Source organism: Ponticoccus sp. (in: a-proteobacteria) (genome assembly GCF_048381735.1).
Map to the genome: position 1 here is coordinate 109163 of NZ_JBLXGL010000001.1, position 52188 is coordinate 161350.

Below are 52188 nucleotides of genomic sequence, written 5' to 3' on the forward strand. Positions count from 1 at the left end.
CAGCACGGCAGCACGGCAGCACGGCAGCACGGCAGCACGGCAGCACGGCAGCACGGCAGCACGGCAGCACGGCAGCACGGCAGCAGGGGGCAGGGGGCAGGGCAGGAAAAAGCCCGCCCCGCGGCGATGCGGGGCGGGCTCTGTTCTGGCGGGCCTCGGTGTCCCGGGCATTCGCCTCGGCTGGTCCCGATCCGGTTACCCGGATCAGAGCCGCGTCTCAGTCCTTGCGCAGGTCCGGCGGCGTCGCCTCGACGGCCACCGCGCGCAGGAAGTCCCCGAGACCCTGCATGCTGGTTTGCTTCTCGCCAAGGCGGCGGACGGAGACGGTGCGCTCTTCGACCTCGCGGTGACCCACGGCCAGGATCACCGGCACCTTGCCGACCGAATGCTCGCGGACCTTGTAGTTGATCTTCTCGTTGCGGATGTCCAGCTCGGCCCGGACACCGGCAGCCTGAAGGGCCTGCACGATCTCTTCGGCATAGCTGTCCGCCTCCGAGGTGATCGTCGCCACGACAACCTGACGCGGCGCCAGCCAGAACGGCAGCTTGCCCGCGTGCTCCTCGATCAGGATGCCGATGAAGCGCTCGAAGGAGCCCAGCGTCGCGCGGTGCAGCATGAAGGGCCGCGTCTTGTCGCCGTTGGGGGCGATATAGGTGGCGCCCAGCCGCTCGGGCAGGTTCGGATCGACCTGGAAGGTCCCGCACTGCCAGACCCGGCCGATGGCATCGGTCAGGTAGAAGTCCAGCTTCGGCCCGTAGAAGGCACCGTCGCCCGGTTCCAGCGTGTAGGTGCGGCCCGTCTTGCGGATCGCCTCTTCCAGCGCGTTCTCGACGTAGTCCCACGACTCTTCGGTGCCGACGCGCTTTTCAGGGCGCGTGGCGAACTTGATCTCGAAGGTCGGGAAGCCAAGCTCGCGGTAGATATCGGCGAGGAACTCGATGAACCGCGCGCATTCGTCCTCGATCTGCGCCTCGGTGCAGAAGATATGCGCATCGTCCTGCGTGAAGCCGCGCACCCGCATGATGCCGTGCAGCGCGCCCGAGGGCTCGAACCGCGAGCAGGATCCGAACTCGGCCAGCCGCAGCGGCAGGTCGCGGTAGGACTTCAGGCCCTGGTTGAAGACCTGAACGTGGCAGGGGCAGTTCATCGGCTTCAGCGCGTTGATGCGGGTCTGCGCCTTGTCCTTCACATCCGCGTCGTCGTTTTCGCCGTCGCGGGATTCATCCACCTCGACGAGGAACATGTGGTGCTGGTACTTGTCCCAGTGGCCCGAGGCCTCCCACAGCTTGCGGTCCACGACCTGCGGCGTGTTGATCTCGCGGTAGCCGCCGGCGCGCTGCTTGCGGCGCATGTAGTCCTGCAGCTGCGTGTAGATCGTCCAGCCGTTGGGGTGCCAAAAGACCTGACCGGGCGCCTCTTCCTGCATGTGGAACAGGTCCATCTCGCGGCCCAGCTTGCGGTGGTCGCGCTTGGCGGCCTCTTCCAGCATGTTCAGGTGCTTGCGCAGGTCTTCCTTGTTCTTGAAGGCGACGCCGTAGATCCTTTGCAGCATCTGGCGCTTGCTGTCGCCGCGCCAGTAGGCGCCCGCGACCGACATCAGCTTGAAGGCATCGCCGGGCACCTGCCCGGTGTGCTGAAGGTGCGGACCGCGGCAGAGATCCTGCCAGTCGCCGTGCCAGTACATGCGCAGCGGCTCGTCGCCGGGGATGCTTTCGATCAGCTCGACCTTGTAGGGCTCGCCGCGCTCTTCGTAGTACTTCACCGCCACGTCACGCGCCCAGACCTCGGTCCGGACGGGGTCGCGCTTGTTGATGATCTCTTTCATCTTCTTTTCGATGGCGCCGAGATCTTCGGGAGTGAAGGGCTCTGCCCGGTCGAAGTCGTAGTACCAGCCGTGCTCGATGACCGGGCCGATGGTGACCTTCACGTCGGGCCAGATCTCCTGCACGGCGCGCGCCATGATATGCGCGAGGTCGTGGCGGATCAGCTCCAGCGCCGCGCCGTCCTCGGCCAGCGTGTTGATCGCGATCGAGGCGTCGGCCTCCAGCGGCCATTGCAGGTCGAAATGCGCGCCGTCGACGGTGGCGGAGATCGCCTTCTTGCCGAGCGACTTGGAGATGCTCTCGGCGACCGCGGCGGGCGTGGTGCCCTTGTCGAAATCGCGCTTCGAGCCATCTGGGAATGTCAGGGAAATCTGGGGGGAAATCTGGGCCATCGGCCTCAACTCCTCGTCGGTTTGGCGCCCACGGAACGCCCGGTTGCGGGTTATTGTGTGTGGGCGCGTTTTGACCCCCGGGGGGCGGGCTGTCAACGGGGTAACGGCGGCGGGGGCGGCCATGGGCGCCGCCGGAAACTGATCCGCGCGGGTTCCGGGGCCGTATGACCCGGTGACGATGCAGCCCGGCCCGTCGCGGCCCAGCGAAGAAGAAAGACGCATGACCGATACCGTCGACCTTTACGAGAACCTCACCGGCGCCGAGGCAGAGGTCCGCGCCGCCGAGGCCCGCAACGGGCTGCGCCACATGGCCGCGCTGTCGATGACAAAGATCGCCGACGGGCTGATCGACCCCAAGCTGGTGCTGAGCTGGCTGGCGGGCTCGCTGGGGGTGCCGGCGGCGATCACCGGGCTTTTCGTGCCGATCCGCGAGGCGGGCGCGCTTCTGCCGCAGATCCTGATGGCGGGCCGGGTCGAGGCCATGGCGCACCGCAAATGGGCCTGGGTCGCGGGATCGCTGGGGCAGGGGGTGGCGGCGGCCTGCATCGCGCTGGCGGCGCTGCTGTTGCAGGGCTGGGCGGCGGGCACAGCCATCGCGGCGGCGCTGGCGCTGCTGGCGGTCAGCCGGGCGCTCTGTTCGGTCAGCTACAAGGACATCCTCGGCAAGACGGTCGAGAAGCGGCGGCGCGGCGCGGTGACGGGCGTTGCGGGCTCGGCGGCCTCTCTGGCGGTGCTGGGCTTCGCAGCGCTGCTGATCTTCGGGCCGGGGCAGGAAACCGCCCCGGTGGTGATCGCGGTGGCGCTGGCGGCGGGCCTCTGGCTGGCGGCGGCGGCGCTGTTTTCGACGCTGGAGGAAAGGGCTTCCGAAGCGGCGGGGGCGGGCAGGCCCTTCGACCTGACGCCGCTGCGCGAGGACGCCCAGTTCCGGCGCTTCATCGCGGCGCGCGGGGCGCTGACGGTGACGGCGCTGGCGCCGCCCTATTTCGTGCTTCTGGGCGGCGGGCAGGAGGCGCTTCGGGGGCTGGGGGCGCTGCTGGTGGCCTCGGCGGCGGCCTCTTTCGTCAGTTCCTACCTCTGGGGGCGGCTGGCCGACCGCTCGTCGCGCTGGGTGCTGGCGCTGTCGGGCTTCGTCGCGGCGGGTTTCATGGCGCTGGCGGTGGGGCTGGACCTTGCCGGGCTGTCCGGCGGGCTCTGGGTCGTGCCCATGGTGCTGTTCGGCCTGATGGTGGCCTATCACGGCGTGCGGCAGGGGCGATCGACCTACCTTGTGGACATGGCGCCCGAGGACAGCCGCGCGTCCTACTCTGCGCTGGCCAACACGCTGATCGGCGCGCTGCTTCTGCTGGTGGGGCTTCTCGGGGGCGCCCTGGCGGCGCTGGGGCCGGTGGTGGCGCTGGCGGGCTTCGCGGCGCTGTCGGCCCTTGGGGGCGTGCTGGCGCTGGGGCTGGCGGAGGTGGAAGGGCGTTGAACGCCCTTCCCGGCGCGCCACGGCTTGCGGCGCGTACCGGTCCGGTGTTTCCTGCGCGCGAGGGTTCGGTCGGCGCAGGGGGGCGGCATGCGGAGATTTGCGGACATTCTGGAGATTGCGGCAGAGCGCAAGGGCGGGCGCGCGGCGGTGCTGGCGGATATGCCGGCGGTGCTGTCCGCCGATGCGCTGGCGGCGATCCCGGACGAGCGCTGGCTGGCGCAGATGGCGCGCGGCATCCTGCAGACCGGGATCAGCTGGACGGTGGTGGACCGCAAGTGGCCCGGCATCCTCGAGGCTTTCCATGGCTTCGACGTGGCCCGTGTTTCGATGATGTCGGACGACTGGTTCGATGCGCTGATCGCCGACACCCGGATCATCCGCTCGCCGCCCAAGGTGCGGGCGGTGCAGGAAAACGCGGTCTTCATCCGCGAGATCGCCGCGGCGCATGGCTCTTTCGGGCGCTGGGTCGGGGATTGGCCCGCAGAGGATTTCGCGGGTCTTCTGGTGCGGCTGAAGGCCGATGGGGCGCGGCTGGGCGGGACGACCGGCGCCTATACGCTGCGGGTCATGGGGAAGGAGGGCTATATCCTCTCCGCCTCGGTGGTGGCGCGGCTGGCGGAAGAAGGGGTTGTGGACAAGGCGCCGACCTCGCGAAAGGCCTGGGCGGCGGTTCAGGACGCCTTCAACCGGTGGCGGGCGGAGAGCGGGCAGAGCCTGACCGTGATCAGCCGGGTTCTGGCGCAAAGCATCGACGCCTGACCTTCGGTCTGGGGGAAGCGCCGTCGACGGCGCTTTGAAGCCGCGTCGGCGCGGCTTCACAAGGCTGTTCTAACAGCCTTCCACGCGTCGGGATTGCAGACGCCCGGACAGGCGCGGCGGGTCAGGCGCGGCGGGCCCCTGCGGGCCAATAGGCGAGGCGCGCGGTTTCCGCCGGTCGGAGCGGGCAGGGGGCCAACAGCCGGGCCGCGCGCAGAGCAGGGGGCGCCCGCGCCGGAGGCTGCGACCCGGCGGACCGGCTTGGCAATCCGCGCCCGGTGGCTATGGTGGCGGCGTTCCGAAGAAGGAGGCCACCGATGCCAGAACTCCGCCATGTCGACGGTCCACGCGGCGACCGGCTTGCCTGTGTGAAAACCGAAGGCCAGGGGCCCTGCGTGGTCTTCCTGTCCGGCTATCGCTCGGACATGGAGGGCACCAAGGCGGTCCATCTCGAGGGCTGGGCCCGGGCGCGGGGGCAGGCCTTCCTGAGGCTGGATTATGCCGGGCACGGCGCCTCGGGCGGTGTCTTCGAAGAGGGCTGCATCGGCGACTGGGCGGCGGATGCCGAAGCGGTGATCCGCGCCATGGCGCCGGGGCCGGTGGTGCTGGTCGGCTCTTCCATGGGCGGCTGGATCGGCTGCCTTCTGGCACGGCGCTTGCCGGAGGTCGCGGGCTTCATCGGCATCGCCGCCGCGCCGGACTTCACCGAGGACGGCTTCTGGGCGGGCTTCTCCGAGGACGAGCGGCGGCAGGTCATGGAGACCGGGCAGCTGCTGATGCCCTCGGCTTATGAAGACCCCTACGTGGTGACGCGCCGCCTGATCGAGGATGGCCGCGACAACCTTGTCCTGCGGGCCCCCCTGCCGATGCCCTGGCCGGTCCGCCTGTTGCAGGGCACCTGCGACGAGGCGGTCAGCCGCGAGACCGCCCTGCGGCTTCTGGATCATATCGACGGCCCGGATGTCCGCCTGACGCTGGTCAAACACGCCGACCACCGCTTTTCCACACCCGAGACGCTTGCCCTGATCGAAGCCGCGCTGGAGGAGGTTCTGGCGTGACCGCCACCGGGTGGGGCCTGTCCGATCGACCGGGCGGCGGCCCCGGCCCGGAGATCCCGGCGGGCGGCGTTTCGGACTGGCTGGCGGCGCGCGAGGCGGGGGTTGTGGACCTGCGCCCGGGGGCGGAAAAGCGCGTGCTCTGGGCCGGCAGGCCGGAGGCGCGCACCGATTGGGCGGTGGTCTACGTGCATGGTTTCTCTGCCTCGGCCGAAGAGCTGCGCCCGCTGCCGGACCGCGTGGCCGGGGGGCTGGGCGCGAACCTCTTCTTCACGCGGCTTGCCGGGCACGGGCGCGACGGCGCGGCCATGGCAGAGGCCTCGCTGGAGGACTGGATGCGCGACATGACAGAGGCGCTTGCGGTGGGGCGCCGGATCGGGCGCCGGGTGCTGGTCATGGGCTGTTCCACCGGCGCGACGCTGATCGCGCTGGCGCTGGCGCGCGACAAGGTGCCGGGGGTGGCCGAATTAGCCGGGGCGCCGGAGGCGGCCGAGGTGGCCGGGGCGGTCCTGCTGTCGCCGAACTTCGGGCTGCGCGACCGGCGGTCGGCGATCCTGACCTGGCCGGGCATGGGCCGGGTTCTGCCGCTGATCCTTGGGCCGGAGCGGGGCTTTGTGCCCCGCAACGCCGGACATGCGCCGGCATGGACCACGCGCTATCCCGTGGGGGCGCTGATCCCGATGGCACGGGCAGTGCAGGCGTCGCGCCGGGTCAGGGGCCTGTCGGTTCCGGTGCTCACGGTCTTCGACCCGGGCGATACGGTGGTCGATCCCCGCATCAGCCGCGCCATGGCGGCGCGCTGGGGGGCCAGGGTGCAGGAGGTCCGGGTGGGCGACGGGGACGATCCCGCCCGCCACATCATCGCGGGCGAGATCCTTTCCCCGGGCATGACCGCGCCCGTCGCGGCGCAGGTGCTGGACTGGGCGCGCGGCCTGTGATCCCTGCCGACCCCGTGCGGAAGGTGCGTTGACGGCCCCGCGACCGTGGCCAAGGGGGGCTGGTCCCCGACCGTGCCCGGATCGCGGTATGGGGGGCTTTGATGCGCGGGGGCGCCCCGGCGGCTTGCCCGCGCATCTGCATCGCGGACCCCCCGCGTCTTGCTGCCGCTTCCTGTCAGGAGCCGGGTTCCGTGGCTGGCCGTTCGCGGGCATGATCATCGGGCGTGGCGGGCAACACGCAGACCCGCCAGCACGGCAAGGGAGACGCGACATGGAACAACGGATCAGCCTGATAACCCTTGGCTGCCGCGACATCGCGGCGGCGGCGGCCTTTTACGAGGCCATGGGCTGGCGCCGGGTCGAAACGCCGGACGGCATCGTCGTCTTCGACCTGATCGGGCAGGCCCTGGGCCTCTACCCGCTGGAGGATCTGGCCCGCGACATGGGCGTGGTGCCGGGCACGCTGGGGACCGGCGCCGCCACGCTGGCCTACAACGTCCGCGAAAAACCCGAGGTCACCGCGCTTCTGGCCCGCGCCGAAGCGGCGGGCGCGCAGATCCTGAAACCCGCGCATGACGTCTTCTGGGGGGGCCATATCGGCTATTTCTCGGACCCCGAGGGCCATGTCTGGGAGATTGCGCACAACCCCTTCTCGACCCTGGCCCCGGATGGCGCGTTCCGCTGGAACGGCTATGCCGAAGGCTGAGCCATGAGGCGCCCGCGCTCCATGTGGTCGCTGGAGACACTGGGCCGCGAGCGCCTGTCCCGGCACTTCTGGATGCGCGAGTTCCTCTATTCCGAGATCGGCAATATCCACGAGATCGCCAATATCCCCGACGACCCGGACCGGGCGCTGGAGCGGGGCCGCGCCTTTGCCACGCAGCTTCTGGACCCGCTGGAGGAAACCTTCGGGCGGGTCTTCGTGCGGTCGGGCTACCGCTCTGCGCGGCTGAACGCCTTCGGCAATGCCAACCGCCTGAACTGCGCGCGCAACGATTACCCGCTGGAATGCCACATCTGGGACCTGCCCGACCGCCCGGTCGCGGGCGCCTCCGTGGTGCTGCCCTGGTTCGCGGACCGCTATGCCCGGGGCCGCGACTGGCGCGATCTGGCGTGGTGGCTGCACGATCACCTCGATTATTCCGAGATCTGGTTCTTCCCCAGGCTCTGCGCCTTCAACCTTGCCTGGCGGCCCGACCCGCTGCGGCGGATCGACAGCTATATCGCCCCCCGGGGTAGGCTGCTGCGGGCCGGGGCAGAGCCCTGCGAGGACCGCGCGGCGCGGCAGGCGCGCTACGCGGATTTCCCGCCGTTCCGGGGCATCGCCCATCCATGACGGAGCCCGTGCGATGATCGACAACCGCGCCGTCTACGAGCGGCAGGCCCTGCGCTACGACCGCGAGCGCGGGCGCTCGCTGTTCGAGGCGCCGTGGTTGCGGGCCTGCGTCGCGGATGTGCCGCCCGGTGGCCGGGTGCTGGATCTCGGCTGCGGCGCCGGGGCGCCCATCGGTGCGTGGCTGGTGGCGCGGGGCTTCGCCGTGACCGGGGTGGATTTCTCGCCGGCGATGCTGCGGCTGTTCCGCGCCCGGCTGCCCGGCGCAGAGGCGGTCGAGGCCGACATCGAGGGGCTGTCCCTTGCCAGGCATTTCGATGCGATCATCGGCTGGGGCAGTTTCTTCCACCTGTCCGAAGAGGCGCAGCGCCGCGCCCTGCCGCGCATCGCGGCCCATCTGGTGCCGGGCGGGCGGCTCTTGCTGACGGTCGGCCCCGGCGCGGGCGAGGCCCTGGGCAGGGTCGGCGGCGAAACGGTCTATCACGCCTCGCTGGACATCGTGGAATACCGCGCGATCCTCGCCCGCTGCGGCGTGACGGTGGAACGGTTCAGCCCCGAGGACAGGGAGACCGCGGGGCACTCGCTGCTGCTGGCCCGCCGAAGCGCCGCCTGAGGGGGCGGGCGCAGAGGGTCGGCTTGGGGGCGGCTGCGCCCGTCCCGGCGCCGGGGGCAGCATCTGCGGGGGGGGGGGCGAGATGCCGGGCAAGGGGCCGTGTCGCCCGGCGACGGGCTGCGGCAGGGGGGAGCGGATCGCCGGGACCGGGTGGCCGGAAAATTCCAAATTTTCCGGGCCGGATTTCCTGCCGGAAATCCGCGCGCGCCGAAGGCAGGGGCGGGGAAATCCGCCGATGCCCGGCGGGTTTGGCTTTCGTCCGCCGACCGCTTTGATAGGGTGCGCGCGCAATCAGGCAGCGCGGGGCGGTTTAGGTGAAGACTATGACAGGGCAGGGCGAATTGGCAGCCGAGGGCGCGCGTGCCTGAACCGCTCGTGTTCCTGCCGGGGCTGATGGCCGACTTGCGCCAGTTTGCGCCGCAGATCGGCGTCTTCTCGCCCGAGCGGGCGGTGATGGTCGCGCCCCTGCAGGGGGGCGAACGCATCGAGGAGATGGCCTCGGGGCTGCTGGATGTGCTGCCCAAGCGGTCCGCTCTCGTGGGCGCGGGGCTTGGCGGCATGGTCGCGCTGGAGGTCATCCGCCGCGCCCCGGACCGGGTTGCGCGGCTGGCCCTCATGGACACGACGCCGCTGGCCGCAACGCCGCAGCAGGTCGCCGATATCGAACCGCGCATCATCCGCGCCCGCGCCGGCAAGTTCTCCGAGGTCATGGCGGAAGAGGTGGCCGCCGCCGACCTCGCCCCCGGGCCGCAGCGCGCCGAGGTGCTGGCGCTTGTCGCCGAGATGGCCCGCGGCCTTGGCCCCGAGGCCTATGTCCGCCAGTCCCGCGCGCTGCAACGGCGCCGCGACCAGCAGGGCACCCTGCGGCGGATCAATGCGCCGGTGCTGGTGCTCTGCGGCGAGCAGAACCGCCGCTACGAGGCGAAGCGCCATGCCTTCATGGCAGAGCTGATCCCGGGTGCGAAGCTGGCGGTGATCGAGGGCGCGGGCCTTCTGCCGACGCTCGAACAGCCCGAGGCGGTTGTCGCGGCCCTGCGCGACTGGCTGAAGATGCCCCTGCTGCTGCGCTAGGCGGCTCCGCACGGCAGTGCCGGTCCGGTAGGGTTTCTTCCGCTGCCGCCCCTGCGGGGTGACCATGCGGGCGGACCGCCGTGGGCATCCGCGTTTGTCATGGGGGGGGCTTTGACCGGCACCCTCGGAAAGGCCGAAAGCAGGGTGCTGGACTGCGCGGGGGGCGTATCGGCAGGGCCGCGCTGCCGCGGCTCAGGCGCCGGAACGGATCATCTCCCGGATCTTTGTCGCCTTCTCGAAGTGGTCCAACTCGTGGGTCCTGATCCACCATTCGGCGGCTTCCATGAGCAGCTCCGGGTCATCGTTCTTGTTGGCGAAAAACGCATAGAACGAAAGTCCCACGGTCTCGCCTTTCCGGGCGATCCTGTCGTTGCAGATCGCGATTGCCTTGGTTCTCAGCGATGGGCGCATTGGGAATTCGCTTCTCTTGGTCTCTGACGTGCGGATTGGAACGTATAGGGAACGGGTGCGCGCCGCAAGGCGGGCGAAGCGGTGGTCTGGCCTCGAAGCGCAGATTCGCGGCAGGCCGAGTAAACCGCCCGCGCCGCGCTTTTGGCTTGTGCATCGGCGCCGCCGTCTTCGGGCATCCCTGTCGGTCGGTGCTGCACATGGGCAAGCCCTGTGGTGTCGAACAGTTCCGGGACCGCGCCGCTTTGCCCGGCCCCTGCCGGGCTGTCTTTCGCCTCCCGCACGCGGCCCGCATGGGCCGCCGGTGCCATGGGCGCCCGGCCCCATGCCCCGGTGCGGACTGCCGGGGCCGGGCGGTAGGGTCCGCTGCCGAGACTTTTGCCCGCCGGCATTCACACCAACCGCCCGAATGCGCTTGACCGGCGCCCGCCGCCTGCCTATCGCTGCCCTCGCGCGGAAGGCCGGACGGCCGCTTTGGGGGCGCAAGCCCCCCGAGAGGAAAGTCCGGACTCGCCAAGGCATCGGTGCCGGGTAACGCCCGGGCAGGGCAACCTGACGGAAAGCGCCACAGAAAACAGACCGCCCGTCATGCCCGAGGGTTTCCAAGGGATGCCATGGCGGGTCAGGGTGAAACGGTGGGGTAAGAGCCCACCGGGGGGCTGGCAACAGCGCCCGCATGGCAAGCCCCACCGGGAGCAATGCCAAATAGGGACCCCGCGTGCGTTCGCGGACAGGGCCGCCTTGGCCCGAGGGGTCCGGGTTGGCAGCTAGAGCCGTGCAGCAATGTACGGCGCAGAGGAATGGTCGTCTGAGGGCGGGTTTCGGCCCGTCCAACAACAGAATCCGGCTTACAGGCCTTCCGCGCATCGAAAAACCGCGCCGCAGGGCGGTCGCGGCGCTTGACTCGGTCGCGAGGGCCGTTAAAAGGCGGGCTTCGAGACAGATTTCACATGGGCGCCCCCCATGTTCCAGGAGACGAGACATGGCGAAGCCGACCACCATCAAGATCCGCCTGAATTCGACCGCAGGCACTGGCCACTTCTACGTGACCAAGAAAAACGCACGCACGATGACCGAGAAGATGTCGATCCGCAAGTTCGACCCGGTTGCGCGCAAGCACGTCGAATACAAGGAAGGCAAGATCAAGTAAGATCGCGCCCGTCCATTTTGGACACCGCCAAAGCCGCGACCCGACGGGGAGCGGCTTTTGTCGTTTCAGGACAGGGCCCGCGGGTCGGGCCTACCTGGGCAGCGGCTCTGCCGGAGCGCCGGCCTCTGTCGTCCAGCGCCGCGCGCCGCCGCCGCAGCGCTCCACATGCAGGACCCGGTCCTCGCCGGGGTAATGCACCCGGTCGCGCGGGGCGCGGGTTCCGATGACAAGATAGCGTGCCGGGCTGTCGCTGCGATTCTCCAGCCGGTGCCCCAGCGCCTGACCGGCGGGAAAGGTCGCGGCCTCCCCGGCGTCCAGCGGCACCTCGTCCTCGCCCTCGACAAGGATCACGCTGCCCTCGAGCATGTAGACCATCTCGTCCTCGTCCTCGTGCCAATGCGCGTGGCTGGACCGGGCGCCGGGGGCGAGGGTCTCGACCAGGGCGCCGAACTGGGTCAACCCGCCGCTGTCGCTGAACAAGAGCGCCTCATAGGGGCCAAGCACCCCGTCTCCGGATTCGCGCCGGACGCTGTCTGGCTGATGTTTCGGCATGGCTCCCCCAAGCGTGACCGTTCTGTCCACCGGCCTGCCCGCGTTGCGGGAAAGCCGGCCACCATCACTATAGCGGAACTCGTGGCGCGCGGGGCAGGGATTCCCCTCCGCGCGGACCGAGGGCGGCGGGGACGTGTCTTGCGTGCACCGTCGGTGGCGGTGTCGCGCCGGGTCAGACCTGCTCTGCGTGGCGCTTGAAGCTGTTCAGGATGGCCTGCCAGCCGTCGCGTTGCAGGGCGATGTCGTTCTCTGTCTCGGCGTCGAATTCGGTCACCACGCGGGTGCCGCCGCCCTCGGGGGTGAAGGTGGTTTCGGCCAGCCGCCCGTCGCTCATCCTGAGGGCCACGCGGTCCTTTTCCTCGAAGACCTCGTAGGTGCCCTCGAAATCGAATCCGACGCTGCCGTCCCTTGCCTCCATCCGCGCGGCATGGCGCCCGCCCTGCCGGGGCTCGACCAGGGCGGACGGGCAGCACCAGTCCTCCGAGGCGAAATTCCACTGGGTGATGTGTTCGGGCGTGATCCACGCCTGCCAGACCTTGTCGATGGAGGCATCGACAAGGGCCTCTACCCTGACCTTTTGCGGTGTCATCTGCGTTCCTTTCAAGCAAGCCTTCGCCCCGGGGACCGGCCTGGCCGGTGCGGTGGATGTTACGGACGGCGCGAGGATCGGGTCAACCGCCGGGCATTCGATCCGGCGCGGCGGTTGACCGGGGCCAATGCGGCCAGCGTGGCCGCCTGATAGCCCTTGCCGCCCGCCATCGCGCGCATGGCACGCTCGGCACCGCTGGCGAAGGCGGCGGGCTTTTCGAAGACCATGCGGGCGGCCTCTTCGGGGCGCAGGGTGCCAAGCGCCATCTGCATCACGCGCAGCTGCACCACCGTGGCGGCGCTGAACCACAGCTGCCATGTCTTCACCATCAGGCGCTGGTTCTGGTCCATGGTCTTGAAGAGGTGGGTCAGCATGGGGGGCTCCGGTTGCGGGTTCTGGGCCGTCACCGGATCAAGCCGCGACGGGGCGATCCGGTTCCCCGGCGCGGTGGCGATTTCTTCGAAAGAAATCGGGCCGAAATCTTTGGAAGATTTCGGCCCCCGTGTCAGGCGCTGCGCAATGTGTTTGGCGGAGGGCGACTGTGGCACCGCTCTGGCCTGCAAGACCGGCGCGGCATGTCGGCGCGAGGCCCGTCACAGGCGCCCCTGCGAGCGGGCAGGGCTGGCCCGGGGGCTCAGGCCCCGGAGCGTTCCGGCAGGTCGGCCACGAGGCCGGGCAGGGCGGTCCACTCCGCGAAGGCCAGCCGGTGCGGCATCGCGGCGACCGGCCCCTTCCGGTAGCCCTCTGTGAACAGCAGGAAGGGCACATCCGCGTTCACCGCCGTATGGGCATCCACCTCGCTGTCGCCGACATAAAGTCCCGGCCCGCCGCCAAGCGCCGCGAAGGCCGCCTTCAACGGCGCGGGGTCGGGCTTGTGCACGGGCAGGCTGTCGCCGCCGTAGATGCAGCCGAAGTAGCGGGCAAGGCCAAGGTGGTCGAGCACCGCATGGGTCGGCTCCAGCGGTTTGTTGGTGCAGATCCCCAGTGCGTGGCCCCGGGCCACCAGCGCGTCCAGCGCATCGACCACGCCCGGGTAGGGCCGCGTCAGGGTGACGGCGCCGCGATAGCGTTCCATGAAGGCGGCGTGCAGGGGCTCTTGTTCGCTGTCGGGGATGTCGCGGGCGCGGCGCATCTTCTGCACGAAGACCTTGACGCCGTTGCCGATGAAACCGCGCGCCTCAGCCAGCGTGATGGGCGCGCAGCCCTGTTCCCGAAGCAGCGCGTTGGCGATGCCCTGCAGGTCGGGGACGCTGTCGATCAGGGTTCCGTCGAGGTCGAAGACGATACGGGCTGTCATGCGGCTTTCCATTTGATTGAACATCCCACCGAGGGCACCTGCGCGCGCGGGCCTTCGCCGGTTTCGGCCACCTGTTTCATGGCCTCGTAGAGATCGCGGCGGGCGTCCTTTTCGGCGGCCCTCCCCGAGGCGTCGAGGCGGCCCCGGTATTGCAGGCCCAGCCCGGCGTCGAAACCGAAGAAATCCGGCGTGCAGGCGGCGCCATAGGCGCGGGCGACGGACTGCGTCTGGTCGTGCAGGTAGGGAAAGGGGAAGGCGCGGGCCTGCGCCATCTCCTGCATTGCCGGGAAGTCGTCGGTGGGGTGGCTGGTCGCGTCGTTCGAGCAGATCGCCGCCACGCCGATACCGAGCGCCCGCAGGTCGCGCACGTCGCGGATGATGCGGTCGAGCACCGCAAGGACATAGGGGCAATGGTTGCAGATGAAGAGGATCAGCGTGCCGCGGTCGCCCCGGATGTCGGAGAGCGCATAGGTCTGGCCGTCGGTGGCGGGCAGCGAGAAATCCGGTGCCTGCCAGCCGAAGGCGCAGAGCGGAGGGGAGACGGCCATGGGGGCTCCTTCTGTGCGGGTGCCGGGGCCAGTGGCAGACCCCGGGCTGTTGCGCGGTCCGGGCCGAAGCCCGGGCAGGGGATGCGGCGCCGCCCTGCCGCCGGTCCAGCAGGGTCAGGGGCGCGCGGCGCGCCCGGTCAGGCGGTCTTCTGGCCTGCCGTGGCGGCGGCGCGGATGGCGGCGATGTTCTCTCCGTAGACGCCCGGGTTGTCGACCGAGCCGCCGCGGAAGACCGCGGACCCGGCGACAAGGGAATCCGCCCCGGCCTCTGCCACCAGCGGTGCGGTCACCGGGTCGATGCCGCCGTCGACCTGGATATGGATCGGGCGGTCGCCGATGGCAGCGCGGATGGTGCGGATCTTGGCGGTCATGTCGAGGAACTTCTGTCCGCCGAAACCGGGGTTCACGGTCATCACCAGCACCATGTCGGCAAGGTCCAGCAGCGGCAGGGCGGCCTCGGCGGGCGTGCCGGGGTTCAGCGCGACACCGGCCTTCATGCCTGCGGCGCGGGTTGCCTGAAGCGTGCGGTGGATGTGCGGCCCGGCCTCGACATGGGCGGTGAGGAAGTCGGCGCCCGCCTCGGCATAGGCCTCGATGTAGGGATCGACCGGGGCGATCATCAGGTGGACGTCCATCACCGTCTTCACATGCGGACGAAAGGCCTTCACCGCGGGCGGACCGAAGGTGAGGTTGGGCACGAAATGGCCGTCCATCACGTCCACATGCACCCAGTCGGCGCCCTGCGCCTCGATGGCGCGGATCTCCTGCCCGAAGTTGGCGAAATCGGCGGAGAGGATGGAGGGGGCGATCTTGATCGAACGGTCGAAGCTCATGGACGGAATCCTTTGCGGGCGGTGCGTGGCTGCGCCCGTTCTACGCCCGGCGGGGCGGGGGCGCCAGTGGCGGCGGCGGGACCGGGGCTCTGCCGTCGCCATCGTCTCTCGGACCGAAGGCGCGACGATGACGACCCCCGAGGTATTTGGGGACCAAAGAAGCAGGGAAGCGTTGGGGGGAGCGGTCTTGCGGGTGGCGAGAGGGTCCTTCGGGGTCGACGCAGGCATGCCGGTAGCAGGCGGGTCTTTCGGGAGAGCGGGACAGGCTTTGGTGTGGGGCGGCTTTGGATCGAGGGGCGCGCCTTCATGAGGATCGCGTGTTGCGAGAGCAAGGGCAGCCTTCGGGGAGGGGGAAGAGAAGCGCGCCTTCGAGGGCGCGGCGTGGCGAGGAAGATTCGCGTCTGCGGGACGGCGGCGTGGCGGTTGCCAGGGCATCCTGCCGTTTGGTCTGATGGTGACGTGGGGGATGACCTGCGGTGTCGCGAGGGTGGCCCCCCTCGGCCACGACCGGTGCCGCCGCGTTAGCCCCCTCGGCAACGACCGGTATCCCGGGGAGCCACCGCAAGGTCCGGTCGGACTGCCGCCGCGCCATTGTCCTGCGGCGCGGCGGCGGGACCGGGCTGACCGCTGCGGGATCAGCCCCTGCGGAAGGTCCGGTCGAGTTCGGGCGAGATCGGGATATGCTCCGATTCGTCGCCCGGGGGCAGGCGGAAGGGGCCGTTTTTCCAATCGGCGGCTTTCCAGGCCTCCTTGGCCTCTTCGATGCGGTCCTTCGACGACGAGACGAAGTTCCACCAGATGTAGCGGCTTTCGCCCAGTGTCGCCCCGCCGAGCGCCATCAGCCGCGCGCCCTGCGGGCCGGCCGTCACGCCGATCCGGTCGCCGGGGCGGAAGATCATCATGCGGCCGGCCTCATAGGTCTCGCCGGCGATCTCCACCGAGCCCTGGATGACATAGAGCCCCCGGTCCTCGTGCTCGTCCGGCAGCGGCCAGGGCCTGCCCGGTTGCAGCGTCACGTCGAGATAGAAGGTTTCCGACTGCATGGTCACCGGGCTGGTCTGCCCGTAGGCGCTGCCGAGGATCAGCCGGGCCTCGACGCCACTGTCGCTTATCACCGGCAGGGCCTCGCGTCCGTGGTGCTCGAAATCCGGGGCCATGTCCTCGCGGTCCTCGGGCAGGGCGATCCAGGTCTGCACGCCGAAGAGGCTGTGGCGGGTCTTCCGGGTGCTGGCCGAGGTGCGTTCGGAATGGGTGACGCCGCGCCCGGCTGTCATCCAGTTGACCTCTCCGGGATAGATCATCTGGTGGGTGCCGAGGCTGTCGCGGTGCTCGAACTCGCCCTGATAGAGGTAGGTGACGGTGCCGAGGCCGATATGGGGGTGCGGTCGCACGTCGATGCCGCCCTCGGTAATGAACTCGGCGGGACCCATCTGGTCGAAGAAGATGAAGGGGCCGACCATCTGCCGTTGCGGCGCGGGCAGGGCCCGGCGCACCTCGAAGCCGCCGATGTCGCGGGCGCGCGGGATGATCAGCGTTTCGGGTGTGCCGTCGTGGGTGGGGTTCCAGCTCATGTCAGGGTCCTCCGGGGCGCCGGGGTGGCACCGCTATGCCCCGAAGGTAGGCCCGTCGCCGCGCTGCACAACGCGAAGGAATGGTGCGCCTTCGCACAGAATCCGGGCCCGCGTGGCGAAGCGTGCGTTCAGCCGACGATCAGCTGTTTCAGCTGCAGGGCTTCGTGTTCCAGCTGCGTCAGGCGGAAGTTCACCGCGTCGCCGATGGTGATCATCCCGGCGAGACCGCTGTCGTCGACCACCGGCATGTGGCGGAAGCGCCCCTCGGTCATGCGCTTCAGCACGGTCACGAGCAGGTCGTCGGGGGTGCAGGTCTCGACCTTGTGGGTCATCACCTCTTCGACCTTCTGGGGCAGGGTCTGGCCCGGGGTTTCGGCCAGCTTGCGGACGATGTCGCGCTCGGAGAGGATGCCGATCAGCGCGCCGGTGGCATCGGTCACCAGAAGCGCGCCGATCCGCTTGTCGCGCAGGTGGACAACCGCCTCGTGCAGGGTTTCCTGCGGGCGGATGGTGAAGGTCTCGGAGCCCTTTGCCTTCAGCACGTCCTGCACGCTGGCCTTGGAGGGGGCCATGTTGCTGTCCAGAGACTGGCTGGAGGTGCGTTCGACCGTGTCGTCACCGCGCGTGTGGGGCTGGTAGGATGCGGGCATGAAGGGGACTCCTCTTGAATGTCCTTGGGGGCCGTGTCATCAGCCTACGTCCAAACGCACCACCTTGAGAAGAGTTGCTTTTGACCCCTGTCCTGACCCCCGTCACCGCCACGCTGATCTTTGTCGCGGGCTGCCTTGCCGGCTACCAGTATCGCCGGACCTGGAAGGCCGGGGGGGCGCGGTGGAAGCTGTGGCTTTACGGGATGGTGGCGGCGGCGGCGCTTTTGACGCTGGGATTCGTGCCCATGGTCGCGCCGGCGTCCTGACCCTTCGTCCTGGCCTGAACCGGTCGGTTCGGAGGGGCTTTCCGGCTGCGCAGGGGCTTTCTTGCCAGTGCCGCCTTCGCCTTTGGCAGCCTGGGGAAGGGGGCGCTGCCCCCCGGCCCTTTGCGGGCCTCCCCCCGGGATATTTTCGGACAGAAGAAGATCTGGGCGCCTTCAGAGGCCGGGCGCCTCGGGGCGATCGGGGGGGGCGCGGGAAGACGAGGGCTGGGCCCGCGGCGGGGCTCAGGCCTCGTCCTGTTCCATCTGGTCGAGCATCTTCCTGGCGCGTGGGCAGCCCGCCAGGCGTTCGCGCAGCGGGCTGTCCGGGTCGATGTCCTTGTTGCAGACAAGGCATTGGTCCGCATCGGAAATCGCGTTGAGGCCCCCGCAGCTGCCCTTGATCGTCTTGCCCTGGAACATCACGCCGAGCGCCATGCCGAGCATGACGATCAGAAGGAGGCAGAAGGCGAGGATATAGGTCATGCGGGGCCTTTCGCGGTTACGCGGTCAGCGTGTCGAAACGCGGGCTGGGGATGGCTTTGAATTCCATGTCGGCACCCGCGCCGTCGCGATCAAGGAAGAGCACGGCGAGGTCACGCTCTTGTGCGATTTCCAGGCCGCGCTCCGAGCCCAGGGCCAGAAGGGCGGTGGCCCAGGCATCGGCCAGCATGGCGTCTTCGATCAGGACCGTCACCGAGGCGGTGCGATGGGTGACCGGGCGACCGGTGGTGGCGTCGAGGATGTGCGAGAAGCGCTGGCCGTCCTGCTCGAAGTAGTTGCGGTAGTCGCCCGAGGTGGCCATGCCGAGATCCGACAGGCCGATCACGCGGGAGATGCCGCGATCATGGGCCAGCGGCTGCTCGATGCCGATCTGCCAGGGCTGGCCATCGGGGTTCAGACCGGCGGTATAGAGGTCGCCGCCGATTTCCACCATGAAGTCGGAGATGCCGAAGTCGCGCACGGCGCGGGCCAGTTCGTCGACGCCGAAGCCCTTGCCGATGGCCGAGACGTAGATTTCCGCGCGCGGATCCCGCTTGCGCAGGGCGCCGTCCTGCACCTCGATCACGCGGGACTGGCCGGAGGCCTGCAGGGCCTCGGCGATCGCCGCTTCGGTCGGGCGGTGGGCGGATCCCTTGGCGCCGAAGCCCCAGGCGTCGATCAGCGGGCCCACGGTGACGTCGAAACGACCGTCAGAGCCCGCGTGCACCGCGTCCGCCGCCTGCATGACGCGGGCGAACTCCGGCGAGACCGCGAAGGGTTCGGTCGAGCGCGACGCGTTGAAGCGCGAGATTTCCGAGGATGCTTCCCAGTTCGACATCTGTGCGGTCACGCGGCCAAGGCGCTTGTCGACGGCGGCCTGAAGCTCTGCCTTGTCGACCTTGTTCGAGTGGTCGACGGCGACGATGGAATAGGAAGTGCCCATCGTCCGCCCGGCGAGCTCCAGCACATTCCAGCCGTCCTTGCAGGCGGCAAGGGCAAGCGGCATGACGAGGAAGCTGCGGCGAGAGAGCTTGAAAAGATCGGACACGGTTCTGGCCTCCAAGGGGAGTTGATCTGAGGTCTTGATGCGTTGACGGGCTTCTGCGCGGTTTTTCGACGCAATTCAATGTCCGACCCTGATTTTTATTGTCGCAGACCTTTCAAAAGTCGGGCGACCGACGCATAAGACGCCAAAATCAACGACAGGACTGACGACGTGCAGCGATTTGATCTTAGCAAAGGTCTAGACGTTCCGGTCATGGGCGCGCCGGAGGGCGGCATTCAGGATGCGCCGCCGGTGACGACGGTGGCCGTTCTGGGCGATGACTACATCGGGCTGAAACCGCGCCTTGCGGTGCAGGAAGGCGACGTGGTGGGCGCGGGTGCGCCGATCTTCGCCCATAAGGACACCCCCGATGTTCAGGTCACCGCGCCGGTTACGGGACGAATCAAGGCAATCAACCGGGGCGCGCGGCGCAAGCTGGTCTCGGTCGAGATCGCGGTGGACGACAGCGCGGCGGAGCCCCTGGACTTTTCCGCCGTCGGCGATGTGACCACCGTCGAGGGGCTGGTCGAGCGGCTTTGTGCCTCTGGTCTGTGGACGTCGTTCCGCACGCGGCCCTATTCCAAGGTGCCCGACCCGATGACCCGCCCGGCGGCGATCTATGTCACCGCCATGGACACCGAGCCGCTGGCCGCCGATCCCGCGCCGATCATCGCGGCCGAGGAGAAGGCCTTCGTGCACGGGCTCGAGGCGATCATGGGCCTGAGCGAGGGCAATACCTACCTGTGCCAGGCCGCCGATGCCTCGCTGCCCGGCGACACTATCGCGGGCATCCACGTGGCGGGGTTCTCCGGGCCGCATCCGGCCGGGCTGGCCGGGACTCATATGCATTTCCTGGAGCCGCCGAGCGCCAGCAAGGTGGTCTGGACCATCGGCTACCAGGACGTGATCGCCATCGGCAAACTGCTGGCGACCGGGCGGCTTGACCCGACCCGCGTGGTGGCGATCTGCGGACCCATGGCACGGCACCCGCGCCTGGTGCGCACGGTTGCGGGCGCCTCGTTGCTGGAGCTTTGCGCCGAGGACCTGGACAGCAAGAAGCCGGTGCGGGTGATTTCCGGCTCGATCCTGTCGGGGCGGATGGGGGCGGGCGAGACCGCCTTCCTTGGCCGCTACGCACGGCAGATCACGCTGATCGAGGAAGACCGCGAGCAGATCCCGCTGGGCTGGATCCGTCCGATGCCCGGCAAATACGCGGTGCAGCCGGTGCTGGGTTCTGCCTTCGCGAAGAAGCTTTACGCGCTGACGTCCAACCTGAACGGCGGACGCCGGGCCATGGTGCCGATCGGCACCTTCGAAAGGCTGATGCCGCAGGACTACCTGCCGACGCAGCTGCTGCGGGCGTTGCTGGTGATGGACACCGACACGGCGCAGGCGCTGGGGGCGCTGGAGCTGGACGAGGAAGACGTGGCGCTCTGCGGCTTTGCCTGCCCCGCCAAATACGAGTATGGCATCGCGCTGCGCGACAGCCTGACCAAGATCGAAAAGGAGGGCTAGGCCTTGGGGCTGCGTTCATTCTTCGACAAGATAGAGCCGAATTTCACCAAGGGCGGCAGGTACGAGAAGTACTTCCCGATCTACGAGATGGTGGAATCCTTCATCTACACGCCCAAGACGGTGACGACCGTGGCGCCTCATGCGCGGTCCTACATCGACATGAAGCGGATCATGACCTACGTGGTTCTGGCGACGGTGCCCTGCATTCTCTTCGGGATGTACAATGTCGGGCTTCAGACCAACATGGCGATTGCCGAATACGGCGCCTCTGGCTGGCGCGCGGCGATCATCGAGGCGCTGGGGATCGGCTTCGACTACAGCAACCCGCTGGCCAATATCCTGCACGGGCTGCTGTATTTCCTGCCGATCTACATCGTGACACTGGTCGCGGGCGGCATCTTCGAGGTGATCTTCTCTGTCGTGCGCGGGCACGAGGTGAACGAGGGCTTCCTCGTGACCTCGATGCTCTACACGCTGATCATGCCGGCCTCTGCGCCGCTGTGGCAGGTGGCGCTGGGGATCATCTTCGGCGTCGTCATCGGCAAGGAAGTCTTCGGCGGCACCGGCAAGAACTTCCTCAACCCGGCGCTGGTGGGGCGTGCGTTCCTGTATTTCGCCTATCCGGCGCAGATGTCCGGTGACACGATCTGGACGCCGGTCGACGGCTTTTCCGGTGCGACGGCGCTGTCCATCGGGGCCAGCGACGGCGTGGCGGCACTGCCCGAGCGCGGCATCACCTGGATGGATGCCTTTATCGGCACGATCCAGGGCAGCTTTGGCGAGACCTCGACGCTGATGGCGCTGATCGGTCTGGCCTTCCTGCTGGTGGTGAAGATCGCCAACTGGCGGCTGGTGGTCGGCTGCCTTGCGGGCATGATCGCCTTCTCGACGCTGCTGAACGTGATCGGGTCGGACACCAACCCGATGTTCGCGATGCCCTGGTACTGGCACCTCGTGGTGGGCGGCTATGCCTTCGGTCTCGCCTTCATGGTGACGGAACCGGTTTCCGCCTCGCATACCAACATGGGTCGCTACATCTACGGCGCGCTGATCGGCTTCATGGTCGTCATGATCCGCGTCATCAACCCGGCCTTCCCGGAAGGCATGATGCTGGCGATCCTCTTCGGCAACGTCTTTGCGCCGCTGATCGACTATTTCGTGGTGCAGGCCAATATCAAGCGGAGGGCAAAGCAACATGCCTGACGATCAGAACAAGGGACCGATCCGCCGCTTCCTGGATGCGCCGCCGGATTCCGTCGCCAAGACCGTGACCGTGGCGGTGGCGCTGTGCCTGGTGGCCTCGATGGTGGTTTCCGCCGCCGCCGTGGCCCTGCGCCCGGTGCAAGAGGTGAACAAGCAGCGCGACAAGCAGATCAACGTGCTTGAGGTCGCGGGCGTCTACCAGCCCGGCGACAACGTGCAGGAGGCTTTCGCCGCCTTCGAACCCCACGTGCTGGACCTGTCCACCGGCGAGTTCACCGACCAGTGGGAGATCGAAGAGTTCGACCAGCTGGCCACCGCCAAGGATCCCGCCATCGTGCGGGCGCTGGACGAGGATCCGGCAGGGCTGGGCGGCCAGATGCAGGCCTATCGCATGATCTACCTGCTGCGCGACGACGCGGGCGAGATCGACAAGGTGATCCTGCCGGTCGAGGGCTATGGCCTGTGGTCGACGCTCTACGGCTTCATCGCGCTGGAAGAGAACGGCAACGACATCTTCGGCCTGCAGTTCTACCAGCACGGCGAGACGCCGGGTCTGGGCGCCGAGGTCGACAACCCGCGCTGGAAGGCGCTGTGGAACGGCAAGAAGCTGCGCGACGACGAGGGCGATCTGGAGATCACCGTCGCCAAGACCGTGCCGCCCGCCGGGCCCGAATTCCACGTCGACGCGCTGGCCGGCGCGACGCTGACATCCGCCGGGGTGGATAGCCTCGTGCGCTTCTGGATGGGTGAGGCGGGCTATGCCCCCTTCCTCGAACGCCTCAAGGCAGGAGAGATCTGATGGCCCAGACACGCCGTTCCCAACTGGTCGATCCGCTGGTCGACAACAACCCGATCACGCTGCAGGTGCTGGGCATCTGTTCGGCGCTCGCGGTGACCTCTTCGTTGCAGGTGTCCTTTGTCATGGCGCTGGCCGTGACCTTCGTGACCGCCTTTTCGTCGATGTTCATCTCGATGATCCGCAACCAGATCCCCGGCTCGATCCGGATCATCGTGCAGATGGTCATCATCGCCAGCCTCGTGATCCTGGTGGACCAGGTGCTGAAGGCCTATGCCTACGAGATCTCGAAGACCCTGTCGGTCTTCGTCGGCCTGATCATCACCAACTGCATCGTCATGGGCCGGGCCGAGGCCTTTGCCATGAAGAACCCGCCGCTCGACAGCTTCATCGACGGGGTCGGCAACGGGCTGGGCTACGGGCTGATCCTGATGACCGTCGGTTTCATCCGCGAGCTCTTCGGCTCGGGCTCGCTGTTCGGCATCACCATCTTCGAGACCGTGAACAACGGCGGCTGGTATGTCCCGAACGGCATGCTGCTGCTGCCGCCCTCGGCCTTCTTCATCATCGGCCTGCTGATCTGGGCAATCCGCAGCTGGAAGCCCAGCCAGGTCGAAGAACGTGAATACAAGATCCAGACCGTGGAGGGCCACTGATGGAAGGCCTGATCTCACTCGCCGTCAAGGCGATCTTCGTCGAGAACCTCGCGCTGTCCTTCTTCCTGGGCATGTGTACCTTCATCGCCGTGTCTAAGAAGATCTCGACCGCCATCGGTCTGGGCATCTCGGTCATGGTGGTGCAGGCGATCACCGTGCCCGCCAACAACCTGATCCTGAACTACTTGCTGGCGCCCGGCGCGCTGGCATGGGCCGGGTTCGGCGAGGTCGACCTGACCTTCCTCGGCCTGATCTCCTATATCGGGGTGATCGCCGCGCTGGTGCAGATCCTCGAGATGGTTCTCGATAAGTACTTCCCGCCGCTCTACAACGCGCTGGGTGTCTTTCTGCCGCTGATCACGGTGAACTGCGCCATCCTCGGCGGGTCGCTGTTCATGGTGGAACGCTCCTACGACTTCGCAGAGGCAGCGACCTATGGCGTCTCTTCCGGCTTCGGCTGGGCGCTGGCGATCACCGCCATGGCCGGTGTGCGCGAGAAGCTGAAGTACTCCGACATTCCCGAGGGCCTTCAGGGGCTGGGGATCACCTTCATCTCGGCGGGACTGATGGCGCTGGCCTTCATGTCCTTCTCCGGCGTGAAACTGTAAGGGGGCCGATCATGGAAACCTTCGGACTGGGCATCGCCCTTTTCACCGTGATCGTGCTTGTGCTTGTGACGGTCATCCTTGCCGCGCGGTCGAAGCTCGTCTCGACGGGCAACGTCAACATCGAGATCAACGGCGAGAAGACCATTTCGGTCCCCGCCGGCGGCAAGCTGTTGCAGACGCTGGCCGAGGCGAAGCTCTTCGTGCCCTCGGCCTGCGGCGGCGGCGGCACCTGCGCGCAGTGCCGGGTGCGCATCCACGAGGGCGGCGGGTCGATCCTGCCGACCGAGGAAAGCCACATCACCAAGCGCGAAGCCTCTTGCGGCGACCGTCTGTCCTGTCAGGTCGCGGTCAAGCAGGACATGAAGATCGAGGTTCCCGAAGAGGTCTTCGGCGTCAAGAAGTGGGAGTGCACCGTGCGCTCCAACGAGAACGTCGCGACCTTCATCAAGAACCTCGTGCTGGAACTGCCCGAGGGCGAGGACGTGAACTTCCGCGCCGGTGGCTACATCCAGATCGAGGCGCCCGCGCATCACGTCAGCTACAAGGACTTCGACATCGAGGAGGAGTACCGCCCGGATTGGGACAAGTTCAACCTGTGGCAGTACGAGTCCACCGTGGATGAGCCGATCGAGCGGGCCTATTCCATGGCGAACTACCCCGACGAGAAGGGGCTGATCATGCTGAACGTGCGCGTGGCCTCTCCGCCGCCGGGCACGCAGGGCATCCCGCCGGGCAAGATGTCGTCCTACATCTTCAACCTGAAGCCGGGCGACAAGGTGACGATCTCGGGTCCGTTCGGCGAGTTCTTCGCCCGCGACACCAACAAGGAGATGGTCTTCATCGGCGGCGGCGCGGGCATGGCCCCCATGCGCTCGCATATCTTCGACCAGCTCAAGCGGCTGGAGAACCGCGACCGCAAGATCACCTTCTGGTACGGCGCCCGGTCCAAGCGCGAGATGTTCTTCGTCGAGGACTTCGACCAGCTGGCCGAGGAATTCCCGAACTTCACCTGGCACGTGGCGCTGTCCGATGCGCTGCCCGAGGACGACTGGGGCGGCTACACCGGCTTCATCCACAACGTGCTCTATGAGGAATACCTCAAGAACCACCCGGCACCGGAGGATTGCGAGTACTACATGTGTGGTCCGCCGATCATGAACCAGTCGGTGATCAACATGCTGCTCGAACTTGGCGTCGACCGCGAAGACATCATGCTGGACGACTTTGGGGGGTGAGGCGCGGTTCCGGGCCCAGGGGCCCGGATGGACAGTCCGGGGGACTGTCCAAGCGCCGAACGGGCGAAGCCCCAGCGGTTCCGGGCCCCTGGGCCCGGATGGACAGTCCGGGGGACTGTCCAAGCGCCGAACGGGCGGAGCCCCGGGAGGCCTGCCAGCTCGAAGTCCCAAGGGAAAGGCTGCCTTTCCGCGGGAAAGCTCAGCGCGCACCCCTGAGCAGGCCCGGTCTCCAAGGCCCCAAACCAAAAAGACCCCGCGCCATCCAGCGCGGGGTCTCTTCGTTTGCGCGGTCCGAGAAGTCTTCGACGAAGACTTCTCGTCCGCCAGAGTCTTCGTCGAAGTCTCTGGCTAGAGCAGCCCCTCGGCCCTCACCTCCGCCAGAACCCGGTCGAGCGCGCGCCCCAGCCGGGCGTGGATCTCGGCGACGTCGGCTTCGGTCACGATCAGCGGCGGGCAAAGCGCCACCGTCTCGTAGACCGCGCGGACGATCAGGCCTTCGTCGGCGCAGGCGGCCACCACGCGCGGCGCCATGCTGCCGGCGGGCGCGAAGCTTTCCTTCGTCTCGCGGTTCTTCGCAAGCTCCAGCCCCGCAATCAGGCCGGTTCCGCGCACCTGGCCCACCAGCGGGTGATCGGCGAACTTGCGCAACCCGCTCTGGAAGACCTCTTCCAGCCGCGCGGCGTTGCCCATCAGGTCGCGTTCCTCGATGATGGCGAGGTTCTCCAGCCCCACGGCACAGGCGACCGGGTGGCCCGAACCGGTGAAGCCATGCCCGAAGGTGCCGAGCTTAGCGGAGTTGTCGGCGATGGCGTCATAGACGCGGTCGTTCACGATGATCGCGGCCAGCGGCATGTAGGAAGAGGTCAGCTGCTTCGAGGTCACAAGAATGTCGGGGGTGAAGCCCATCTTCTGGCAGCCCCATGTGGTCCCGAGCCGACCGAAGCCGTTGATGACCTCGTCCGAGACCAGCAGGATGTCGTGCTTGCGGCAGATCGCCTCGACGCCCGGCCAGTAGCCCTCGGGCGGAAGCATGACGCCGCCCGCCCCCATGACCGGCTCGCCGATGAAGGCGGCGATGGTCTCGGGGCCCTCGCGCTCGATGGTGTCCTCCAGTTCCTTCAGCAGGCGCGCGGTGAACTGTGCTTCGCTCTCGCCATTCTCGCCCCAGCGCCAGTAATGCGGGCAGGTCAGATGTGTCACCGGGATCGCGGGCAGGTCGAAGTCCTTGTGGTTGCCCGGCAGCCCGGTCAGCGAACCCGAGGCGATGGTGATGCCGTGATAGCCCTTGTTGCGGGCGAGGAACTTCTTCTTCTCCGGGCGGCCAAGGCCGTTGTTCAGGAACCAGGCCATCTTCACCACCGTGTCGTTGGCCTCGGAGCCGGAGTTGTTGAAGAACACGCGGTTCATGCCCTCGGGCGCCATCTCGGCCAGCTTCTCGGCCAGCCGGATCGAAGGCTCGTGCGCCTTGTGGGCGAAGCTGTGGTAATAGGGCAGGCGCTTCAGCTGCTCGTAGGCGGCATCCGCCAGCCGCGTCTCGGAAAAGCCCACGGCCACCGACCAGAGGCCCGCCAGCGCCTCGATGTATTCCTTGCCCTGATCGTCGTGGACGCGCACGCCGTCACCCTTTGTGATGATCATCGGCCCCTTTTCCTCATGCGCGCGCATGTTGGTGTAGGGGTGCATGGAATGGGCGATGTCGGAGGCGTGCAGGGAGTTCGGGCGTTCGGTCATGGCGGGCTCCTTTCGGGCAGGGGGCCGCGCGGCGGCGGCATGGCACGTTATCGGTACGCCCTGGCAGGGGCGGGGGCCAGAGGGATTGTGCGCAGGACCCGGCGCGCGCTTTTGGCGGGAGTGCTGTGGTTCGCCCTGCCGATGGTCTGCCTTGCGAGGGCCTCGGGGGCGTCGCGGCGTGGGTCAGCCTCTGCCGCAGGATACGCCTGCCGGGGCTTCCGGCGGTTGTGCAGCCATGTGCAGCCGGTGCGGCCCGTGGCGCTGTCCGTCCCCCCGGAACAGGCGGACAGCGTGCCATGCCGACCGCCGGGGCCGCGTCATGCCTCTATGCGCGCTGTCCCGGGCGGCGTGGGGAAGATCCGCGCAAGCTCGGCTTCGTGATCGTAGGGGGGCATGGTTTTCCCGCCGGGCCGGGCCAGTTCGATCTGCATGCGGGGCATCGGGACCTTTGCCTGCCGCAGGGCGCGGTCGATCAGCGACAGCAGCTCGTCCCGGCAGTCGGCGTCCCGTTCGAAGCGCGACAGCCAGAACCGCACCGCATAGGAATTGCTGTCGCTGCCCAGCTCTTGCACGCGCACGTCCGGGGCCGGATCGGCCTGGATCAGGCGCGCCTCTCCCACGGCCTTCAGGATCAATGCCTTGGCGGTCTCCACGGGCACCTCCTGTGCAAGCTTCAGGGACAGCTGCGCGCGATACTGCGGTTTCGGGGCAGAGTAGTTGATGATGCGTCGGCGCGCGATCTGGCTGTTGGGCATGATCATGTAGGTCGAATCCAGCGTCAGCACCCGTGTCGTGCGCCAGCCGATCTCGATGACCTTGCCCTTTGTCACCTGTTCGATGTCGACCCAGTCTCCGATCCGGTAGGGCGCCTCGATGCCCAGTGCGATGCCGGACAGCGTATCGGCCACGACGTTCCGGATCGCGAACCCCAGCACGGCGAGGATCAGGCTGGATCCCGCAAGCGCGCCCAGAAGCCCCCGATCCAGCAAGAGCGCGGCCGAGGCAACAAGCGCGGCAAAGAACAAAAGCACCGTCACAAGGTCGCGAAACAGGCGCGGATAGGGCCGTTTGTGGCGTCGCCGGCGGTCTGCGAACAGGCCGAAGAGCCGGCTGCCGATCCAGGCCGCGGCAAGCCAGCAAACAATGCCGCCCATCAGGCGCAGAGACACTCCGACCCGTCGCTCGACGGCCTGGTCGAAAATCACCATTCCGGCGGCAAAAAACAGCAGGAGCGAAGGCCAGAACAGCCTTCGGAGATGAGAGACCAGCCTCATGTCAGCAGTCCTGCTGCAGAAACCGCGATGATGGCCGCCGAGACCGGCACTGAAGGCAGGTCACGGCGGCTCCGGCCTGTTGCTCGACGGCAGAGCCGCACCGACGACAGGAGATCCGGATGATGGGGGTCACCCCCCCGATAATGTGCCGGCAGCTGGGACAGCGGTGCGCGGCTGCACGGGGAAGCGATGACTTGCAGGACGGGCAGGAACGCGGAAGGTGACGAGTCATGAGACCCTCTTTCAACGGGAAGGGAAGGCGCCGCAGGCGCGATTGCCGATATCCCGGAAGGAGCGTCGTGGCTTCGTCAGCGCATCGGGCGGCTCCTTCCGGGCGGGTCATGGGCTTCGGCAAGGCCCCGGGACAGGCGGATCATTGGGCTTCCAGCCCTTCGGGCGCATTCTGGGGCGCGACACTGAGCACGGTCAGAACCCGCCGCTCTCCGTCCCTGGTATTCCAGTAGAGCGATGCGCCCTCGGCCAGGCCGATCAGGGCGACGCCGATCGGTGTCAGGATCGAGATCCGGCCGCGTGCGATATCGGCATCCTCGGGATAGACCGGGGTGACCGTCTTGTCCTGGCCGGTGGTTTCGTCGCGGTAGGTCACCGCGCGGCCGATGGCCACCACGTTCGGCGGAAGTTTCGCCTCGGCAACGATACGGGCCCGGCCGATTTCGCCCAGAAGCCGGTCGGCAAGATCCGGGGTGCGCTGGAAGGCGCCCTCGGCAAGGGCTTCGAGCCGTGCCAGGCTGTCGTCCCCTATGACGACCCGTGGCCGCCGGCCGGTGCCGCGGGGTGCTGTGCTTTGCTTTGTCATTGTCTTTTCCTTTCCACCTTTGGTGGTGTGATTGAAATTTGGGTAATCAACGGTCCTGACCCGCCATTGGCGGATCGGGGCATCAGGCCGCGTCGCGGTCCGGCAGGGGCTTCACATCCAGCACGACGACGACATCGATCTGCCCGTCGTCCCGCAACAGCGGCACCTTCTGCAGCTTGCGCATTCCGATCAGGGTTGCCCCAAGCAGCGACGCGACCGGAACATAACCCGCACCCGGCACCGGGTTCATCGACAGCACGCCGCTGCGTGCCCCCTCGCCGCTGATCATGTAGGTGACATGGCGGCCCGCCACGACGAGATCGAGCGAGGCCGGTTCCTGCGCCCCCCGCGAGATCCGCAGCTTGTGGCGCAGCAGCCCGTTCAGCAGCGGCGGGTTCGGTGCACTCCGGGTTCCCTCTTGGCGAAGCAGCTGCTCGATGCCGAGCCGGTCGTCAACCGTGAGGCGAAAGCCGGTCTGGGCAGCAGCGCGTCTGAAGGGCGGTCGAACCTCCCTGCCGGTCGGCAGCTGGGTGATCCTGGTGATGGTCATGATGTGTCTCCCGGGGCGGCGAAGCCCGCGTTCTCAATGCAAGGATGTGAGAAAGCCCCGGGTGGTCGAAGACGCGCTTATGCGCAGACCGCCCGGGGACCCGAGCGGTTCAGAAGCAGAAACCGGAAAAGGATCTCGTGCGTGACCATAAGGAGACCTTAGTCATTGGGTGCAGGCTGTCAATCTTGGAGACCGGGCCGGAACGGCAAGGGCCCCGGCTGCGCCGCATGGGGGAGGGGGAAACAGGGTCATTGCGGATGCGGCCCGGTAACACGATCCTGTGAGCCGGTTGTCCCGGGGCGGGGCGCGCGTCAGCGGCGGCGGCGCGCGCCCGCCCCGGGGGCTTTGGCGGTCAGACGGCGCGCCCGGCGCCTGCAGGCCATGCATTCCGGGGCGGGTGGCGGGTGCCTTGCGGGGCGGTTTCCACCGATGCTGCGCGCGCGCCATCGTCGTCCCGACGGGCCCGGCCCGCGGCCTTCGGCTTCGCGACCGAAAAGGCCTTGTCCTCTGGCGGGAAGAGGTGCGGAAACAGGTCTTCGAAATCGGCCTTGCTGATCATCATTGTGTGCCTCCTTTCAGTTGCGCCATCGGGGTCTCCCCGGGGCGAAAGCCGCGCAGCGACACCGTCCGGCGGTGCGCTTGCTGGTTGTGTCGCCGCGCCTCAGGCTGCCCGGTTGCCGCGCCCCGTCGCATCGGGGTGCCGAACCGCAGACACCGACCGCATGGCCGGTTCGCGCTCGATCAGCCCGTCGACGAGGCGCGGGATCTCACTGCGTTCGATCCCGATGTCGCGCAGCAGGCGATTGTCCATGCCTTGAAGCGCTTCGATCATCTTGCGGCGCTGGAACTTGCGGAACGCGGCCCGAAGCCAAAGGCGAAGCGCGCCGGGCTTGCGGGGGTTCTGGCGGTCGGTGCGGGGGGCCGAAAGGTGAGGGTTGCTGGCTATGAAGAGGTTGGGGTGCATGTCATGCTCCATGAGGCGGAAACTGAACCGGGACGCAGGCCGGACAATCCGCTTGCAGGCGGAGCTGTCCGACCGGATTGGCGCGCGCGCGCCATGTCGACTGATCTGAAAAAAGATCGAGAAAACCCCGAGGCGCGGACAGGCACGCGGCCTGATCCCGCCCGGGGTTACCGGCGGTTCAGTGTTTTTCCTGCGTTCAGCAGGAACCTCGTATGAAGACTGAACAGGGTCATGATGGGGATATCGGCAATCCGCCTTTGGTTATCAAGGGCAGGGCAGGGCCTGCGACTTTCTGGCACCTTTTGCAGGGCTCCGGGCCCGCGAAACGCCTCCCCCGGTGGTCGCGGGGCAAGGCCGGACCCGTCGCGTGACGGGGCGCGCGCGGGTGCTCTTGGGGGCTTGGGCAGAAGGCGAGGTTGGACGGAAGCCTGCGCAGCGGTCGGCGTCAGGGGATGACCATGCGGATGGCAGGCCTGCTGCCCCGTCAGGTCGGCGCCCTGCACCTCATGCGGGGCTGTTGTCGTCGGCCTCGACGGAAGTCTCCAGCCCCTCGATATCCGAGAGCATCGTCATCGCATGGGCGGCATAGGGCCCGATCCAGCGTTTCTGGACGTCATGGATCGGCAGCGCGTCGAGATGGTTCCAGCGTTCGCGCCCGCGCCGCTCGACAACCACCAGCCCGGCCTTCTCCAGCACCGACAGGTGCTGCATCACCGTGCAGCGGTCGAGATCCGTCAGCCGCGCGCAAAGCGCGCCGGTGGTCTGCGGGCCGTCCTTGATCAGGTCGAGGATCCGTCGCCGCGCCCGGTGGCCAAGCGCCTTGAACAGGGCGTCGAATGTGTCTTCGGTTGACATGTTATGTTTTTATAACATGATTGAAGGAAAGCAAAGGGGATTCGCATCATGGACCTCAGGTTCACCGTGGCGGGGCGCATATCCAAACCCGTCGAAGAGGTCTTCGAGGCCGTTGTCGCCCCCGAGCGCCTGTCGAAATACTTCACCACCGGCGGGGCGCGGGGCCGGCTGGAAACCGGGGCCGAGGTGACCTGGGATTTCCACGATTTTCCCGGCGCCTTCCCGGTTCTGGTGCAGGAGGTCGTGCCGAACGAAAGGATCGTGCTGCAATGGGAGGCGGACGGCACAACCGCCACCTGGACAACCGTGACCATGGAGTTCAGCGCGCTGGACGAGGGGCGCAGCCTTGTGCGGATCAGCGAATTCGGCTGGCCCGAAACCCAGGCCGGCCTGACCTCGTGCTTCGGCAACTGCGAAGGCTGGACGGCGATGCTCTGCGCCATGAAGGCCTGGCTGGAGCATGGCATCAACCTGCGGGACGGTTTCTACAAGTAATCCAAGACCGAAAGAGGAGAGGCATCCCATGGAAGCCGGAAAGAACATTGCCATCAAGGTTCCCCTGCATCGCTGGGACGACACCGTGGCCTTTTACCGGGACCAGGTCGGGCTGCCGGTCGCCCGCGAGCTGGACGACAGCACGGGGTTCGTCTTCGGCGCCCTGACCTTGTGGATCGACCGCGTCCCGCACCAGAGCCAGGTGGATGTGTGGATCGAACTTTTCGACGACGACCCGGACGCCGCCCTGTCGCGCCTTGGCAGCCCCAGGCGGGATGAGCTGGAACCGCTGACCAATGTCACCGGGCACTGGACGTCGGACCCCGCCGGGACGGTGATCCTGCTGCGCAAGGAGCAGATGGGCTGAGCCGGAAAGCGCACGGCTTCGCCCGGTTTCCCAGCCGGGTGAGGCTGCCCCGCTTCGGCCTGTTCGCGCCATGAAATCCGACCAAGAGGGTCCGCTTGCGCCGGGGCTGTCAGGCCGGTTCCGGCGCGGGCAGGGCGATATCGGCAAGGGTCGAGCGGTTGAGGCTCTCGATAAAGGATATCTCGGCCACCCGAAGCCGGGACTTCAGGCGACAGCACCCGTCGATCGTGCATTCTCCGCCGTCCGGCTGAAGGCATTCGACCAGCGCCTGGCCCTCTTCCAGCAGGCGCACCACATCCCCCAGCCGGATCTCCGCGGGCGCGCGGGCCAGGGTGGCGCCGCCGCCACCGCCACGGCGGGTCTGCACCAGCCCGGCCCGGCCGAGTTTCTGCATGATCTTGATGAGATGGTGGCGCGACAGCTGGAATTCCTCGGCCAGATCGGCCGTGGAAAAGGCCCGGTCCGGCGCGCTGGCAAGACGCATCAGCATGCGAAGTCCGTAGTCGGTGAAAGAGGTCAGGCGCATCTGGTCCCCGTGAAGTGGTATTTACAGTGCCTGTTATCGCGCGTATCCAGAAGTGTGAACAGCCCCGGCGCGCAAAGCCTGCCTTGTCCGCGCGACGGAACGCATCTCTTGCAGCGCGGAGTTCGAAAATGGGCAACGGATCCAACAGCTTCAAGGGTCGTGGCGACCACGCTTCCCCGCCCTGCATGGCGGCGGAGGTCGATCCCCTGTATTTCGATCCCCTGGCGGTGGACCCCGAACAGGCGCGCGACGTGGCCCGGTGGCGCAGGGCGGAACGCGAGCGGCTGCGCGCGGCGCGCCGGGCGCTTGCCGCACCCGAAAGGAAAGCCGTCGGGGATGCGCTGATGGCCGGGCTGGAGAGGCTGCTTGGCGCAGAGACGGTCGGGGCGGGGGACGAGATCGTCTCTTTCTACTGGCCGATCAAGGACGAGCCGGACCTGCGCCCGCTGATGACCGCGATGCACGCGGCGGGCCGCCGCATCGCGCTGCCGCTGGTCGAGACGCGGGCGGCGCCGCTGGTGTTCCGCCTCTGGACCCCGCAAACCCGGATGCAGCGCGGTCACTGGAACATCCCCGTGCCGCCACCGGAGGCGCCCGAGGTGGTGCCGGACGTGGTGCTTGCGCCTTTGATGGGCTGGGACGGCGCGGGGTATCGCCTGGGCTACGGGGGCGGGTATTTCGACCGGACGCTGGCGGCGCTGTCGCCACGGCCTTTCCGGATCGGCGTGGGGCTCGCCTCGGCGCAGCTGCCCACGATCTACCCGCAACCCCACGATATTCCGATGGATGTCATCCTGACGGAGCGCGGTGTCGAGGTCAGCGCATGAGGCTGGGCCGGGCCGAGATCGCGCGGCAGCTCTTCGAGGGGATGCCCGACGCGCTGGTGGTCGCGGACCGCGCGGGCATCATCCGGCACTGGAACGGCGGCGCCGAGCGGATCTTCGGCTTTGCCGAGGATGAGGCGCTTGGCCGGTCGCTGGATATCATCACGCCCGAGCGCCTGCGCGCGCGGCACTGGCGCGGCTACGAGACAACCATGCGGACCGGCCACACGAAATACGGCGCGGGCGACCTGCTGGCGGTGCCCGCGCTCCGGAAGGACGGGGCGCAGATTTCGATCCAGTTCTCCATCGTGCCCCTGCGCGACGCGGAGGGCGCCTTGCAGGCGATCGCGGCGATCATGCGCGACGTCACCGAAGACTTCGAGGACCGCAAGAGGCTGCGCCGCGCGCTTCGTGAGGCGGAAGGCTGACGAAGCGCGCGGCGGTCAGGCCGGAAGGATCACCCTGCGGCCCGCTTCATGCACGGCGATGTCGGCGCGGATGGCGCGGTTGCCAGGGCAGGCGGCATGGCCCGGCAGCGCAAACGGGTATCAGGCCACGGCGGCCCGGACGCGGAAGGCGCCGCACCCGCATGGCAGGCCTGGAAGCGGCCGGGTCCAGAGGCCGCCGCACCCGACCGGCAGTCATGTGAGGCCGGTGCGCAGATCGCGACGACGGTTGCGCCCATCGTCAGAGCGGTATCAGCAGCAGAAGGATGCTCATGATCGCCCCGCCGGGGGTGAATGCCGGTCCGATACGAGCTGGGCGCGGGCCTCGGCGCAAAGGGTGTTCAGGCGCTGCGCCGCCGGGACAATCGCGTCGATGTCATCCGCGCCGGTGCCACAGTAAAGCGGCATCTGTTCCAGCGCCCCGCTGGTGGTGCGCAGGGGCGAATCCGTGCTCTGGCGCAGCCGCGGGGTCGGGCCGTCGTAGGCGATGACCTCACGGGCGATCCTCTCGGGGTCGTGTCCCATCAGGGTCGGGCCGAAGGCCTCGGTGACACTGTTGCGCAGGACGCGCACCGCCGATCCCATGGGCCAGTTCAGCACGAAGCCGTCGGTCAGCACGGTATCCGCGCCCCGGGCGGTCACGATCCGCTGCTTGTGATAGTCGTGGGCGAAGGATTCCTCGGTGGCCAGAAAGGCGGTGCCGCACTGCACCCCCTGCGCCCCAAGCGTCAGCGCCCGGGCCAGCGCCTTGCCCGAGCCGATGCCGCCCGAGGCGACAACCGGCAGGGCCGTGGCGTCCAGCACGGAGCGGAGCAGGTCGAAGGTCGGGCTGCGCCCGTGCACGTGTCCGCCCGCGTTCTGCCCCTGTGCGATCAGCACATCCGCACCGGCGGCCTCGGCCTCGCGTGCTGCGGGCAGCGTGCCGACCTGGTGCAGCACAAGGGCGCCTGCCGCCTTCACCCGGGCAATGGCCTCGGGCAGGACGTCCCAGAAGAACGAGAAGATCGCGACCTCCATCGACAGACAGGTTTCGATCTGCCGGTGCAGCAGGCCCGGATCGGTGGCTGCCGGGATGAGGTTGACGGCGAAGGGGCGGTCCGACAGCCGGCGGTAGGCCTCGATTTCCGATCGGATGAGCGACGGCGCCTCGCGCACCATCCCCAGCGTCGGGAAGCCGCCGGCATTGGCGACCGCGGCGGCCAGTTCGGCGCGCGCGACGCCGCCCATGCCAGCAAGGATGACGGGATAGTCACATCCCAGACGGTCGCACAGGGGCGTGCGGAGGGACCCGGAACCGGCGGTCATGACGTGTTCTCCTTCAGGCGCTGCTTCAGATCGTCCCGCAGCACCACCGCCTGATTGTGCTCCCGGTCCGGCGCGGCAAAGCGCAGGGGGGCGGGGCCTGCCCGGCACCATGCGAGGCAGCGCCCGACCGCGTCCGCCTTGTTCGACAGTTCGCGCAGGGGGCGGTTGCGAAAGGCGCCCCGTTTCTGCGGGTCGTGGCCGAACCTTGCCCCGAGCGCGGCGGTCGGCGCGATGCCCCTGAGCCAGTCGTCGTGTCGCTGCGCTGCTTTCGAGACCCCGCGCGGCCAGATCCGGTCTGCCAGCAGCCGCGCGCGGCCCCTGTCGGGCGCCTTGTCGTGAACGCGGGCGATGTCGATATCGGGGTGCCGGGCCATGCCTGCCTCACGCCAGTTTCGGGATGCCGCCGCCCCGGGCATCCTCGACCGCGAAGCTGAGCGACCGGGCAATGCGCTCGGCCCGCTCGATGACATGGGCGGCGCCTGCGGCGGTGCAGATCTCTGTCGCGGCCTCGCGGAAGAGGCAGAGCCAGCGCTCGAAATGGCCCCGGTCGATGGGAAGGCCGATATGCTTGGGCACGGGGGCGCCATGGTAGCGGCCCGTCATCAGGGCGACCGAGGACCAGAAGGCGGTCATCCGCTCCAGATGCGGCGGCCAGTCGTCGATGCGCGCCGCGAAGATCGGGCCAAGCACCGGATCCCTGCGGATCTTGTCATAAAAGGCATGAACCAGCGCGCGCAGCACCCCGTCATCAAGCCCGGTCCTTGCCTCGATCTCGGCGGTGGTCGCCGGTCGCGCGGAGGGGCTGCGGGAGGGGGGTGTCTGGGTGGAGGTCATCGGTGTGGCACCTTGGACGCAGTTGTCCTGTTGTGGTACGGCCCTTAAGTGGTATTGTAAATACCTATTGGAGTCGGGCGCAATCGGACGACGCCGCGCAGAGCCCCGTGGGCCAAGGCGGCAGGGGGCAGGGCCCGGGATCAGGACAAGGGGCGCGATGCATTGAGCGAGGTATCCAGAACCGACAGCGGCTTTGTCGTAGAGGCCTCCGCCCTCGCGCGGGCCTTCGGGATCACGGAAGCACAGGTCCGGGAAGAGATGCGGAGCGGCCTCATCAGCAGCCGCTCCGAGATCGGGGAGGGCGCGGACGCGGGACGTTGGCGCATGACCTTCTACCGTGGCGACCGCGCCTTCCGTCTGGTGGTCGATGCCGAGGGGGCGGTGCTGTCGCGGGGTTACTTTCCGGTCACGCTGCGGTCACGGTCCGGGCACCGGGATTGACACCCGCCGGGCGGCAGGCAACCATACTGCCATGGTCAGGCACCCGATCACGTTTCGGTTTCTTCTGCTGAACCGCCCCTAGCCCCGGGCGGTGCGCGGGCGTGTTCCACGCCGCGATCTCCCGGGGGTATCTCGAACAAGCGCTGAGATTGTCGGAGGTCTCTCCGGGGGGAAACATGGCCATACCTGACGCAACAGGGTCAACGATACCGCAGGACGAAACATGTCAGGCCGAGGGCAAGGATGGCGGCTGCCGCCTGACAGCGTCCGACCGGCTGCAGATCGAGAGATTTCTGAGCTTCGCCGACAACAGCAGTGTCGTCTACTCCCAACTCCTGCTGGAGCTTCTGAACCGGAAGCTGCAGGCGGCGGATGCGATCGAGGGGGCGGCGCCACCCGATCTTGCCGCCTTCGGACGCCACATTTCCTGCGTTGTGGATGAGACGGAAACCGAGAGCGGGGTTCTCAGCTTCGGTCTGGTGGCGCGTGCCGGAGAAATCCCCGTTCACTCGCTTCTGGGGGCCACGCTCATCGGGCTGTCGGTCGGGCAGCGCACGCGTCTCATGTCCGAGGACGGCACCAGCCGGTCCTTGGTGGTCACCCGGGTGGGCGCGCCCTTTGGCGCCTAGGGGCGGGGGCCGCTGCCTCTCCCCGGGGGGCGCCCGGGCATCCCGCCCGAGGCCAGGGGCGCGCGGCCCGCGCCGGTGTTCGGTGCCGCGGGCCGTAGCCGGGCCCGGCGTGGAAGGATCGGCCCGGCGGGCGGCGGCGGCCATTGCCCCAAGACCCTGCCGCGTTTGACTTGGCGTCAGAAACTTCATAGCGTTGCCTCATGTCTGTGTGCTCATCCCTGAACAGAGGCCGGGCTTTTCCCGGATCTCTGCTGAACCGCTCCCTGCCCCGGGCAGGGGGGCGCATGGGCTGACCTTCACGCTCGGGGATCTTCTTCACCAACAGCTTTGAAGTCTTGTGGCCTGCGCCGGGCAGGCCGAGGAGAAGATATGCGAACATCAAATGAAGCGGCGGCTTTCGCAGGCAGATCACGCAACGAGGCTGTCGCGATTGACAGCGGGGCCTTCGCAAGCGTGCAGGCCATGCGCCCGATCCGGTCGGTGTTGTCGCAGCGTGACTTCCGGCGCCTTCAAGAGCTGCGCAGGCAATGCGCCGCAATCGAAAGCGGTGTCTTTCCTCTGCTCACCCACCTGATCAGGGTCAAGCTTCAGGATGCTCATGTGCGGCTTCCGGCGGAACAGGGGGGGCCGGTGGCCACCCTGGGCTCGCGGGTGACCTTTTCTATCCGGGGCACGGCACCGCTGTCCCGGACCCTCTTTGACGAGGGGTTTGCACATGACCAGGCCGGTATCCCGATCAAGACCTTCCTCGGGGTCACCTTGCTGGGGATGACGGTGGGGCAGACGGTGCCGCTGCTGAACGCGGACGGGACGACGGAGGCGCTCGAGCTTGTGGCGATCCCGTGGCACGTCGAGCCGAGGTAGCAGCGCCCATGCAAAGGACGGGCGCTGGACGACGATGCGCGAGATCCTTGCCAAGCTGCCCGCCGACCACACCCGGTCGGCGGGCGGATCCCTTTTTGGCGCAGGGGCCTGCATCCCTGGGCCGCTATGGAATGGAGATATCATGAAAAGACATTTGCGAAGACGGTTCGAAGCGGTCGTGGCCGCCATTGGCCTTGCCCTGCTGCCCGGCGCCCTGGGTGCCGAGATCGACGGGCATGGTCCCGATGCCTGGCGGGTGACCGGGGTGGCGGCGGATGACGTGCTGAATGCCCGGATGGGCCCCGGCACCCGCTATCCGGTGATCGAGACCTTTGCGCATGATGCGCGGGGGCTGGAGGAAATCACCTGCGTGCCCTTCTTCACCATGGCGCATTACGCCGCCATGACGCTGGCCCAGATCGAGGCGCTGCCGCAGCGGTGGTGCCTGATGCGCTCGGCGGACATGAGCAAGGCCGGCTGGGTGGCGCAGCGCTTCCTGATCGAGGATGGCCTCGAGCCGGTCGCGGTGCCCGCCTCTGACAGCGATGCGGTGCCGGGCGATGCGATGATCCGCGAGGCGCAGGAACTGGTCCGCGCCCTGTACGAGAGCGCGCGCCTGGCCCGCATGGGTGGACCGGAGCCGCTGAACCCGGCAAATGCAGGCACCTTCTTTTCCACCGAGGTTGTGGCCTCCCTGAAGGCGACGCCGCTTCAGGCCGACCCGATCTACGGTGCGCAGGATTTCGAAGGCAGCGTCGGCATTCCGCGACCGGACCCCGAACAGCCCATGTTCCGCGGCATGATCACCATCACCGTCGATATCGAGAATTTCGGGCGGCGGCACACGGCCGTCTTCCGGCTGCGCGCAGACACGGGTCGGCCCGGCGCGCCGCTGCGTATCTTCCGCGTCGAACACGACGGCTGGACATTCCCTTAAGACCCGCAAGACCTTTGGAGACGAGTATGAACACGAAACTACTTTCTGTCCTTGTGACCGCTTTGCTGGCCATGTCCCAGACGGCGACGGCCCGGATCGAGACGGTGCCGGTCGGCACGGTGACGGCCACCATCGGCGAGGCCGCCTACGCGGGGGAAACCCTCGACGTGCCCTCCGAGGGCACCTCGACCGCGGAATGGCGCATCTTCGGTCCGGTCTCCACGCTGAGCATCCAGGCCCATGACCCGGAGGCGGCAAACATCATGCAGGGTATCCTGTCGATCGAGATATCGCTGATGGGAACGGACGCCTCGGCTGCGATGATGGATGCCTCTGTGTCGTGGTGGCCAGAGGGCATGAATGAGCCCTTCTATATCAGCGAGGCAATCGGTCCCGACCTGGAAATCGCCATCGACTCGCTTTCGCTCAAGGACGAGGGCTCGACGATCACCGGCAGCTTTACGGCAGAGCTGTGCCGCAAGGACAGCTTCTTTGCCGAGACCGACAGGGGCAACTGCCTTCCGGTCGAGGGGCGCTTCGACACCGCCTTGAAAAAGACGAAGTAGGGCAGCCCCGGACCGGCCGCTCGGAAGCGTGCCGCCGCCGAAAACCAGTCCCGGATCCCGGCAGGGGCCCGGGCACGCACCGGGCGGTGCCTGCCGCCCGGTGACGCAGCGCGCAGCCCGATGCAAGGCGCCGCTACCCGTCGCGGGGGCGCAGGGGCTGCCTGTCGAGGGATAGAGGCCTTGTCGGGGCCTGCCTGCGGCCCGGCCCGTGGTCTGTCCGGTCCTGTTCCCGGCGGATCAGCCTTCCGCCTTTTGCAGCACAAGGAAGGTCATCATGCCGATGGGGGGCAGGGGCTTTGTCTCTGCAACCTCGAGGTCCGGCTGTTGCAGCACGGTGGCGATGTCGAAATCCGAATGCCAGCCCAGAAGGTTCGAGAAGGGCGCAAAGAACCGTTCGATCCGCGCCAGCATGCCGGTCTCCTGCGCGAAGTGATTGGTGATGACGACCTTGCCGCCGGGTTTGCAGACCCGCGCGATCTCGGCCATCACGCGTTCCGGTTCCGGCACGACCGAGATGATGTGCATCGCGGCGACGGCATCGAAGTGATTGTCCGGAAAATCGAGGGACCGCGCATCCATCTGTCGGAGGTGCCGGACATGCCCCAGCGCGTGGCGCTCGACCTTTTCCCGCGCCTTGCCCAGCATGTCTTCGCTGAAATCGATACCCGTCACCGACAGGTCCGAACGGTAGTTGCGCAGCGCAAGGCCGGTTCCGACCCCGACTTCCAGAACGCTGGTCGCGTTTTGTCCATTGATGTAATCGACCGCCGCGCGCCGTCCGGCATTGGTGATCGCGCCGAAGGTATGGTCGTAGACGGGCGCCCACCGCGCGTAAGAGGTCTTGATTGCGCTGAGTTCCATCTTGTTAGTCCTTTGCGGTGCGTGATTTGCGAGCGGATCGGAACGCCCAGATCAGGCTGCAGATGTAGGCACATGTCATCAGCGCCAGGGTAGCCCAGAGATATGTCAGTAATGCTGCGGCCATAAGTCCTGCGCCCAGAAGGAAAAACTTGGCGTTCCCGCGGTCGATGGTCAGCTGCTTGAAGGCATAGGTCGGGACGCGGCTGATCATCAGCAGGCCGACCAGAAAGACATGGCCGGCGATAAGCGCAGGCACGGCCAGGAGAAGGTCGGGGAAGAGGAACGAGACAAACATGGGCAGCATCACGAGGACGGCGCCCGCCGGCGAGGGGACGCCGACAAAGTAATCAGATCCCGGGCCTTCCTTCTCCAGCCGGCTGTCGACGTTGAACCGGGCCAGCCGCAGGACGCAGCAGATGGAATAGCTCAGGACAGCGATCCAGCCGAGGCTTTGAAAGTCCTGCAGGGCCCATTGGTAGATGATCAGGGCAGGCGCCACGCCGAAGTTCAGGAAATCCGCGAGGGAATCCAGTTCCGCACCGATCGGCGACTCGCTTTTTGTCAGGCGCGCGATCCGCCCGTCCAGACCGTCCAGAAGGCAGGCCACCAGAACCAGGCGCACGGCCAGTTCGAAATCGCCTTCATAGCCAAAGCGTATGGCGGACAGGCCGGCGCAAATGGCCGAAATGGTCACCAGGTTCGGCAACAGCTGCAGGACGTTGATTTTCCGTTTCTTTTCCGGCGTGGTGTCAGGCATGCGTCAATCTGTTCGCGCAATACGTGCGGGCTCGTCCGAGGTCAGATCCGCAAGGACCGTCTCGCCCGCGACCATGGTCTGCCCCAAAGAGACCAGCGGCGGCACACCATCCGGCAGGTAGACGTCCAGCCGCGAGCCGAAGCGGATCAGGCCAAACCGTTCGCCGGTTGCCAGGCTGTCGCCCTGCGCGGAAAAGCAGACGATCCGCCGCGCGACCAGCCCCGCGATCTGGACCACGGCGATCTGCCGCCCGTCCGCCATGTCGATGCACAGGCTGTTGCGCTCGTTGTCGGCGCTGGCCTTGTCCAGAGAGGCATTGAAGAACTTGCCGGGCCGATAGGCGATGGCCGAGATCCGGCCCGCCACGGGGGCGCGGTTCACGTGGCAGTTGAAGACGCTCATGAACACGCTGACGCGGGTCAGCGGCTGATCGGTCATGCCCAGTTCCGACGGCGGCACGGCCTTCTCGATCAGCGACACCACGCCATCGGCGGGACTGACGATCAGGCCCTCGCGGATCGGGGTCGCGCGGGCCGGGTCACGGAAGAAGTAGTAGCACCAGATCGTCAGCCCGACGCCCAGCCATCCCAGAACGGAAGAAAGCAGGAAGAGCACCGCTGTGACAGCCGCAAAGATGGCCACAAACCGCCGCCCTTCCGGATGCATCGGCTTGAGGAACGTGTCGCGCATTTTCATAGATGTGTCGCTTTTCCTTGGCGAATGGTCGTTTGCTTACCCAACCCAGGTCATGACCACAACATCATATGGGTGATGGATGCAACCGGGCCTCGGGTGCAACAGCCGGGGCTGCCGGTCTGTTCCGTGACCGACCGGCGGGGTATCGCCGAGCGATGACCCGCTGCATGGGACCGGGCCGGTGGCGTGAGGGTGCGGGTCTGCCGCCGGTCGAAGCGGAAAAGGGGCCTTGCCGCCCGGCAGCGACGCCGGGCGGATCTCCGGGTCGGACCACTGGGGTCAGACCACCGGGGTCAGCACGGGGTTGCCGCGCAGGTGGGCCCGCAGGTTCTTCACCACGAGATCGCCCATCGCGGCCCGCGTCTTGTGCGTGGCGCTGCCGATATGGGGCAGCAGGACGACATTGTCCTGCATGCGCAGCGCCTCGGGCACATGCGGTTCCTGCGCGAAGACATCCAGCGCCGCCCCGGCGATGCTGCCGGTCGACAGCGCCTCGATCAGGGCCTCTTCGTCCACCAGATCGCCGCGCGCGACATTGACCAGACGGCCCTCGGCGCCCAGAGCCTCCAGCACCTCGCGGCTGACGATGCCGCGGGTCTGCGGCGTGCTGGGCGCAATCACCACCAGCCAGTCGACGTCGCGGGCCATGTCCACGGGGTTGTCGTAGTACTGGAAGGGCTGGTGCGCCTGTTCGGAGCGGCCGTGATAGACGACGCGCATGGAAAAGGCCTGCGCCAGCCGCGCGATGGCCTTCCCGATCCGGCCCAACCCGATGATGCCCACCGTGGCCCCGGTCAGTTCGGCGGTGAGCGGCATGGCGCCCTCGTTCTCCCACCGGCCCGCGCGGACATAGTCGTGGCTTTCCGGCAGGCGGTGCGCAAGCGCCAGCATCAGCGCCATGGTCACCTCGGCCACGCAGTCGTTCAGCACGTCGGGCGTGTTGGTCACGCGCACGCCGTGTTCCTTCGCCGCCTCGACGTCGACGGCGTCATAGCCGACCCCGAAGGACGAGATGATTTCCAGCGCGGGCAGGGCCTCGATGATTTCGCGCGAGCAGCCGGTGCCGCCGCCGGTGGCGACAAAGCGCAGGCCCTCGGGCAGGGCCTTCAGGAAGGCGCCCTTGTCCGTGGCGTCGCAATAGCGGTGCAGGGTGAAATCCTGGTCAAGCTGGTCCACCACGCGCGGGGACAGGTCGGCGACAAGCAGAAGGTCGGGTTTGGTCATGGTCGTTGGGTCTTTTCGGTCAGGGGTTTCGGGTCAGGCCGCCGCACCGGCCCTGCGGCGGCGCAACAGCAGCATCACCAGCGGGATCATCCAGACGGCAATGGTGAACAGGCCAAGCCCCGCGGCAATCGGGCGCTCGAAGAAGGCGAGGAAGCTGCCGTCGGACTTGATCATCGAGGTGACGAAGTTCTGTTCCAGCATCGGCCCCAGCACAAGGCCGAGGATCGCGGGGGCGATGGGGATGTCGTTCTCCTCCATCAGGAAGCCGATGATGCCGAAGACGAACATCAGCCAGATCCCGAAGACCGAGTTGTTGATGGCGAAAGAGCCGACCATGCAGAACATCAGGATGATCGGCATCAGCACCCGCTGCGGGATCGACAGCACCTGCCGGGCGCCCTTGATGGCCATCCAGCCCAGCGGCAGCATGATCAGGTTGGCGATCAGGAAGACGATGAAGACCGCGTAGATCATCTGCGGCTGGGTGATGAAGACCATCGGGCCGGGGTTGATACCCTTGATGTAAAGCACGCCGATGACGATGGCGGTGATGGAATCGCCCGGGATGCCGAAGACCAGCGCCGGGATCCAGGCGCCGGACATGGCGCCGTTGTTCGACGATCCGGCCTCGACCAGCCCCTCGACATGGCCCTTGCCGAACTTCTCGGGCGTCTTCGAGAACTTCTTGGACACGGCGTAGCTGATCCATGCGGCGATGTCGGCGCCCGCGCCGGGCAGGGCGCCGATGGCGGTGCCAAGGGCACTGCCGCGCAGCGCCTGCACCGGGTAGCGCGCCATGTTGCCGATCTGCTCGCGGAAGATGCCGCGCTGGCCCGTGGGCGGCGGTTTCTCGTCGCTGCCCCGGTGGATGAAGGCGCGGATGACCTCGGAGACGGCGAAGAGGCCGATCATCGCCGGGATGAACTGCACGCCGCCCATCAACTCGACATTGCCGAAGGTATAGCGCGGCTCGCCCGCCGGGTTCTCCAGCCCCACGGTCGCCGCGAAAAGGCCGATGAACAGGGAAATCAGCCCGCGCGCCGGTGAGCCGGGCGAGATGAAGACCGCGCAGGACAGGCCCAGCACCACAAGCCAGAAGTATTCGAAGGACGAGAATTTCAGCGCCACTTCGGCCAGCACCGGCGAGGCGGTGATCAGCACCAGCGTGCCGAAGATGCCGCCCAGCGACGAGAAGACCAGAGAGGCCCCAAGGGCGGATTCTGGCCTGCCCTGTTTGGTCAGCGCATAGGCGTCCTGCACATAGGCGGCAGAGGCCGGCGTGCCGGGCATGCGCAGCAAGGTGCCCGGGATGTCGCCCGCGAAGATCGCCATGGCGGTGGCGGTGACGATGGCGGCGATGGCGGGCACCGGCTCCATGAAGAAGGTGACGGGCACCAGCAGCGCGGTGGCCATGGTCGCGGTCAGGCCGGGAATGGCGCCGACGAACATGCCGAAGGCGGCGGCGGCAAGGATCACCAGCAGGACGGAGGGCTGAAAGACAAGCCCGGCGGCGTCGAGGACTACGGACATGCTTGGCTCACCACAGGAAGGACAGGAAAGAGCTGCGGGGCAGGGGCACCAGAAGCAGCTTGCCGAAGGCCTGCTGGATCGCCACCACGGCCACCAGCGAGACCGGCAGGGCGATGATCAGCCGCACGCGCAGCACCAGCATCGCAAGGACCATGACCGCGAAGGCCGTGGGCAGGAAGCCCAGCACCGGCGACAACAGGATATAGGCGAGGATCAGCACCAGCACCGCGGCCATGCGGGCCAGCGCCGCCGTGCTGGCGGTCCACTCGGCCAGTTTCAGGCCGGGCAGGCGCTCGCCCGCGATGACCGCCTTGACGATGATGAAAAGGCCGGTCAGCGCCGTCACCAGCGCGATGGCGCGCGGCATGGTGCCCGCGCCGTAGGCCTGTCCGGGGATCGCCTTGAAGCCCCATGCGGAAATGTAGATCGCAATGCCGCCCAGCAGGGTCAGAAGCCCAAGGGTCAGGTCGGTGACGCGCATTCTGCTGTCCTCGTGTTCGGGGCCCGGAGACGGGAAGGGGCCGGAGGAAACGAGATCCCCCGGCCCCCGTTCGCCTGTCGGGCCCTATTCGGCGGCCAGACCGGCCTGTTTCATGACTTCGCCGAAGGCGGCGTCGTCGGCGGCCACGATGTCGCGCGCGTCATCGCCGCGCGCCCACCGCAGGCCAAAGCCGCGATCCTGCATGAAGGTCTGGTACTCGTCCGAGTTATAGGCGGTCTCGATCGCGTCCATGAGCTTGGTCTTGACCTCGTCCGGCAGGCCGGCGGGCGCGGCGACAGAGCGCCAGACGGCCACGGTCCAGTCCGAGCCGGTGGATTCCGCCAGCGTCGGCACGTCCGGGAAGGCCTCTTGCCGTTCCGCCGACATGCTGGCCAGCGCCGTCACGCGGCCCGCGTCGATCATCGAGCGGCCCTCGGCCAGCGACGAGGGGATGATGTCCACACCGCCCGCGACCATGTCGGTCAGGCCCGGCGCCGCGCCCTGGCTGGGCACGAAGGTCACGTGGTCGGGGGCCAGATCCTCGGACAGCAGCCATCCGGCGAGGCCGACGTGCCAGATGCCGCCCTGGCCGGTGCCCGATGCCTTGTAGGTGCCCGCGGGTTCGCTCTTGATGCTTTCCAGCAGCGCCTCGACGCTGTCGAAGCCGGAATCGGCAGAGACCATGACGCCGCCCGGATCGGCGTTGACGATGGCGAGGATGTCGAAGTCCTCGTAGGTCAGTTCCGTCAGGCCCTGCCAGTGCATCATGTCGATCTCGATGGTCATGATGCCGATGGTGTAGCCGTCGGCTTCGGCATTGGCGATGGCGCTGTGGCCCACCACGCCCGAGCCGCCGGTGCGGTTCACGACGTTGACCGGCACGCCCAGTTCCTTCTGGATCTCGGCGCCCAGCAGGCGGCCCACGGCGTCGGTGCCGCCGCCCGCGCCCCAGGGCACGATCAGCTGGATCGGGCGCTCGGGGTACTCGGCCCAGGCGGCGCCGGTGGCGGCGGCCAGCAAAAGCGCGGCGGCTGTGGCGGTCTTGGCAAATTGCATAAATGTCCTCCTCGTGGTCTATAGCGGTTTGGCCGGGCGCCCGGCCCGGACCGTGAAACCCCCGGGAGAGCCGACAACAAAGCCCGCGCGCCTGCACGGTTTCGAACTGTCGATGCTGTCCTTGATCCCCCGGAGCCTCCTCCGCTGTTGACGCTATCCAGCGCAGTGATAACGTTCCAATGAATAAATCCGGTTCTGCAATCGCGAAACGCGATCGCTTGACGAGGGGGGAGCACGCTGGACAGGGACTTTACCGCCAGCCTCAAGGTACGGCACCTGTCGCTGATCGTCGCCCTGGCGGATCACGGCACCACGCACAGCGCGGCGGACGCGCTGAACATGACGCAGTCCACGGCATCGAAGATGCTGCGCGATGTCGAGGACGTCTTTCAGGCGACATTGTTCGAACGCGGTCCGCGGGGCATGATCCTGACCCCGCTGGGCCAGTTCGCGGTCGACAATGCGCGGGCGCAGCTGTCCCGCCTGCAACGGTTTTCCGAAGAGTTCTCGGCCCGGCGCGCCGGGGGCTACGGCACGCTGGCGGTCGGTGCGATCACCGGCGCGGCGCCCGATCTGGTTGCCCGCGCGGTGGCCGAGATCAAGGGCCGCCGCCCGCAGCTGTCCGTGGCGCTGCACGGGGAAACCAGCGACGGCATCCTGTCGGAACTGGAGGCCGGGCGGCTGGACCTGGCGGTGGGACGCTTCAGCGCCGAGCGGCACCGGACGGTTTTCGCCTTCGAACCGCTGGCCGAAGAGCGGCTGGTGGTCGTGGCCCGTGCCGGTCACAGGCAGGCCACCGGCGCGCATCGGCTGGAGGATCTTCAGGACTGCGCCTGGGTCCTGCAACCGGTCAGCAACCCGTCGCGGCAGGCGCTGGACGCGGCCTTCGACCGCGCGGGCCTGCGCCGACCGCGCGAAACGATAGAATGCTCGTCGATCCTGCTGATCCTCAACCTCGTGCAGGAATCCGATGCCGTCGCGCTGCTGCCGCAGGCGGTGGTGCTGGCGCATCTGCGGGCGGGCCTGTTCACGGTTTTGGACATCCGCCCCGAGATCCGGCTGTCGGGCTTCGGTCTTGTGACCCGCCGCAAGGAGCCGCTGGAACCGGCGGCGCTGGAGTTCTGCGACATCCTGCGCGCCCGGGCGCGGCGGTAGGCGGGCAGGGGCGGGCGCGCCCCTGCCGTGTCTTGATCCGCGCGCCTGTGGCGCGGCAGGCCGGGCGGCGTCAGCCCCGGCTGGGCACAACCCGGTTGGAACAGGCGCCGAAACCGACCCGGAAGCCGTTGCCCTGCGCATGGCCGCGTATCGTGACCGTATCGCCGTCCTCGATATAGGCGCGGGTCTCCCCCGACGACAGCTGTACCGGCTCCTGGCCGTTCCAGGTCAGCTCGATCATGCAGCCCCGCGACAGCTTTTCCGGCCCCGAGATGGTGCCCGACCCAAGCAGGTCGCCGACCCGCATCGGGCAGCCCGAGGTGGTGTGATGGGTCAGCTGCTGGGCGGCGGAGTAATACATGTGCTTGTAGTTCGACCGGGTGACGACGGTCTCTTCGCCGGAGGGCGGCGCCAGCGCCACCTCCAGTTCCACGTCGTAGAGCATCGGGCCGTTTTCCTGAAGGTAGTCGAGCAGCGGCACTTCGCGCTCTGCGGCGGCGCAGCGGAATGGCTCCAGCGCGGCGGCGGTGACGATCCAGGGGCTGATCGTGGTCGCGGCGGCCTTGGACTGGAACGGGCCGAGCGGCTGGAATTCCCAGGCCTGAATGTCGCGCGCCGACCAGTCGTTCAGAAGCACATAGCCGAAGATGTTGTCGAAGGCGGTTGCCACGTCGATCATGCCGCCCGAGGGCTGGCCGACGATGGCCCCGAATTCCAGCTCGAAGTCGAACTGTTCAGAGGGGCCGAAACGCGGCATGGTCTCGTCCTTGGCCTTCAGCTGGCCCATGGGCCGCCGCACATCGGTGCCCGAGACAGCGACGGAAGAGGCACGGCCGTTGTAGCCGATGGGGATGTGCAGCCAGTTCGGCGGCACCTCGCCATTGGTACCCCGCAGGACCCGGCCCACGTTGGAGGCGTGATGCCGGGATGCGTAGAAATCGGTGAATTCCGTGACCGTGAAGGGCATCAGAAGCTGCACGTCGGACAGCGCCTGCAGATGCGGCGACAGGGTGCTTTCCGCCCCGGCGCCCTCTGCCAGCGCGGTCAGAAGCCAGCCGCGCAGCCGGTCCCATTCCGGTTTGCCGAGGGCCATGAAGGCCGACCAGTCGCCGGACCGGAGGGTGCCGCCGAAATCGAGGACACCGGCCTCTTCCAGACCGTGGAGGTCCAGCACATGGGTGCCGATCGCGGTACAGCAGCGGCCCGGCTTGCCGTCGCGCGCGAACACGCCGTAGGGCAGGTTGTTGAGCGGGAATTCAGCCGTCTCGGCATTTGCGCTCTCTACCCAAGAGCGGATCAGGTCGGTCATGTCGGTGTCTCCTCAAAGGCATCGGTCTGGTTGTCGGGGTGTGCGGCGCGGAAGGCGGGATGGGCCAGACAGGCCGTTTCGATGGCCACGAGCCGCTGCAGCGGCGCGAGGTCCAGCGCCCACCGGCGCGCGTTGTAAAGCTGCGGGATCAGGCAGATGTCGGCCAGCGAGGGCCTGTCGCCAAAGCAGAAATCGCCGCTGTCCGGCAGCATGGCCTGGAAGGCGGCCAGCCCGCGGCCCATCCAGTGCTGCATCCAGTCGCGCAGATCGGCCTCGTCATGGCCCATGCCGCGCAGCCGCTTCAGCACCGCGAGGTTGTTCAGCGGGTGCACGTCCGAGGCGATGATCTGTGCGGCGGCCCGGATGCGGGCGGCGGTCATCGCGTCGGCAGAGAGCAGGGTGGGGTCCGGCACTTCCGTCTCCAGCCATTCCATGATGGCCATGGACTGGGTCAGGGGGCCCTGATCGGTTTGCAGCACGGGCACGCTGGACAGGGGGTTCAGCGCCATGAATTCGGCGCCGAACTGCGCGCCGTGGCGCAGATCCCAGCTGCGGGCGTCGTAATCCACCCCTTTGAGGGCCAGCGCGATGCGGACGCGATAGGACGCGGACGAGCGCCAATAGCCATGCAGGACCATCACAGGCCGCGTGCCTCCGTTGTCAGCCTCCGCGAGCCGGTCACGGCTTGTTCTCCGTCCCAAGCGTTGCGCGGGTATAGATGGATTTCGCGGCCAGAAGATGGGTGGTCATCACGGCATCGGCCCAGTCCGCGTCGCCGACAAGGAAGGCGTCCAGCAATTCGCGGTGGTGGTTCTGGCTGCGCTCCAGTTCCTCCACCGTCCAGTCCTGGAAGGTCGGGCTGGTGATGCGGTGCCGCGCGACCTGCCGCACCGCCGTGGCCACCGCGCTGCTGTTCGACTGCTGCAGGATCCGCCAGTGGAAGACCTCGTTGAACTGGCGATAGAGGCGCCGGTCGATGGTGTCCGGCTGCGACACGGCGGTCATCTTGTCGATGAGCTGCTGCAGATCCTCGACAAACCCCGGGTCGACGTGGCTTGCCGCCAGCCGGGCCGCCAAGGGCTCCAGCCGGGCGCGCACCTCGAAGATCTGGACCACGGTCATCGGGTTGACGTCCGCCAGATAGGCCCGGCGGTTGGGGTGGCGCATGACCACGCCCTCGGTTTCCAGCTGGTGCAGGGCGTCGCGCACCGGGGTGCGGCTGGTGTTCAGCCGTTCGGCCAGCATCTCTTCGGGCATCGGGTCTCCGGCGACGATCTCGCCGGAAATGATGAGGTTCCGGATGCCCTCGTAGGCCTCCTGCCGCGCGCTGCTCATGAGGCCTCTCCGGGTGTTGCCGCGGGTGCGGGCTCTGCCCCGGGCTTGCCTGCCAGCACGCCGTAAAGGTGGCAGCGGGCCAGAGACTTGTCCCCGGCGGCTAGCAGGTCGGGTTCCTGTTCGCGGCAGACCGGTTCCACATGGCGGCAGCGCGAGGCAAACCGGCAGCCGGGCAGGGTGTCGATGGGCGTCGGCACGTCGCCTTCCAGCACCACCCGTTCCCGCCGCACCAGCGGGTCGGAATTGGGAATCGCGCGGATCAGGTTCTGCGTATAGGGGTGCTGCGGGCGGCGCATGACCTCGCGCACCGGCCCCTGCTCGACGACGCGGCCCAGATACATGACCGCGATCCTGTCGCAGATGTATCCGACGGTCGCGATATCGTGCGAGATATAAAGCACCGCCAGCCCCAGATCCCGGGACAGCTCGTCGAGGATGCGCAGGACGCCCGCCTGAACCGAGACGTCCAGCATCGAGACGGGTTCGTCGCAGACGATGAAGTCGGGGTCGAGCACCAGCGCCCGCGCGATGGCGACCCGCTGCCGCTGGCCGCCGGACAGGTCGGCCGGATAGCGGTGCTCGAACTCTTCGGGGGGCAGGCGCACGTGGGACAGGGCCTCGCGCACCTTGGCGCGCTGCTCGTCCGGGGTTCCCTGACGGTGGATGTGCAGCGGTTCGCTGACGATCTCGCCGATGGTCAGCCGCGGGTTGAGCGAGCTGTAGGGATCCTGAAAGATGATCTGCGCGCCCGCGCGGAAGGTCTTGAGCTCAGAGCCACGGATCTGCGTGATCGAGGCGCCCTTGAACTTCACGTCGCCTGCGGTCGGCTCGTGCATGCGCACCAGTGTCATGCCGAGGGTGGACTTGCCGCAGCCGCTTTCCCCGACAAGGCCCAGAACCTCGCCGGAGCGGATTTCGATATCCACCCCGTCCAGGGCCTTCGCCGTCTTGGCAGGCTGACCCGAGAGGGCGGCAATGATGCCGCCGCCCAGTTTGAAGTGCGTTTTCAGGCCGACCGCTTCGATCACGGTTTCGCCCAGCTGGTGATTTCTCATTGGGACCCTCCTGCAGCGGCTGTCCATGTTTCGGGCCGGGTGGCCAGCGTTCTGAACTCCGCCGCGCGCCCGGCGTGGTGGCAGGCCGCCCGGCGGCCCGGCGCGGTTTCCGCCAGCGGCGGTTCCTCATGGCCGCAGATCTCGGTGGCGAAGGGGCAGCGGTCCCTGAACCGGCAGTCCTTCGGCGGCTTCAGCAGGTTGGGCAGCCCGCCAGCGATGGAAATCAGCGGCGGCCGCTCTTCCGTCTCGCCCAGAATGCGCGGAAAGGCGTTGTAAAGTCCGATGGTATAGGGGTGCTCGGGCGTCACGAGTACCTCTTCGACCGGCCCGGTCTCGACCACCTTGCCCGCGTACATCACCGCCACGGTGTCGCAGTTCTCGGCCACAAGGCCAATGTCGTGGGTCACGAGGATCATCGACCGGTTCAGCATCTCCTGGACCCGGCGCAGCCGCGCCATGATCTGGTCCTGCATGATCGGATCAAGGGCCGTGGTCGGCTCGTCCGCCAACAGCAGCCCGGCGTTCAGACTGAGCGCCATGGCGATCACCGCCCGCTGGCGCATCCCGCCCGAGAACTGGTGCGGATATTCCCGCAGCCGCGCCGCGGGCAGGCCGACGAGGTCGAAGAGCGTCTCTGCCCGTTTCCATGCCACGTCCCGGCTGACCTTCTCGTGGGCACGGATCGATTCCACGATCTGGTCGCCGATGCACAGCACCGGGTCCAGCGAGTTCATCGCGCTCTGGGTCACCAGCGCCAGCTTGTTCCAGCGCACGTCGCGCAGGTCGGCCTGCGACAGGGTCAAGAGGTTGCGCCCGTCCAGCAGAACCTCGCCCGTGACCTCCGCGTCTTCCGGCAGCAGGCGCATCAGCGCTTTCACGACGGTGCTTTTGCCGCAGCCGGATTCGCCCACCAGACCCAGGACAGAGCCGGGTTTGACATCGAAGGTCACACCGTCGATGGCGTGGAAGGGGCCGCGCAGGGTGCTGTAGGCCACCCGAAGATCGCGCACCGACAGTTCCACGGGCGCCTTGCCGTTCAGCCTGCGGTCGAAATCGGTCTCCTGCATCGTGCTCATCGCTTCGCCCTCAGCCGTGGGTTGTTGTATTCCTCGAAAGCGCGTCCCACGAGGTAGAGCGCCGAGATCAGCGTCACCAGCGCCAGCGAGGGCGGCACGACCCACCACCAGGCGCTGCGCAGGTTGCCGCTGGCGAAGGCGGTGTTGAGCATCTGCCCCCAGCTGGTTGTCGACGGATCGCCAAGGCCGATGAAGCTGAGGCTTGCCTCGGTCAGCACGGCGAAGGCGACCGACATGGTGACCCACAGGAAGACCACCCGGAACACGTTCGGCAGGATGTGCTTGACGATGACATGCAGGTGCGAGGCCCCGGCGGCCCTTGCCCAGCGGACATAGACCCTTTCGCGTTCGGTCAGAACGGCGGCGCGGATGATCCGGGC

The 52188-nt window shown here is 67.7% G+C and carries 63 protein-coding genes and 1 other RNA gene (1 of these 64 running past the window's edge); 27 read left to right on the plus strand and 37 right to left on the minus strand.

Going from position 1 to position 52188, the window contains the following annotated elements; genetic code table 11:
- Window positions 1-217 precede the first annotated feature (217 nt).
- Window positions 218-2215 carry a threonine--tRNA ligase gene (gene thrS, locus ACN5KJ_RS00475; RefSeq protein WP_418591517.1) on the minus strand — a complete coding sequence of 666 codons (1998 nt, stop codon included), beginning with the start codon at window positions 2213-2215 and terminating at the stop codon, window positions 218-220.
- 220 nt (window positions 2216-2435) lie between these two features.
- Between thrS and ACN5KJ_RS00480 the strand changes: the two genes are divergently transcribed.
- The 8 genes from ACN5KJ_RS00480 to ACN5KJ_RS00515 all read left to right on the plus strand — a co-directional run bounded on the left by ACN5KJ_RS00480 (window position 2436) and on the right by ACN5KJ_RS00515 (window position 9449).
- Window positions 2436-3683 carry an MFS transporter gene (locus ACN5KJ_RS00480; protein ID WP_418591519.1) on the plus strand — a complete coding sequence of 416 codons (1248 nt, stop codon included), beginning with the start codon at window positions 2436-2438 and terminating at the stop codon, window positions 3681-3683.
- Between the two features lie 87 nt (window positions 3684-3770).
- On the plus strand, window positions 3771-4442 hold the full coding sequence (locus tag ACN5KJ_RS00485) for a DNA-3-methyladenine glycosylase I (RefSeq protein ID WP_418591521.1): 672 nt from the start codon (window positions 3771-3773) through the stop codon (window positions 4440-4442).
- A gap of 314 nt (window positions 4443-4756) precedes the next feature.
- A complete protein-coding gene (locus ACN5KJ_RS00490) occupies window positions 4757-5497 on the plus strand; it encodes an alpha/beta hydrolase (protein ID WP_418591523.1) in 741 nt (246 codons plus the stop codon).
- On the plus strand, window positions 5494-6432 hold the full coding sequence (locus ACN5KJ_RS00495) for an alpha/beta hydrolase (RefSeq protein ID WP_418591525.1): 939 nt from the start codon (window positions 5494-5496) through the stop codon (window positions 6430-6432). Before ACN5KJ_RS00490 ends, ACN5KJ_RS00495 begins: the two co-directional genes overlap by 4 nt.
- 271 nt (window positions 6433-6703) lie before the next feature.
- The gene (locus tag ACN5KJ_RS00500) at window positions 6704-7138 is read left to right on the plus strand and encodes a VOC family protein (RefSeq protein ID WP_206563286.1); all 435 of its coding nucleotides are present in this window, start codon (window positions 6704-6706) and stop codon (window positions 7136-7138) included.
- Window positions 7139-7159: 21 nt separating this feature from the next.
- Complete coding sequence (locus tag ACN5KJ_RS00505; RefSeq protein WP_418592216.1) at window positions 7160-7768, plus strand: hypothetical protein; 609 nt, start codon at window positions 7160-7162, stop codon at window positions 7766-7768.
- Window positions 7769-7781: 13 nt separating this feature from the next.
- The gene (locus ACN5KJ_RS00510) at window positions 7782-8378 is read left to right on the plus strand and encodes a class I SAM-dependent methyltransferase (RefSeq protein ID WP_418591527.1); all 597 of its coding nucleotides are present in this window, start codon (window positions 7782-7784) and stop codon (window positions 8376-8378) included.
- 360 nt (window positions 8379-8738) lie between these two features.
- Complete coding sequence (locus ACN5KJ_RS00515; protein WP_418591529.1) at window positions 8739-9449, plus strand: alpha/beta fold hydrolase; 711 nt, start codon at window positions 8739-8741, stop codon at window positions 9447-9449.
- A gap of 192 nt (window positions 9450-9641) precedes the next feature.
- On the opposite strand, the gene ACN5KJ_RS00520 is transcribed toward ACN5KJ_RS00515, so the two are convergent.
- Entirely contained in the window at window positions 9642-9860 is a 219-nt protein-coding gene (locus tag ACN5KJ_RS00520; RefSeq protein ID WP_418591531.1) for a DUF6500 family protein, read from the minus strand.
- A 450-nt stretch (window positions 9861-10310) separates the two neighbouring features.
- Between ACN5KJ_RS00520 and rnpB the strand changes: the two genes are divergently transcribed.
- Both rnpB and rpmG read left to right on the plus strand, forming a co-directional pair.
- An RNA gene (gene rnpB / locus ACN5KJ_RS00525) (RNase P RNA component class A) lies at window positions 10311-10724 on the plus strand.
- Between the two features lie 115 nt (window positions 10725-10839).
- Window positions 10840-11007 (plus strand): 50S ribosomal protein L33, encoded by a 168-nt coding sequence (gene rpmG, locus ACN5KJ_RS00530; protein WP_023852153.1) that lies wholly within the window; start codon window positions 10840-10842, stop codon window positions 11005-11007.
- A gap of 90 nt (window positions 11008-11097) precedes the next feature.
- Here the strand turns inward: rpmG and ACN5KJ_RS00535 are convergent, their stop codons facing one another.
- The 8 genes from ACN5KJ_RS00535 to ACN5KJ_RS00570 form a co-directional block, all read right to left on the minus strand.
- Entirely contained in the window at window positions 11098-11559 is a 462-nt protein-coding gene (locus ACN5KJ_RS00535) for a cupin domain-containing protein (RefSeq protein ID WP_418591533.1), read from the minus strand.
- A 172-nt stretch (window positions 11560-11731) separates the two neighbouring features.
- Complete coding sequence (locus ACN5KJ_RS00540) at window positions 11732-12148, minus strand: SRPBCC domain-containing protein (protein ID WP_418591535.1); 417 nt, start codon at window positions 12146-12148, stop codon at window positions 11732-11734.
- Between the two features lie 59 nt (window positions 12149-12207).
- Complete coding sequence (locus tag ACN5KJ_RS00545; protein ID WP_418591537.1) at window positions 12208-12522, minus strand: hypothetical protein; 315 nt, start codon at window positions 12520-12522, stop codon at window positions 12208-12210.
- A gap of 260 nt (window positions 12523-12782) precedes the next feature.
- Entirely contained in the window at window positions 12783-13445 is a 663-nt protein-coding gene (gene gph / locus ACN5KJ_RS00550) for a phosphoglycolate phosphatase (protein WP_418591539.1), read from the minus strand.
- Window positions 13442-13993 carry a thioredoxin family protein gene (locus tag ACN5KJ_RS00555; RefSeq protein ID WP_418591541.1) on the minus strand — a complete coding sequence of 184 codons (552 nt, stop codon included), beginning with the start codon at window positions 13991-13993 and terminating at the stop codon, window positions 13442-13444. Before ACN5KJ_RS00555 ends, gph begins: the two co-directional genes overlap by 4 nt.
- A 137-nt stretch (window positions 13994-14130) precedes the next feature.
- Window positions 14131-14826 carry a ribulose-phosphate 3-epimerase gene (gene rpe, locus ACN5KJ_RS00560; RefSeq protein WP_206563296.1) on the minus strand — a complete coding sequence of 232 codons (696 nt, stop codon included), beginning with the start codon at window positions 14824-14826 and terminating at the stop codon, window positions 14131-14133.
- 635 nt (window positions 14827-15461) lie between these two features.
- A complete protein-coding gene (locus ACN5KJ_RS00565; protein ID WP_418591544.1) occupies window positions 15462-16397 on the minus strand; it encodes a pirin family protein in 936 nt (311 codons plus the stop codon).
- A 128-nt stretch (window positions 16398-16525) separates the two neighbouring features.
- Window positions 16526-17047 carry a CBS domain-containing protein gene (locus tag ACN5KJ_RS00570; RefSeq protein ID WP_347167112.1) on the minus strand — a complete coding sequence of 174 codons (522 nt, stop codon included), beginning with the start codon at window positions 17045-17047 and terminating at the stop codon, window positions 16526-16528.
- An 80-nt stretch (window positions 17048-17127) separates the two neighbouring features.
- Here ACN5KJ_RS00570 and ACN5KJ_RS00575 point away from each other — a divergent pair, with 80 nt between their 5' ends.
- Entirely contained in the window at window positions 17128-17313 is a 186-nt protein-coding gene (locus ACN5KJ_RS00575) for a hypothetical protein (protein WP_418591546.1), read from the plus strand.
- A 240-nt stretch (window positions 17314-17553) separates the two neighbouring features.
- On the opposite strand, the gene nqrM is transcribed toward ACN5KJ_RS00575, so the two are convergent.
- Window positions 17554-17793: a (Na+)-NQR maturation NqrM gene (nqrM, locus tag ACN5KJ_RS00580; RefSeq protein WP_347167114.1), complete on the minus strand. Its 240-nt coding sequence runs from the start codon at window positions 17791-17793 to the stop codon at window positions 17554-17556.
- Between the two features lie 16 nt (window positions 17794-17809).
- Entirely contained in the window at window positions 17810-18838 is a 1029-nt protein-coding gene (locus ACN5KJ_RS00585; protein ID WP_418591548.1) for an FAD:protein FMN transferase, read from the minus strand.
- A gap of 168 nt (window positions 18839-19006) precedes the next feature.
- On the opposite strand from ACN5KJ_RS00585, the gene ACN5KJ_RS00590 reads away from it, so the two are divergent.
- From ACN5KJ_RS00590 to nqrF, 6 genes are read left to right on the plus strand one after another with little or no spacing between them, the layout of a single operon-like run.
- Window positions 19007-20350, plus strand: coding sequence for a Na(+)-translocating NADH-quinone reductase subunit A (locus ACN5KJ_RS00590; RefSeq protein ID WP_418591550.1), 1344 nt, complete (start codon window positions 19007-19009; stop codon window positions 20348-20350).
- Window positions 20351-20353: 3 nt separating this feature from the next.
- On the plus strand, window positions 20354-21553 hold the full coding sequence (locus ACN5KJ_RS00595; RefSeq protein WP_206563303.1) for an NADH:ubiquinone reductase (Na(+)-transporting) subunit B: 1200 nt from the start codon (window positions 20354-20356) through the stop codon (window positions 21551-21553).
- Window positions 21546-22352 carry a Na(+)-translocating NADH-quinone reductase subunit C gene (locus ACN5KJ_RS00600; protein ID WP_418591552.1) on the plus strand — a complete coding sequence of 269 codons (807 nt, stop codon included), beginning with the start codon at window positions 21546-21548 and terminating at the stop codon, window positions 22350-22352. Before ACN5KJ_RS00595 ends, ACN5KJ_RS00600 begins: the two co-directional genes overlap by 8 nt.
- Window positions 22352-23005, plus strand: coding sequence for an NADH:ubiquinone reductase (Na(+)-transporting) subunit D (locus tag ACN5KJ_RS00605; protein ID WP_347167117.1), 654 nt, complete (start codon window positions 22352-22354; stop codon window positions 23003-23005). Before ACN5KJ_RS00600 ends, ACN5KJ_RS00605 begins: the two co-directional genes overlap by 1 nt.
- Complete coding sequence (gene nqrE / locus ACN5KJ_RS00610) at window positions 23005-23613, plus strand: NADH:ubiquinone reductase (Na(+)-transporting) subunit E (RefSeq protein ID WP_206563306.1); 609 nt, start codon at window positions 23005-23007, stop codon at window positions 23611-23613. The genes ACN5KJ_RS00605 and nqrE overlap by 1 nt, the downstream gene beginning before the upstream one ends.
- A gap of 11 nt (window positions 23614-23624) precedes the next feature.
- Window positions 23625-24848 (plus strand): NADH:ubiquinone reductase (Na(+)-transporting) subunit F, encoded by a 1224-nt coding sequence (gene nqrF, locus ACN5KJ_RS00615; protein WP_418591554.1) that lies wholly within the window; start codon window positions 23625-23627, stop codon window positions 24846-24848.
- Window positions 24849-25196: 348 nt separating this feature from the next.
- Here the strand turns inward: nqrF and ACN5KJ_RS00620 are convergent, their stop codons facing one another.
- From ACN5KJ_RS00620 to ACN5KJ_RS00650, 7 genes are all read right to left on the minus strand, one after another.
- Window positions 25197-26579: an aspartate aminotransferase family protein gene (locus ACN5KJ_RS00620; RefSeq protein WP_418591556.1), complete on the minus strand. Its 1383-nt coding sequence runs from the start codon at window positions 26577-26579 to the stop codon at window positions 25197-25199.
- 317 nt (window positions 26580-26896) lie between these two features.
- A complete protein-coding gene (locus ACN5KJ_RS00625; RefSeq protein WP_418591558.1) occupies window positions 26897-27853 on the minus strand; it encodes a mechanosensitive ion channel family protein in 957 nt (318 codons plus the stop codon).
- A 373-nt stretch (window positions 27854-28226) separates the two neighbouring features.
- Window positions 28227-28670, minus strand: a complete 444-nt coding sequence (gene rnk / locus ACN5KJ_RS00630; protein ID WP_418591560.1) for a nucleoside diphosphate kinase regulator — start codon at window positions 28668-28670, stop codon at window positions 28227-28229.
- An 82-nt stretch (window positions 28671-28752) separates the two neighbouring features.
- Window positions 28753-29220 carry a hypothetical protein gene (locus tag ACN5KJ_RS00635; protein WP_418591562.1) on the minus strand — a complete coding sequence of 156 codons (468 nt, stop codon included), beginning with the start codon at window positions 29218-29220 and terminating at the stop codon, window positions 28753-28755.
- Between the two features lie 352 nt (window positions 29221-29572).
- Entirely contained in the window at window positions 29573-29782 is a 210-nt protein-coding gene (locus ACN5KJ_RS00640) for a hypothetical protein (RefSeq protein ID WP_418591563.1), read from the minus strand.
- A 99-nt stretch (window positions 29783-29881) separates the two neighbouring features.
- Window positions 29882-30184, minus strand: a complete 303-nt coding sequence (locus ACN5KJ_RS00645) for a DUF1127 domain-containing protein (RefSeq protein ID WP_418591565.1) — start codon at window positions 30182-30184, stop codon at window positions 29882-29884.
- A gap of 504 nt (window positions 30185-30688) precedes the next feature.
- Window positions 30689-31039: an ArsR/SmtB family transcription factor gene (locus ACN5KJ_RS00650; RefSeq protein WP_418591567.1), complete on the minus strand. Its 351-nt coding sequence runs from the start codon at window positions 31037-31039 to the stop codon at window positions 30689-30691.
- A gap of 48 nt (window positions 31040-31087) precedes the next feature.
- On the opposite strand from ACN5KJ_RS00650, the gene ACN5KJ_RS00655 reads away from it, so the two are divergent.
- Window positions 31088-31534, plus strand: a complete 447-nt coding sequence (locus tag ACN5KJ_RS00655; protein ID WP_347167123.1) for an SRPBCC family protein — start codon at window positions 31088-31090, stop codon at window positions 31532-31534.
- A gap of 28 nt (window positions 31535-31562) precedes the next feature.
- Window positions 31563-31901, plus strand: a complete 339-nt coding sequence (locus ACN5KJ_RS00660) for a hypothetical protein (RefSeq protein ID WP_418591570.1) — start codon at window positions 31563-31565, stop codon at window positions 31899-31901.
- Between the two features lie 109 nt (window positions 31902-32010).
- Here the strand turns inward: ACN5KJ_RS00660 and ACN5KJ_RS00665 are convergent, their stop codons facing one another.
- Window positions 32011-32427 carry an Rrf2 family transcriptional regulator gene (locus ACN5KJ_RS00665; RefSeq protein WP_418591572.1) on the minus strand — a complete coding sequence of 139 codons (417 nt, stop codon included), beginning with the start codon at window positions 32425-32427 and terminating at the stop codon, window positions 32011-32013.
- Window positions 32428-32555: 128 nt separating this feature from the next.
- On the opposite strand from ACN5KJ_RS00665, the gene ACN5KJ_RS00670 reads away from it, so the two are divergent.
- Both ACN5KJ_RS00670 and ACN5KJ_RS00675 read left to right on the plus strand, forming a co-directional pair.
- Window positions 32556-33254, plus strand: a complete 699-nt coding sequence (locus ACN5KJ_RS00670) for a 5-formyltetrahydrofolate cyclo-ligase (protein ID WP_418591573.1) — start codon at window positions 32556-32558, stop codon at window positions 33252-33254.
- Complete coding sequence (locus tag ACN5KJ_RS00675) at window positions 33251-33679, plus strand: PAS domain S-box protein (protein WP_347167126.1); 429 nt, start codon at window positions 33251-33253, stop codon at window positions 33677-33679. The genes ACN5KJ_RS00670 and ACN5KJ_RS00675 overlap by 4 nt, the downstream gene beginning before the upstream one ends.
- A 288-nt stretch (window positions 33680-33967) precedes the next feature.
- On the opposite strand, the gene ACN5KJ_RS00680 is transcribed toward ACN5KJ_RS00675, so the two are convergent.
- The 3 genes from ACN5KJ_RS00680 to ACN5KJ_RS00690 are packed head-to-tail and all read right to left on the minus strand — an operon-like array spanning window position 33968 to window position 35836.
- Window positions 33968-35002, minus strand: a complete 1035-nt coding sequence (locus ACN5KJ_RS00680) for an NAD(P)H-dependent flavin oxidoreductase (protein WP_418591576.1) — start codon at window positions 35000-35002, stop codon at window positions 33968-33970.
- Complete coding sequence (locus ACN5KJ_RS00685; protein ID WP_418591578.1) at window positions 34999-35376, minus strand: DUF488 domain-containing protein; 378 nt, start codon at window positions 35374-35376, stop codon at window positions 34999-35001. The genes ACN5KJ_RS00680 and ACN5KJ_RS00685 overlap by 4 nt, the downstream gene beginning before the upstream one ends.
- Before the next feature lie 7 nt (window positions 35377-35383).
- Window positions 35384-35836 carry a group III truncated hemoglobin gene (locus ACN5KJ_RS00690; RefSeq protein WP_347167129.1) on the minus strand — a complete coding sequence of 151 codons (453 nt, stop codon included), beginning with the start codon at window positions 35834-35836 and terminating at the stop codon, window positions 35384-35386.
- Window positions 35837-35998: 162 nt separating this feature from the next.
- Here ACN5KJ_RS00690 and ACN5KJ_RS00695 point away from each other — a divergent pair, with 162 nt between their 5' ends.
- Together ACN5KJ_RS00695 and ACN5KJ_RS00700 are read left to right on the plus strand one after the other, a co-directional pair.
- Window positions 35999-36277, plus strand: a complete 279-nt coding sequence (locus ACN5KJ_RS00695) for a DUF6522 family protein (protein WP_418591580.1) — start codon at window positions 35999-36001, stop codon at window positions 36275-36277.
- 176 nt (window positions 36278-36453) lie between these two features.
- A complete protein-coding gene (locus ACN5KJ_RS00700) occupies window positions 36454-36906 on the plus strand; it encodes a hypothetical protein (RefSeq protein WP_418591582.1) in 453 nt (150 codons plus the stop codon).
- A 408-nt stretch (window positions 36907-37314) separates the two neighbouring features.
- On the opposite strand, the gene ACN5KJ_RS00705 is transcribed toward ACN5KJ_RS00700, so the two are convergent.
- Window positions 37315-37506, minus strand: a complete 192-nt coding sequence (locus ACN5KJ_RS00705) for a hypothetical protein (RefSeq protein WP_418591584.1) — start codon at window positions 37504-37506, stop codon at window positions 37315-37317.
- Between the two features lie 30 nt (window positions 37507-37536).
- Between ACN5KJ_RS00705 and ACN5KJ_RS00710 the strand changes: the two genes are divergently transcribed.
- The 3 genes from ACN5KJ_RS00710 to ACN5KJ_RS00720 all read left to right on the plus strand — a co-directional run bounded on the left by ACN5KJ_RS00710 (window position 37537) and on the right by ACN5KJ_RS00720 (window position 39273).
- Window positions 37537-37770, plus strand: coding sequence for a hypothetical protein (locus tag ACN5KJ_RS00710; RefSeq protein WP_418591586.1), 234 nt, complete (start codon window positions 37537-37539; stop codon window positions 37768-37770).
- Window positions 37771-37912: 142 nt separating this feature from the next.
- Entirely contained in the window at window positions 37913-38707 is a 795-nt protein-coding gene (locus ACN5KJ_RS00715) for a hypothetical protein (protein WP_418591587.1), read from the plus strand.
- 26 nt (window positions 38708-38733) lie between these two features.
- Window positions 38734-39273, plus strand: a complete 540-nt coding sequence (locus ACN5KJ_RS00720) for a hypothetical protein (protein WP_418591589.1) — start codon at window positions 38734-38736, stop codon at window positions 39271-39273.
- 237 nt (window positions 39274-39510) lie between these two features.
- Here ACN5KJ_RS00720 and ACN5KJ_RS00725 read toward each other — a convergent pair whose 3' ends face one another.
- From ACN5KJ_RS00725 to ACN5KJ_RS00755, 7 genes are all read right to left on the minus strand, one after another.
- Window positions 39511-40134 (minus strand): class I SAM-dependent methyltransferase, encoded by a 624-nt coding sequence (locus tag ACN5KJ_RS00725; protein WP_418591591.1) that lies wholly within the window; start codon window positions 40132-40134, stop codon window positions 39511-39513.
- 4 nt (window positions 40135-40138) lie between these two features.
- Window positions 40139-40891, minus strand: coding sequence for a CDP-diacylglycerol--serine O-phosphatidyltransferase (pssA, locus tag ACN5KJ_RS00730; RefSeq protein ID WP_347167137.1), 753 nt, complete (start codon window positions 40889-40891; stop codon window positions 40139-40141).
- A gap of 3 nt (window positions 40892-40894) precedes the next feature.
- Complete coding sequence (locus ACN5KJ_RS00735) at window positions 40895-41587, minus strand: phosphatidylserine decarboxylase (RefSeq protein ID WP_418591593.1); 693 nt, start codon at window positions 41585-41587, stop codon at window positions 40895-40897.
- Window positions 41588-41866: 279 nt separating this feature from the next.
- The gene (locus ACN5KJ_RS00740) at window positions 41867-42811 is read right to left on the minus strand and encodes a 2-hydroxyacid dehydrogenase (protein ID WP_418591595.1); all 945 of its coding nucleotides are present in this window, start codon (window positions 42809-42811) and stop codon (window positions 41867-41869) included.
- A gap of 33 nt (window positions 42812-42844) precedes the next feature.
- On the minus strand, window positions 42845-44341 hold the full coding sequence (locus tag ACN5KJ_RS00745) for a tripartite tricarboxylate transporter permease (RefSeq protein ID WP_418591597.1): 1497 nt from the start codon (window positions 44339-44341) through the stop codon (window positions 42845-42847).
- Between the two features lie 7 nt (window positions 44342-44348).
- Window positions 44349-44822 (minus strand): tripartite tricarboxylate transporter TctB family protein, encoded by a 474-nt coding sequence (locus tag ACN5KJ_RS00750; RefSeq protein ID WP_347167141.1) that lies wholly within the window; start codon window positions 44820-44822, stop codon window positions 44349-44351.
- Between the two features lie 84 nt (window positions 44823-44906).
- On the minus strand, window positions 44907-45878 hold the full coding sequence (locus ACN5KJ_RS00755; RefSeq protein ID WP_206564506.1) for a tripartite tricarboxylate transporter substrate binding protein: 972 nt from the start codon (window positions 45876-45878) through the stop codon (window positions 44907-44909).
- Between the two features lie 294 nt (window positions 45879-46172).
- Here ACN5KJ_RS00755 and ACN5KJ_RS00760 point away from each other — a divergent pair, with 294 nt between their 5' ends.
- On the plus strand, window positions 46173-47033 hold the full coding sequence (locus ACN5KJ_RS00760; protein WP_418592217.1) for a LysR family transcriptional regulator: 861 nt from the start codon (window positions 46173-46175) through the stop codon (window positions 47031-47033).
- Between the two features lie 70 nt (window positions 47034-47103).
- On the opposite strand, the gene fahA is transcribed toward ACN5KJ_RS00760, so the two are convergent.
- The 6 genes in view from fahA to ACN5KJ_RS00790 are tightly spaced (at most 40 nt apart) and all read right to left on the minus strand, a layout consistent with a single transcriptional unit that may run on beyond the window.
- Window positions 47104-48342: a fumarylacetoacetase gene (fahA, locus tag ACN5KJ_RS00765; RefSeq protein ID WP_418591600.1), complete on the minus strand. Its 1239-nt coding sequence runs from the start codon at window positions 48340-48342 to the stop codon at window positions 47104-47106.
- Window positions 48339-48980, minus strand: a complete 642-nt coding sequence (gene maiA / locus ACN5KJ_RS00770; protein WP_418592218.1) for a maleylacetoacetate isomerase — start codon at window positions 48978-48980, stop codon at window positions 48339-48341. Before maiA ends, fahA begins: the two co-directional genes overlap by 4 nt.
- A 40-nt stretch (window positions 48981-49020) precedes the next feature.
- Window positions 49021-49677: a GntR family transcriptional regulator gene (locus tag ACN5KJ_RS00775; RefSeq protein ID WP_347167145.1), complete on the minus strand. Its 657-nt coding sequence runs from the start codon at window positions 49675-49677 to the stop codon at window positions 49021-49023.
- Window positions 49674-50732, minus strand: a complete 1059-nt coding sequence (locus tag ACN5KJ_RS00780) for an ABC transporter ATP-binding protein (protein WP_418591602.1) — start codon at window positions 50730-50732, stop codon at window positions 49674-49676. The genes ACN5KJ_RS00775 and ACN5KJ_RS00780 overlap by 4 nt, the downstream gene beginning before the upstream one ends.
- Entirely contained in the window at window positions 50729-51808 is a 1080-nt protein-coding gene (locus ACN5KJ_RS00785; protein WP_418591604.1) for an ABC transporter ATP-binding protein, read from the minus strand. The genes ACN5KJ_RS00780 and ACN5KJ_RS00785 overlap by 4 nt, the downstream gene beginning before the upstream one ends.
- Window positions 51805-52188, minus strand: the 3' end of a protein-coding gene (locus ACN5KJ_RS00790) for an ABC transporter permease (protein WP_418591606.1). The gene runs 516 nt beyond the window's last position; 384 of the gene's 900 nt are visible here — the last part of the coding sequence; its start codon lies off the right edge, out of view — the gene reads right to left on this strand; its stop codon occupies window positions 51805-51807. The genes ACN5KJ_RS00785 and ACN5KJ_RS00790 overlap by 4 nt, the downstream gene beginning before the upstream one ends.

Bases quoted from the DNA above. Each gene is read 5' to 3' on its own strand.
- ACN5KJ_RS00635 (WP_418591562.1), bottom strand. From the start codon at position 29,220: ATGACCATCACCAGGATCACCCAGCTGCCGACCGGCAGGGAGGTTCGA.
- rnk (WP_418591560.1), bottom strand. From the start codon at position 28,670: ATGACAAAGCAAAGCACAGCACCCCGCGGCACCGGCCGGCGGCCACGG.
- ACN5KJ_RS00665 (WP_418591572.1), bottom strand. From the start codon at position 32,427: ATGCGCCTGACCTCTTTCACCGACTACGGACTTCGCATGCTGATGCGT.
- ACN5KJ_RS00715 (WP_418591587.1), top strand. From the start codon at position 37,913: ATGAAAAGACATTTGCGAAGACGGTTCGAAGCGGTCGTGGCCGCCATT.
- ACN5KJ_RS00690 (WP_347167129.1), bottom strand. From the start codon at position 35,836: ATGACCTCCACCCAGACACCCCCCTCCCGCAGCCCCTCCGCGCGACCG.
- ACN5KJ_RS00490 (WP_418591523.1), top strand. From the start codon at position 4,757: ATGCCAGAACTCCGCCATGTCGACGGTCCACGCGGCGACCGGCTTGCC.
- ACN5KJ_RS00755 (WP_206564506.1), bottom strand. From the start codon at position 45,878: ATGCAATTTGCCAAGACCGCCACAGCCGCCGCGCTTTTGCTGGCCGCC.
- ACN5KJ_RS00645 (WP_418591565.1), bottom strand. From the start codon at position 30,184: ATGCACCCCAACCTCTTCATAGCCAGCAACCCTCACCTTTCGGCCCCC.
- ACN5KJ_RS00555 (WP_418591541.1), bottom strand. From the start codon at position 13,993: ATGGCCGTCTCCCCTCCGCTCTGCGCCTTCGGCTGGCAGGCACCGGAT.
- ACN5KJ_RS00505 (WP_418592216.1), top strand. From the start codon at position 7,160: ATGTGGTCGCTGGAGACACTGGGCCGCGAGCGCCTGTCCCGGCACTTC.
- ACN5KJ_RS00655 (WP_347167123.1), top strand. From the start codon at position 31,088: ATGGACCTCAGGTTCACCGTGGCGGGGCGCATATCCAAACCCGTCGAA.
- ACN5KJ_RS00705 (WP_418591584.1), bottom strand. From the start codon at position 37,506: ATGAGCATCCTGAAGCTTGACCCTGATCAGGTGGGTGAGCAGAGGAAA.
- ACN5KJ_RS00670 (WP_418591573.1), top strand. From the start codon at position 32,556: ATGGGCAACGGATCCAACAGCTTCAAGGGTCGTGGCGACCACGCTTCC.
- ACN5KJ_RS00725 (WP_418591591.1), bottom strand. From the start codon at position 40,134: ATGGAACTCAGCGCAATCAAGACCTCTTACGCGCGGTGGGCGCCCGTC.
- ACN5KJ_RS00660 (WP_418591570.1), top strand. From the start codon at position 31,563: ATGGAAGCCGGAAAGAACATTGCCATCAAGGTTCCCCTGCATCGCTGG.
- ACN5KJ_RS00640 (WP_418591563.1), bottom strand. From the start codon at position 29,782: ATGATGATCAGCAAGGCCGATTTCGAAGACCTGTTTCCGCACCTCTTC.
- pssA (WP_347167137.1), bottom strand. From the start codon at position 40,891: ATGCCTGACACCACGCCGGAAAAGAAACGGAAAATCAACGTCCTGCAG.
- ACN5KJ_RS00785 (WP_418591604.1), bottom strand. From the start codon at position 51,808: ATGAGCACGATGCAGGAGACCGATTTCGACCGCAGGCTGAACGGCAAG.
- thrS (WP_418591517.1), bottom strand. From the start codon at position 2,215: ATGGCCCAGATTTCCCCCCAGATTTCCCTGACATTCCCAGATGGCTCG.
- maiA (WP_418592218.1), bottom strand. From the start codon at position 48,980: ATGGTCCTGCATGGCTATTGGCGCTCGTCCGCGTCCTATCGCGTCCGC.
- ACN5KJ_RS00565 (WP_418591544.1), bottom strand. From the start codon at position 16,397: ATGAGCTGGAACCCCACCCACGACGGCACACCCGAAACGCTGATCATC.
- ACN5KJ_RS00675 (WP_347167126.1), top strand. From the start codon at position 33,251: ATGAGGCTGGGCCGGGCCGAGATCGCGCGGCAGCTCTTCGAGGGGATG.
- ACN5KJ_RS00650 (WP_418591567.1), bottom strand. From the start codon at position 31,039: ATGTCAACCGAAGACACATTCGACGCCCTGTTCAAGGCGCTTGGCCAC.
- ACN5KJ_RS00520 (WP_418591531.1), bottom strand. From the start codon at position 9,860: ATGCGCCCATCGCTGAGAACCAAGGCAATCGCGATCTGCAACGACAGG.
- ACN5KJ_RS00685 (WP_418591578.1), bottom strand. From the start codon at position 35,376: ATGGCCCGGCACCCCGATATCGACATCGCCCGCGTTCACGACAAGGCG.
- ACN5KJ_RS00540 (WP_418591535.1), bottom strand. From the start codon at position 12,148: ATGACACCGCAAAAGGTCAGGGTAGAGGCCCTTGTCGATGCCTCCATC.
- ACN5KJ_RS00545 (WP_418591537.1), bottom strand. From the start codon at position 12,522: ATGCTGACCCACCTCTTCAAGACCATGGACCAGAACCAGCGCCTGATG.
- ACN5KJ_RS00620 (WP_418591556.1), bottom strand. From the start codon at position 26,579: ATGACCGAACGCCCGAACTCCCTGCACGCCTCCGACATCGCCCATTCC.
- ACN5KJ_RS00510 (WP_418591527.1), top strand. From the start codon at position 7,782: ATGATCGACAACCGCGCCGTCTACGAGCGGCAGGCCCTGCGCTACGAC.
- ACN5KJ_RS00500 (WP_206563286.1), top strand. From the start codon at position 6,704: ATGGAACAACGGATCAGCCTGATAACCCTTGGCTGCCGCGACATCGCG.
- rpe (WP_206563296.1), bottom strand. From the start codon at position 14,826: ATGAGCTTCGACCGTTCGATCAAGATCGCCCCCTCCATCCTCTCCGCC.
- gph (WP_418591539.1), bottom strand. From the start codon at position 13,445: ATGACAGCCCGTATCGTCTTCGACCTCGACGGAACCCTGATCGACAGC.
- ACN5KJ_RS00480 (WP_418591519.1), top strand. From the start codon at position 2,436: ATGACCGATACCGTCGACCTTTACGAGAACCTCACCGGCGCCGAGGCA.
- ACN5KJ_RS00700 (WP_418591582.1), top strand. From the start codon at position 36,454: ATGGCCATACCTGACGCAACAGGGTCAACGATACCGCAGGACGAAACA.
- ACN5KJ_RS00570 (WP_347167112.1), bottom strand. From the start codon at position 17,047: ATGCCCGCATCCTACCAGCCCCACACGCGCGGTGACGACACGGTCGAA.
- ACN5KJ_RS00745 (WP_418591597.1), bottom strand. From the start codon at position 44,341: ATGTCCGTAGTCCTCGACGCCGCCGGGCTTGTCTTTCAGCCCTCCGTC.
- fahA (WP_418591600.1), bottom strand. From the start codon at position 48,342: ATGACCGACCTGATCCGCTCTTGGGTAGAGAGCGCAAATGCCGAGACG.
- ACN5KJ_RS00605 (WP_347167117.1), top strand. From the start codon at position 22,352: ATGGCCCAGACACGCCGTTCCCAACTGGTCGATCCGCTGGTCGACAAC.
- ACN5KJ_RS00775 (WP_347167145.1), bottom strand. From the start codon at position 49,677: ATGAGCAGCGCGCGGCAGGAGGCCTACGAGGGCATCCGGAACCTCATC.
- nqrE (WP_206563306.1), top strand. From the start codon at position 23,005: ATGGAAGGCCTGATCTCACTCGCCGTCAAGGCGATCTTCGTCGAGAAC.
- ACN5KJ_RS00535 (WP_418591533.1), bottom strand. From the start codon at position 11,559: ATGCCGAAACATCAGCCAGACAGCGTCCGGCGCGAATCCGGAGACGGG.
- ACN5KJ_RS00750 (WP_347167141.1), bottom strand. From the start codon at position 44,822: ATGCGCGTCACCGACCTGACCCTTGGGCTTCTGACCCTGCTGGGCGGC.
- ACN5KJ_RS00625 (WP_418591558.1), bottom strand. From the start codon at position 27,853: ATGAGGCTGGTCTCTCATCTCCGAAGGCTGTTCTGGCCTTCGCTCCTG.
- ACN5KJ_RS00735 (WP_418591593.1), bottom strand. From the start codon at position 41,587: ATGAAAATGCGCGACACGTTCCTCAAGCCGATGCATCCGGAAGGGCGG.
- nqrM (WP_347167114.1), bottom strand. From the start codon at position 17,793: ATGACCTATATCCTCGCCTTCTGCCTCCTTCTGATCGTCATGCTCGGC.
- ACN5KJ_RS00720 (WP_418591589.1), top strand. From the start codon at position 38,734: ATGAACACGAAACTACTTTCTGTCCTTGTGACCGCTTTGCTGGCCATG.
- ACN5KJ_RS00680 (WP_418591576.1), bottom strand. From the start codon at position 35,002: ATGACCGCCGGTTCCGGGTCCCTCCGCACGCCCCTGTGCGACCGTCTG.
- nqrF (WP_418591554.1), top strand. From the start codon at position 23,625: ATGGAAACCTTCGGACTGGGCATCGCCCTTTTCACCGTGATCGTGCTT.
- ACN5KJ_RS00485 (WP_418591521.1), top strand. From the start codon at position 3,771: ATGCGGAGATTTGCGGACATTCTGGAGATTGCGGCAGAGCGCAAGGGC.
- ACN5KJ_RS00780 (WP_418591602.1), bottom strand. From the start codon at position 50,732: ATGAGAAATCACCAGCTGGGCGAAACCGTGATCGAAGCGGTCGGCCTG.
- ACN5KJ_RS00600 (WP_418591552.1), top strand. From the start codon at position 21,546: ATGCCTGACGATCAGAACAAGGGACCGATCCGCCGCTTCCTGGATGCG.
- rpmG (WP_023852153.1), top strand. From the start codon at position 10,840: ATGGCGAAGCCGACCACCATCAAGATCCGCCTGAATTCGACCGCAGGC.
- ACN5KJ_RS00740 (WP_418591595.1), bottom strand. From the start codon at position 42,811: ATGACCAAACCCGACCTTCTGCTTGTCGCCGACCTGTCCCCGCGCGTG.